Raw genomic sequence first — 56,086 nt, forward strand, 5'->3', positions numbered from 1 at the left:
TTAGACGCGTATCCGCGTGGTGTTCATCCGCCGCACCGGGGCAGGATGCCCGGGCGGGGGCCGTAGCGATGGAGGTGGCGTCCATGTGCCGTCTGTTCGGACTGAGCAGTGCCCCGCGCCGCAGCCGGGCCACCTTCTGGCTGCTCGACGCCCCGGACAGCCTCATGGCGCAGAGCCACCGGGACCCGGACGGCACGGGCCTTGGATACTTCGACAGCGACGGCACGCCCCAGGTGCGCAAGGCCCCCGACGCGGCGTACGAGGACCGCGACTTCGCGCGGGAGGCCCGGCAGATCTGCTCGGCCACCTTCCTCGCCCACATCCGTCTGGCCTCGACCGGCAGCCTCACCGCCCCCAACACCCACCCCTTCCAGCAGGACGGGCGGCTCTTCGCGCACAACGGAGTCGTCGAGGATCTGGCGGCCCTGGAGGCCGAGTTGGGGCCGGATCTGTCCCTGGTGGCGGGGGACACGGATTCCGAGCGGGTCTTCGCGCTGATCACCCGCGAGATCCGCCGCGCGCGGGGCGACGTCGGCGCCGGCATCGAGCGGGCCACCCGCTGGATCGCCGGGCATCTGCCCGTCTACTCGCTCAACCTCGTCCTGACCACCCCGGACGAACTGTGGGCCCTGCGTTATCCGGCGACGCACGAGCTGTATGTACTGGAGCGTGAGGCGGGCGGCCCGCACGGGGCACGGCACCTGGACCACAGCGGCAGCGCCGGTCACATGCGCGTCCACTCCGGCGACCTCGCCGACGCCCCCGCGGTCGTCGTGGCGAGCGAGCGCATGGACGAGCATCCCGCCTGGCGCCTGATGGAGTCGGGGGAACTGCTCCACGTCACGCCCCACGGCGGCGCCGAACGCAGGATCGTCCTGCCGGACGCACCGGCCCGCCCGCTCCAACTCGCCGATCTGTCGGAGCGGGCGGCCCACTCGCAGAAGTCGGGCGGGTGAGCCGGTATCGCCCCTGCGGCTTGGTGCCGGGTGACTACGGACGGCTGTCGGGGTCCGAGGCGTCCGGTGTCTGCGAGGCCTCCGGCGGCTGCCAGGAGTCCGAGCGCGGCTGAGGCTCCTGCGGAGGCATGGGCTTGCGGGCGGCTCGACGGCTGCCGAACCAGAAGGCCCCGATCAGCACCGCGACGATGATGACGCCCACGACCGTGAACAGCCAGGACGTCGAGTTGGCGGCGAGTGTCTGCGTAGCAGCGAAAACGGTCATGGAAAACGCCTACCCCCGATGAGGCCGACCTGACACGGAGTACCCGGTGTGCGCGGCATCCGGCCCCATCGGCCTCGGCCGGGTGACTGTGCGTGACCGTTCGGGATGCGAGGGTCCCGGGTCGCTGTTTGGCTGGAGGCATCTGCATCCCCCCGAGTTCAGGAGTGATCATGAGCGTTGCAGACGAGTTCGGTGCCCGTGCCCAGCAGATGCGCCAGAAGGCGGAGGAGCTGGAGCAGGCCGCGGAGCGCGCCGCCGACCCGGAGGAGCGCCAGCGGCTGAAGGACAAGGCCCGCCGTCTCCAGGAGCAGAGCAAGATGCCGGGCGACAGCGGTGGCATCGACCCCATGTGAATGAGCCCGCACAGCGCCGCGGCGGCCCCTCGTTGGTGATGAGGGGCCGCCGAGGGGCGTTTCGGTTGACCGCTGAATTGGCTTGCGTAGCACGTGAGTTGACGGGCTGTCACCCGCCGAGGATGCCGGGCAGGGCGAGTCCGCCGAGCAGGGCCGTGCCCACCAGGAGCCAGGCGACGTAGTCGCCGATGTGGCCGGAGTGCAGCCGGCGCAACGGCGCCGTCCAGGCCTGTGATTCCCGGCCCGCCGGGCCGCGGACCGCCATCCCGGCGAGACCCGCCGCCAGCGCGGCCGACAGAAGGCCCAGCAGAACGCCGGTGGGCGTCCAGTGCGGCGCGTGGGGCGCGGTCGGGTCGAAGGCGCGGCCGACCGCCGTGGCCAGGCCCGGGATCAGGCCCGCCGCCAGTGTCCCGGCCAGCAGCAGGGCCGGGACCGCGATCATGGTGGCCGGTACCCGGCCGATCCTTCCCTCGGTCTCGGGCTCCTCGTCCGCCCCGCTCGTCTCGTGCCCCGGGTCGCCCGGCGGCCGCGGACCGAGCCCGAGGAACACGCGCGCCGCGATGCGCAGCACGGCGCCCGCGGTGACCGCGGAGACGGCCACGAACAGGACGGTGAAGCCGCCGCCCGCCGCCTCCTCGGTGAGGGACTTCCCGAGCCCCGTGCCGAACGGCGGAAACCCGGCCAGGGCCAGGCCGCCCACCGCGAACAGCGCGGCCACCACCGGCAACTCCCGGGCGCGGCCGTGCAGTTCGTGCTCGTCCACGCTGCCGTACCGGTCGAGGAGGATTCCCGCGCAGGCGAACAGGGCCGCCTTGACGCCCGCGTGGCCCAGCACGTAGACGGCCACGCCGCTCGTCGCCTCCGGCTTCAGCAGGCCGATGCCGACCAGGAAGAGCCCGGTGTGCGCGACGGTCGAGTACGCCAGGAGGCGTTTGATGTGGCGCTGCTGCCAGCACATCAGCGCGCCGACCAGGGCGGTCAGGGCGCCGAGCACCACCAGGGCGCGTTCGGCGTCCGCGGTCGGCACCCCGCCCGGTCCGGCGAACACCGTGGAGTAGACCCGCCAGGCGCCGTACAGGCCGAGCTCGACCATGACCCCGGACAGCAGCATGCACACCGGGGTGGGTGCCACCGCGTGGGCGTCGGGGAGCCAGAAGTGGAACGGCAGGGCGGCGGCCTTGACCAGGAGGCCGGTCAGGACGAGGGCGAAGGCGGCCAGAACCAGCGCGTCGGGTCCTCCCTGGGCGTCGAGGTGGCTGCCGATCTGCCGCATGCCGAGCTCTCCGGTGCGGGCGTAGAGCAGCACGATCCCGGTCAGCGTGGCGTACGCGCCGAGCGAGTTGATCACACCGAAGGTGAGCGCGCCCTGGACGGCCTTCGCCTCCTCGACGCGGTAGCCGGTCAGGGCGTACGCCACGACGCTCATCAGCTCGAAGAAGACGAAGGCGTTGAACAGGTCGCCGGTCAGCGCGAATCCGCACATGCCCGCCTGGAAGAGCAGGACCAGGGCGGGGAAGGAGCCCGCGTGGCGGCGCGGCGGCTCGTCGAAGTAGTGCCAGGAGTAGACGAGAACGGCGACGACCAGGACCGAGACCAGGGCGGCGAGGCCGGTCCCGGTCGCGTCGCCGATGAGCACGATGCCCACGCCTTCGCCGTTGCGCGGGCGCCAGCCGCCGACCCATTCGACGGCGTCGCGGGAGGAGTGGAGCAGCAGGACGAGCGCGAGCCCGGCCGTGGCCGCCGCGACGGCGCACGCGACCGACTCGGCCACGATGCGGGGCAGCCGTCGGCCGGCCGCGACCAGGGCCGCGGCGCCGAGCAGCGGAACGGCCAGGACCAGGGGCAGCAGGTGGTTCATCCGCGCAGCTCGGAGAGTTCGTCGGGGTCGACCGTGCCGTGCCGTTTGGCGATCTGTATCACCAGGGCGAGCAGCAGGGCGGTGACCGTGGCGCCGACCACGACATCGGTGAGCGTGAGGGCCTGGACGATCGGGTCCACGAGCGGGCGTGAACCGGGCGGCACGTCGGAGAAGACCGCGGTCGTCGCGCCGTCGCGGTACCCCACAGCCAGCAGCAGGACATACGTGGATGACTGACATACCGTCAGGCAGCCCACGGCGTGCACCAGATTGCGGCTCGTGGCCAGGCCGTAGCAGCCGACCAGGAAGATCCATCCGGCGACGAGATACGGCACGCTGTTCATCACGGCCGGTCCACACCCCCGCTCATCGTTCGTTCCCTTCCTTCGATCCGTTCCCGTCCTCGATCTCGACGGCCTGGTCGAGGAACCGGGCGAGTAGGACGACCACCGCGCAGGCCACCTCCATGCCGACCGCCGCGTTGAGCAGCGGCACGGTGCCGCCGGACGCGAGGGTGTTGAACGTGCCGTAGGGCAGGGTGTTGGCGAGGAACGCCGACCCCATCAGCAGCCCGGCGATGCCGAGGATGACGTAGGCCGCCTCGCCGACCGCGTCACCCACCTCGTACAGGCCGACCGGCCGGATCCGTTCCAGGGCGTGGTAGTCCGCGCCGATGTACAGCAGATGCAGCGAGGTCGCCACGACCACCCCACCCTGGAAGCCGCCGCCGGGGCTGAGCTGTCCGTGCGCGACGACGTACAGGCCGCACAGCAGGGCGACGGGCAGCATGAGCAGCGCGTAGCGGCGGACGGGCGGGGCGACCTCGGCCGGGGCGGGCCGCACCTCGCGTTCGCCGCGGGTCTGGCGCAGCAGGACCACGGTCCCGAGCACCGCCCCGAACAGGATGCTCTCCTCGCCCAGGGTGTCGTAGGCCCGCAGGTCGAAGTTGATGGACGAGATGACGTTGGCGGTGTGCCGGGCGAGGGCCCCCGCGACGGCGCGGTCGCCGTAGGGGTGCCGCGCGCCACCGAAGTGGGGCAGGCGCAGGTAGCCGGCGACGAGCAGCGCCGCGACGGCGAGCCCGCCGGTGGCGAGGACCCACAGGCGCATCCGTCGGCTCATCGTCCACCCTCCTTGTGCTGGCCGCGGCGGCGCACCTTGCGGACGGACAGCAGGATGAGCAGCGGGGTCAGTGCCGACCCGACGGCGAGCTGCGACAGGCCCACATCGGGTGCCTGAAAGACCGTGAAGAGCACCGCGAGCGCGAACCCGAGCACCGCCAGCACCAGGGCCTGGCGGGCGGGGTCGCGCACCGCGACGGCGGCGGTCGCCGCGGCGGCGACGAGCAGCAGCGAGATCAGGGTGAGCGCGTCAGTCACGGTCCGCCGCCCCCGTCCCGGGGAAGCCGCCCGCCAGCGACCGGGAAGCGATCACGTTGCCCGCCACGAGGAGCACTCCGATCAGTACGAGCTTCACCATGGGCCGCCCGGGGCCCGTGGCCACGCACATCGCGGCCACGATGACGGTGGCGGCCACGGCGACCACCGCCGTCAGCAGGTTGGCGTGCGGGGGATGGTCATCGAGGTCCTCGGCGAGCAGCCGGGCGTACACCAGCGTGCCCGCCGGGCCGAGGACGGCGAGCACCAGCGCGAGGTCCACGTAGGAGGGCCGGGCGTAGGCCTGGCTGAGCAGCAGCATGACCAGGGACACCACCGAGGTGCCGAAGTTCTGGGCGACGACGCGGCGCTCCAGCGGGCCGGTCGCCACGCCCCACACCACCGGGCCGAACCCCACTGCGAGCAGGACGGTCGCGGAGACGAGCCAGCCGTTCACCGGCCGCTCATCGCCCGGCGCGCCGCCCGCGCGGCGATCGCCGCCAGCAGTGCGGCCGACCCTCCGACGAGGCACTCCAGGGGGTCGACCGTGCTGATGAGCACCAGCCATCCGCCCGACAGGAGCACCCACCAGGCGAGGACTTCGGCGCCGACGGCCGCCGCTCGACCCATCCGTACATCACCTCACCCGACCCAAAATGAGCTGTTCGGCCCGTTTTCATGGGCTTCCTCATGAAAGCACCGGCGGCTCGCGCGCCTCCGGCGGCGCGCTGTGCCGACGCCTTCGGAGCGCGTCCCTCGAAACCCGCCCCTGCCGGGCCACCCAGTACCCGGAAGGCCAACGGTCAATCACCCCTCCCGCCGGCGGAGCGCCGGCTGACGCCGGGCGCGCGGTGCTCGGCACATCAGCCGGATGGCGGGTGTCGGGAGCCGCATACAAGGCCCGTGGCGGGATACCTGGCTAGGGTCGGAGCTGGAAGAGGCCCGCTCCGGCTGCCGCCGTCCCGTCGCGCCGCGCGGAGCGGCGCTCGGGGATCCCGTCCGGCCTCGAAGAGAGGTACTGGCCGATGCACCCGTCGCTCGCCTGCCCCTCACCCGCGCCGGACGGACGGAAGGACCGCGATGACGCCCGCCGGTCCTGAGGGCGCAGGCCGCGACCCCGCCCGGAGGTCCTCCGTGGGACCGGCGGCCGCGGGAAGGCGCGGGCGCAGAACGAGGATCGTGGTGGGCGGCAGGTCCTGGGTCGCCATCGGCTTCTCCCTCGGCCTGGGCGCGACGCTGGCGTGGCTGACCGTGCAGACGGTGCTCGAAGTCGGCAGTTTGCTCACGCTGCTGCTCCTGTCCGTCTTCATCGCGCTCGCCCTGGAGCCCGTCGTCGCCTGGCTCACCCGGCACCGGATGCGGCGCGGCTGGGCCGTGCTGGTGGTCCTGATCGTCCTGCTCGCGTTCTTCGCGGGCTTTCTGGCGCTGGTCGTACCCCCGGTCACCGACGAGGTCAACGCGCTCGTCAAGGCGGTGCCCGGCTGGCTGAAGCAACTCCACGACCACAACTCGACGCTCGGCAAGTTCGAGGACCGCTACCACGTCCTCGCCAAGGTCAAGGAGCAGTTCTCCTCCGGTGGGGCGGCGGGCCTCGCGGGGGGTCTGCTGGGCGCGGGCCGGGTGGTGGTCGGGGCGGTGACCTCGGCCGTCGTCGTGATCGTGGTGACGGTGTACGTGATGGCGTTCCTGCCCTCCCTGAAGCGGTTCTTCCTGCGCTTCGTCGCGGCCAGCAAGCGCCCGCACGCCCGGGACGTCACGGAGGAGATCCTCAACCGGGTGGGCCGCTACATGCTCGGCAACGTGCTGACCTCGGTGATCGCGGGCCTGGCCACGTTCATCTGGTGTGTGGTCACCGATGTTCCCTACCCCGCGGCGCTCGGCGTCTTCATCGCGCTGATGGACCTGATCCCGATCGTCGGCACCACGATCGGCGGCCTCGTCGTCAGCCTCGTGGCGCTGTCGGTGTCACTGCCCGTGGCCCTGGCGACCGCGGGGTTCTACGTCGCCTTCCGCGTGGCCGAGGACTATCTGATCGTGCCGCGGGTGATGCGGTTCGCCGTCGACGTCCATCCCCTGGTCACGGTCGTGGGCGTGCTCCTGGGCGGCGCCCTGCTCGGCATCGTCGGAGCCCTGGTCGCCATTCCGGTGGCCGTGGCCATCGGCCTGATCCTGGACGAGCACGTCTTCTCCCGGACCGACGCGTCCTGAGCCGCCCCGGCCGCCAGGACGTCAGATCCGCTGGTCGCTGTAGCCGCACACCCAGGACAGGGCGTCGTGCACGCCGCGCGTGAAGTCACGCACGCTCGTCGGCGTGGTGACGTCGTCGAGCTGGACGACGGCCGCGTCCACCTCGGCGGTCAGCAGCCGCAGATCCGGCTGGTGGCGGGGGGCCGTGCCCGTGACCGGGGCCCGGGCGGCGCGGCCCATGGCCCAGCGGTAGGCGGCGGCCACCCCGAGGGCGAACTGGGCGGGCGCGTCGGACCGGGCGGTCAGGTACTTCAGTGCCAGGTCGACATCGGTACGGGGCCGGACACCGACCAAGGGCGTCCCGCCCTCGCGCGTGGCCCGGTCCTGGGATGCGGTCACTTCACTCACCTCTGCATGCCGTGGGTCGTCGCTTCAGGGGGTCTCTAGAGGCGTGTACCCAGCGTGCGGCGTTATTGGCATGTCGTTCGGGGTCCATCTCACCGGACGGCGGAGGCGCTCAGCTCGGCTGTGGGCCGAAGCGCATGACGTAGGGGTCCGGTGAGCTGTCGTAGGGGTGCCAGGCTGCCGGGCCGTCGCCGTTGGGGGAGCCGGTGGCGGCGAACGCGGCGAGCGCCCCGCCGAAGGCGCGGCCCAGCACCCGGTCCGCGTCGTCGACGGCGCCCAGCATCGGAGCGTCGGGGTAGGCGTCGAAGGTGTTGAAGAGGAAGGGGAGCTCGGCGCAGTGGGGGCAGCCGAGGCCGAGTACGTCGGGGTGGGGGCGGCGGGTGAAGCGGTAGACGTACGCCGGGGCGCCGTGGGCCGCCCGATGCGCGGCCAGCTCGGACAGCCCGACGCCGAAGAACAGATCACCGACCCGCTCGGCGAACGCCTCGCCGGGGGAGACGTCGCCGTCGAAGGGCCCGGGATCTGCGGCGGCGTTCGGGACGCCGGTGGTGAGGCGGTCGGTGAGGTGGCCGAGCGCGGCCCGCGCCTCGTCGGCGGTGAGCGCCTTCATGCGCGGATCCAGTGCCAGGAACGCCGTCATCTCGGTGTCGGCGGTGCCGATCAGCACGTCCTTGCCGTCCAGCATGCCGTCGGCCAGGGCCCGCTGCCAGGTGCCGGGCTGGCCGGGGCCGCCGAGCACGGGCCGCATCGCCGGTGTCACGTCCCCGGGGTGCCGGACGAGGGACGCCATCAACTGCCCGTACGCCTCCAGGAGTTGTTCAACGGGAAGAGCGCGCAGCGCCTTGCCCACGTCCGGGGTACCCGCCACGCCGAGCAGGCGTACATAGGCGGCGGTGGTCGCGGCGGCGTCGTCCGGGTCCTGCGGCGCGAGGCCCAGGGGGGCGCTCTGGAGGATCACCCGTCGTACGAGAGCGGCGGTGTCCGGGTCGGTGGCGAGCGCGAGGGCGGAGTGGGCGCCCGCCGACTGGCCGCCGACGGTGATGACCTCGGGGTCACCGCCGAACGCGGCGATGTTCTCCCGCACCCACCGCAGCGCGGCCCCCTGGTCCTGGGCGCCCAGGTTGACCGCCCCTACGGCGGGCAGGTGGAGGTAACCCAGCGGCCCGATACGGTAGTTGAGGGTCACCACGGTGATGTCGCCGAGCGCCGCGAGCCGGGCGCCGTCGTACCAGTCCCAGCCGCCGGAGCCGCTGGAGAACCCGCCGCCGTGGATCCAGACCAGCACCGGCCGGGGGGTCGACCCGGCGCCGAGTGCGTCGGCCGGGGTCCAGACGTTGAGGTTCAGGCACCCCTCCTCGTCCCAGTCCGGAGCCCGGTGCCCCATGACCGCGTCGAGGCGCGAGGCGTTCTGCGGCACCGCCGGGCCCGCCCGGCCGGCATCCCGCACGCCGTGCCACACCGGATGCTCGCGGGGCGCCGCGAAGCGCAGCTCGCCCACCGGGGACGCGGCGTACGGAATCCCCCGGAACGCGGCCACCGGGCCTCCGGTGCCGAACCCCGCCGGGGCGGACGCGACGACGCCCCGCACCCGTCCCCGTCCGGTCGTGACCACCGGGCCTTCCCGCTCTGTCATCGCTTCCGCCTCTCCGCCGAGCGTGCCGACCGTCAACCATGGTGTACAACACCGCTGTTGTCAGCAGGGCCGACCCGGCCGGACCGGGCCCGCCCTCGCGCCCCGCGGACAGGCGCGCCCTGCCCGGACGAGGCCGGCCGGGCCCTATTACCCTGACGGCATGACGACGCACCCGGTGAGTGTTGACGCGATGATCGAGGACCTGAGGACTCTCGTCGAGGTCGAGTCCCCCTCGCGCGACTTCGACGCCCTGGTGGCCTCGGCCAAAACGATCGCGGGTGTCATCGAGAACCGCCTCGGCGGCCACGCCGTCCTCGTCGAGAGCGAGGCCGGTCCGCACGTCCACTGGTCCGGCGGGGGCGACCCCAAGGTGCTGATCCTCGGCCATCACGACACGGTGTTCCCGCTGGGCACCCTGGAGCGCCGTCCGTTCAAGGTCGAGGACGGCCGTGCGACCGGCCCCGGGGTCTTCGACATGCTGGGCGGACTGGTGCAGGCCATCCACGGCCTGGCCGCGCTCGACGACCGTTCGGGCGTCGAGATCCTGGTGACGGCCGACGAAGAGGTGGGCTCGCGCTCGTCCCGCGCCCTCATCGAGGAACGGGCCCTGGCCTGCGGCGCGGTGCTCGTCTTCGAAGGGGCCGCCGACGGAGGCGGTCTGAAGACCGGCCGCAAGGGCTGCGGCACCTTCCAGGTGTCCATCGCGGGCCGCGCCTCGCACGCCGGCCTGGAGCCCGCGGCCGGGGTCAACGCCCTGATCGAGGCGGCCCACCAGGTCCTGGACATCGCGGCGCTGGCCCGTCCCGAGCTCGGCACCACGGTCACCCCGACCGTCGCGGCCGCGGGCACCCTCGACAACGTCGTCCCCGCGGCGGCGACCGTCGTCGTCGACGTCCGCGTCGAGAGTGCCGAGGAGAAGGAGCGGATCGAAGCCGCCTTCGCGGCGCTCACTCCGCATCTCGACGAGGCGCAGGTCACGGTGGTGGGATCCGTCGGCCGTCCCCCCATGCCCGAGTCGGCGTCGGTCGGGCTCTTCGAGGTGGCGCGGCGGCTGATTCCGGGCATCGAGGGCAAGGCGGTGGGCGGCGGGAGCGACGGCAACTTCACGGCCGCGCTGGGGGTGGCGACCCTCGACGGCCTCGGAGCGGTCGGTGGCGGCGCGCACGCCGACCACGAGTACGTGGTGGTCGACGCCATGCCCGAACGAGCCGGTCTGGTGGCCGGATTGGTGCGGGCCATCCAGAGCGGGCAGCCCGGCGGCGTCATGTGACGGCCTGTCTGCCTCCCTCGGGAGCGGTGCCTTCGGCCAGGGCACGGGGGAGTGCGTCGAGCAGGGTGAAGGAGCTGTCGAGGCGGACGAGCGTCAGTATCCGGGACACGCGGGGCGTGCCGCGTATCAGGCGCAGGACACCGCCCCTCCACGCCACGTGTTCGCGTACCGCCAGGAGCAGGCGGATGCCCCCCGCGTCCAGGAAGGTCACCGCACGCAGGTCCAGGACCACGTCGGCGGCGCCCCGGCAGACCAACGCGTGGATGCGCGGCCCGAGTTCACGATGGGCCAGCATGTCCAGCTCGCCGTGCAGTTCGATGATGATGGTGCCGCCCACGGTGCGAGTCCGCAGCCAGAAGGCGAGTTCGTCAGCGCCCACGTCGCGCCTGCCTGTCTCTCGTGTTCACGGTGCCCCGATACCGCACCGGCGCCCGGCATCTATCACTCTCCGTGACCTCTCGGCGAGGTCGAGACGAGGCCGTACAGCAAAAGCCCCTGGTAGTGCTCATGCCCCGACGATCTGGGAATCTCACCTGCGTGACGTTCTGTAATGGTGCGAGTTTCGGACAAGATGCCCCGCCGGGTGTCCGGGCGTGCGTGAGCGCCGCGCGGCGGGTCCCACGCGTACCTCGTGGCTCAACCGGGAGGACAGGTGCGCTGACGGGAGCGGCCGAGGGTGGCGCGCGGGCGTGGCGGGTGCGGGCCGCCCGTGGACGCGCCCGCTCAACGCCAACGCCCCACGCGGTGATCCGCGTGGGGCGGGCTTGCCGGGGGTGGCGTCAGTAGCGAACGGTGCTCGGGCGGCTCGCGGGGTGCGAGCGGTGCGGTGAGCTGCCGCCCGGGCTCATGGAGAAGGCGCCGTTCTGGAGCGGGCCGGGGCTGTAGCCGCCGCTGGTCAGGGGCTGCGGGTTGTAGGCGTCGAAGACCTGGCCGTCGACGGTGATGCCGGAGAAGTCGAGGCGGTCGAAGGACGGGTAACTCTGGGTCGGCGATTCGATGATGGCCTCGGCGCTGACGTTCTGGGCGCCGAGGTACTGGGTGGTGTGCTCGGTCCAGCCGCGGGTGTTGTCCGTGAGGGTGATGGTGTAGCTGCCGCCGCCGTCGGAGACCACGGTGCCGGTCATGCTGTCGCCCTCGGAGACGGGGTCGCTCCAGTAGACGGGCTCCGCCGGGTACATCTCGTACCAGGCGGAGAGCTGCGGGCTGCCGCTGGAGCAGTCGGTCTGCACGCCGGTCTGCTCCACCGTCTGCGAGCCGTACCCGTCGATGCCGACCCAGGGGGCGAACAGGTCGTTGGCGGAGGTGCAGGTGGCGTGCGGTTCCACCCAGGAGCCGGTGATGCGGCCGAAGGATCCCTGGGCGACGTAACCGCCCCAGACGCTGTCCTTGATCTGTGTGCCGTGCGGGCCGAAGGCGGAGGCGGTGGACGTGCCGACGCCGAGCGGTGTGACGACGGCCGCGGCGAACAGCAGGCAGGCCGCGGCCGATCTGGTCGGGCTGGTTCTGCGGAACTGCCGTGGGGGGCGTAAGCGGGTACCCATGGGCCGATCTCCTCTGGGTGAGGGAGTGGGGGGGAAGGCGGCGGGTGGGCCGGGCTCATGGTGAGGTCGGGCGGCCCCAACTCTCCAGGGGCGGACGGGATCCGGAACTCGCCATGGCGGGAACATGACATGATGCTCTGTTGGGGGTGGACAGAGCGGGCCCGCGGACAGTAGGCGCTCGCGCCGCACGCCCGGGGCGCGACCGAAGAAGAGGCGGTCAGGATGGACCCCAACGCGCCCAAAGGGAAAGGGACTTCACCCGCCCCGGCCGCCCCCGCCCCCGACGGGCCGCTCGTGGCACTCGGCGTGCCGGAACCGGAAGAGCGCCTCTACCTCCACGTCCTCGCGAGACCCGGCCGCACCACGGGACGGATCGCCACCGAACTGGCGCTGCGCGACGAACAGGCGGCGGGCCTCCTTGAGTCGCTCGCCGCGCGAGGACTCCTGGGGCGGCGCGGCGTCCCGCCGTCGTGGTCGGCGGTGGCGCCGGACGTGGCCGTCGCGGCGCTCCTGCTGCGCCGCGAGGAGGAACTGTGCCGGGCCCGGGGGCGCATCGGCGAGCTGATGCGGACCTACCAGCGGGCGCGGCGTCCGTCCGCCGAGGGGCTCGTGGAGATGGTGACCGGACGCGCCGCCATCGCGGACCGCTGGCGCGGGATGCAGGAGGGCGCCCGCCACGACGTCCTCCTCTTCGACAAGGCGCCGCACATCATGCGGGCCGACCCCGGCGCGGAACTCCCCTTGCTGGCCAGGGGAGTTCGGATGCGCGTGCTGTACGAGGCGAACGCGGTGCGGGCCCCGGGCCGACTGGCCGAGCTCAGGGAGTTCATCGCGGCCGGGGAAGAGGCGCGGGTGCTGCCCGAACTGCCGTGCAAACTGGCCGTGGTGGACGACCGGTGGGCCATGCTCCCCGTCTCCAACGGCGCCGAACTGCGGGGCGCGCTCTTCGTGCGTCCCTCCTCGCTCCTCGACGCGCTGGTGGCGATGTTCGAGGTGTACTGGGACCGGGCGCCCCGCGTCCCCGAGGCCGACGACCCCGGTCGCGCCGCCGGGGACCGACAGCGCGAGCTGCTGACCCTGCTCTCGGCGGGCCTCACCGACGACAGCATCGCCCGCCACCTCGGAGTCTCCCCCCGGACCGTGCAGCGCTGGGTGCACGAGCTGATGGACATGCTGGGCGCCCGCACCCGCTTCCAGGCGGGGATCCAGGCGGCACGGGCCGGACTGCTGTGAGGCGGGGCCGCGGGCGTCCAAGGGTGGCCCGCAGCGCTGGAGATGACGACGGCGCGGTCGGTCACCCCCGCCGGTCGCGGGCCACCACCGGGCGGGCGGGGACTCCGTCCCGCGAGGCCCGCAACGAGCCGAGGAGGCTGAGCGCGTGGGCGCTCGGGCTGCCCGGCTCGGCGTGGTAGATGACGAGTTGCTGACCGGGCGCGTCACGGACGTCGAACGCGTGGTAGGTGAGGCTCAACGGCCCGACCTCGGGGTGGAGGAACTGTTTGGCATCGTGGGTCTTGCCGCGTACGGCGTGCGGGTTCCACATGCGGGCGAAGACGTCGCTCCGCTCGCTGAGAACCCCGACGAGTGCGCGCAGCCTCGGGCTGTCCGGTTCGAAACCGGCGGCCTCGCGCAGGTTGGCCACGGTGGCCTGGGCGGTCGAGTCCCAGCGCGTGAAGAACTGCTGGGCGGCGGGGTCGAGGAAGGCCATGCGCGCCAGGTTGTCCGCCGGTTCGAAGGGCGAGTACAGCGCATCGGTCAGGGTGTTGGTGGCCAGGAGATCGAGGGTGCGGTTGATCACGCACGCGGGGGTGTGGGGATAGCCGTCCATGAGCTGGCGCAGCGAGGCGCCGACCGCGTCCGCGGTGCGTACGACCTGGTCGTCGGGGCTGGCGCCGGCCAGCCGGAACAGGTGGGACCTCGACGCCTCGTCCAGGCGCAGCGCGCGGCTGAGGGCGTCCAGGACCTGGGGCGAGGGGTGGCGTTCGCGGCCCTGTTCCAGGCGGGTGTAGTAGTCCGCGTTCACGCCGGCCAGGACGGCGACCTCCTCCCGTCGCAGCCCGCTGACCCTGCGCACCCCATGGCTCGCCATCCCGACGTCCTGCGGCCGCACGCCCGCCCGGCGCGCCCGCAGAAACTCCCCGAGCCCGTTGTCCCTCATGCGCCCCAGGCTAGGCGGCGGTGCCGCGCGCCGCCTGGGTGCGCGACACCCAGGCAGCCGTGGGCGCAGGCGGTGATCCCTGCGCCGTGGGGGCATGCCGACGAGGTGTACGGGAGGCGGCCGGACTTGGGGAGGGATGGCCGTGCCCGCCGCGTGGCCGGAACCTGTCCGTGGGTGGCTCAGCGCTCGCCGCCGAACCTCCATGCCGCGATGTCGCGGTAGTGGATCGGGCCCGGGCCACGTCCGACGTTGCTCGCCACCAGGTGCAGGCGCTCGGCCTGCCAGGTCCGGCCGGTGAAGTCCGAGAGCTCCGAGGCCAGTTCCCGCACACTGGACAGGTCGTCGCGGCGGGCCCTGGCCAGCGTCAGATGCGGGCGCAGCGGGCGGTCCTCGAAGGCGATGCCGCACGCCTTGACCACGCCGCGGACCTCGGCGGTGAGCTCGTGCAGCCCGTCGAGCTCCCCGTCGATCCCGCTCCACAGCACCCGCTCGTCGAAGTGCCCGCCGCCGCGCAGCGCCAGCCGCAGAGGCCGGCGCGCGGCCGCGAGCTCCGCGAGGGGCCCTTGCAGCAGCGGTGCCGCCGTGACCGGGAGCTCACCGAGGAAGGCCAGGGTGATGTGCCAGTCCTCGATGCGGTTCCACCGCAGGCGCGGGTAGGCCGCGTAGGGCAGCACGTGGGCCAGCTCCTCCTTCGCCTCGTCGGGCGGGGCGAGCGCTATGAACACGCGGACGGTGGCGGGCTGAATCTCTTCGTTCACGTAGCACTTCGTACACCACGCGGGTCCGCGAGCGTCGCAGCCCCCCACCCCGGTCCAGGCGCAAGGCCCGCATCCGGATGCGTCCCGGTGGGAGTGCGGAGCCATGTGGCAGGGTGGCGACCGTGTTCGTGGCGGTCCGCGCCGAGATCCCCGGTAGCGGGCCGCCCGCGCACGGGCACTCACCCACCGCCCCTCCCGCAGACGAAGGAGTCTCATGTCCGTCGTGATCCGACAGCCCGGCGTCGTCCTGACCGACCACCTCTTCCAGGTGCCGCTGGACCACGACGCGCCGCGCGGCGAGCAGATCGAGGTGTACGCCCGTGAGGTGGTCGCGGCCGGAAGGGAGCGGGACGGGCTTCCGTGGCTGCTCTTCCTCCAGGGCGGCCCCGGCGGGCGGGCGGCCCGCCCGGTGGGCCGGGACAGCTGGCTGGACCGGGCCCTGGACGACTACCGGGTGCTGCTCCTGGACCAGCGCGGCACCGGGCGGTCGACCCCGGCGACCCGCCAGACCCTGCCGCTGCGGGGCGGCCCCGCCGAACAGGCCGAGTACCTCGCGCACTTCCGGGCCGACTCGATCGTGCGCGACGCCGAGCTGATCCGGCGCCGCCTGCTGGGCGACGAGGGCCGGTGGAGTCTGCTGGGGCAGAGCTTCGGCGGCTTCTGCACCCTCACCTATCTGTCGCTGGCCCCCGAGGGACTGCGCGAGGCGATGGTCACCGGCGGCCTGGCGGGGCTGCGCAGCAGCGCGGCCGATGTGTACCGGGCGGCCTATCCGCGCGTCGCGCGCAAGAACGCCGCGCACTACGCGCGCTACCCGCAGGACGTCGAGGCGGTCCGACGGATCGCCGAGCACCTGATGGCCGCCCCGGCCGAACTGCCGGGCGGCGGGAGGCTGACCGTGGAGGCGTTCCAGTCGCTCGGCCTGATGCTCGGCGCAGGCCACGGCTCCGACCTCCTGCACTACCTGATCGAGGACGCCTGGGCGCACGGCAGCACCGGGCCGCAGCTGTCGGACACGTTCCTGGCCGGGGTGCAGTCGAAGCTCTCCTTCGCCGACGGCCCGCTCTACGCCGTACTGCACGAGTCCATCTACGGGCAGCGCTCCGTCGACCCGGGACCGACCGGCTGGGCCGCGGCCCAAGTACGGCCGGAATTCCCCGAGTTCGATGCCGCGAAGGCGCTGGCGGGCGACGCCCCCGTACGGTTCACGGGGGAGATGATCTACCCGTGGATGTTCGACACCGACCCCGCCCTGCGCCCCCTGCGGGAGGTGGCCGAGCTGCTGGCGCGCCGCACCGACTGGCCCGATCTGTACGCCCCGGACGTCCTGGCGGCCAACGACGTCCCGGTGGTCGCCGCCGTGTACCACGACGACATGTACGTCGACACGGCGGACTCGCTGGCCACCGCCGACGCGGTGCGCGGGCTGCGGACCTGGGTCACCAACGAGTGGGAGCACGACGGACTGCGGGTCAGCGGCGGTCAGGTCCTGGACCGCCTGATCCGCATGGCGCGCGGTCGGTTGTAGGCCATCGCGCGGGGACGTGTACGAGGAGCGCCCCGGGCCGGGTCAATGGATCCGCCGGGTCCCCGGCACCGCCCGGTAGCGGATCTGCCACTGGCTGCGGCGTACGTAGGTGCGTTGGAGCCAGCGGTCCTGGCCGTCGTAGTGCCCGATGAAGCGGGAGCGCGCGTGCAGCCCCTTGCGGTTGTTGATCAGCAGGGCGTGGCCGGGGCGCAGCCGGAACTCGTGGGCCACCGCCCGGCACGCGGTCTGGAGCAGGGCCAGGGCCGTCTCGGCGACGGGGCTCAGGGCGTGGACGCCGTTGGCGGCGCTGGAGATCTCGGGGAATCCGACCGGCCCCTTGATCATCGGGGCGGGGTCGGAGAGGACGTCCTCGTCACCGGCCACGTCGCGGGTGTAACTGCCGGGGGCGTTCATCCTGAACAGGGGGCTGCGCAGTACGCGGATGGCGTTCGGGCCGACCATGCGGCAGATGTCGCGGGCGTCGGCGTAGTAGGTGGTGGCTGCCTGCGCGCGGTCGGCGCGCAGGCAGTTGAGCACCAGGAAATCGGGGTTGGCGATGTCGTAGTAGCCGGTGCGGTCGTGGACGATGTCGTTGTGGAAGTTGAGGAAGACGGCCGAGCCCTGGTTGGTCTGGGTCGTCGCTCCTTCCTTGACGGGGACGATGTCGTGCACGACCTGGCCGTTCTTCTCCGTGAGGAAGCCGACCGGCTCCCCCAGGAGCCCGCTCAGGCCGAGCAGGGTGCCCTCCGAGATGAAGGTGGACTTGCGGCGGCTGGGAAGGCCGTCCCATGGGGTCGGGGGCAGATGGGCGTCCTGGGGGAGGTTGCGGATGTACAGGGCGCCCGGGGTGTCGTTGTGCCGGCCGAAGTCCAGGATCTCCTGGAGGGTGGCGAGGGGGAGCCGGGCGAAGACCTGGTGGCAGTGGGCCATGGCCAGGTCGATGTCGGTGGGTGGACCGGGGAGTTGGGCCAGGCCCTCCGCGAGGGTGTCGCGCACGCTGTCGGGCAGCTGGATGTGACCGACGACGGATGTGCTCTCGTCGGTGCTGACGGGCGTCACGGGGCGAGCGGGCATGCGCTTTCCTTCCTTCGGTCAGTGGATGACCCGAGAGGCGGGCAGGAAGGTGGGACCCGCGGGGAGCGGGTCCGGGGAGTGGGGGGAGGCTTTCCCAACAGGGCTGAGCAGGGCTGGGGAGTGGGGCGGGTGTTCAGTCCTCCCGCATGCGTACGCGGATTTCCCCGGCGGCCGACAGCGCGTTGTGCAGGGCCAGTTCGGCGGTGGGGCCGGTGGTGAACACGATGCCGACCGCGCCCTCCTGGTGGGAGGTGGCGGTGATCTCCGTGCCCGGTGCGAGGACGGGGAAGAACACCGGGGAACCGGGGTGGCGGGCGAGGACGTCCTGGCCGTCGTACCCGTGGAGGACGCCGCTGCGGGGAGCGTAGATCAGTGCCTGGCCGGTGCCGGTGCGGGGGACGAGGGGCTGGTCCATGAGGCGCGGGCGCCGCCGCAGGACGAGGTCGAGGAACGCGGCCTCCGGCACGATGCCGAAGGTGTGCGCGAGTTCCTGGCCGACGAGGCCGCCGCCGAGACGGGGGTTGATCTCGACGAGGTCGAACCCGTCGGCGCCCAGGACGAACTCGGTGTGTGCGAAGCCCTCGGTGTAGCCGACGCAGGCCAGGACCCGCTCGATCCACCGCTCGGCCGCCGAGGCCAGGCCGTCGGGGAGCGCGACGGGGAAGCCGGTCGCCTCCTCGCGGAAGAAGGGGGGCGGTGACAGGACGCGGCTGTTGATGCCGAGGACCCGTGTCTCGCCCTGCCAGGTGAGCGTCTCGATGCTGAACAGCGGGCCGGGGAAGTACGGTTCGGCGGTCAGCGTGCCCCGCAGCTGCGCCTTGCGGGCGTCTTCCAGGACGTGGCCGAGCTCGGGCTCGCTCCGGGCCAGCCAGACGTTCTTGCTGCCGGTGCCGGAGCCGTCCTTGACGATGAGGGGCAGGCCGAGGGAGGCGGCGAGCGAGGTGGCGTCGTCGGTGCCCGGGTCGACGCGGCGGCCGGGGCCGGACGACAGGCCGTGGTCGAACAGCCGCTGCCTGAGCGCGGTCTTGTCCCGTGCCAGGCGCACGCACGCCGGGTCCTGGCCTTCGAGGCCGAGCCGGGCGCGGACCTCAAGGGAGACCAGGCTCCAGGCGTCGGTGGTGCTGATGAGGCCGGCGATGTCCCCGGACTCGCCGACGTCGCCGATGCCCTGGATGGTGCGGATCACGGCGTCCACGTCGTGCGTGTCGGTGTCGTGCACGACGAAGTGGGGGCTGTCGATCGTGCTCAGCTCGTGCAGGTAGTCGGCGCGGTCACAGGTCAGGAGGTGGACGGTGAGGCCCTCGCGGGCGGCGGCCTCGGTCAGGCGGCCCAGTCCGAACTGGAGCCATTCAAGGGCGATGACGTGCTTCTTGCCGGAGGTGTTCACAGCGTTGGCTCTCAGCTCTCGGGGTTCTTGGGTTCGAAGGGGCGCCGGCCCCAGTCCATGACCGACCAGGGGAAGGCCAGTTGGTCGAGGTCGTCGATGGGGTTGGGGGCGAGTGCGTCGATGGGGTCGTTGGCGCGGGGGTGGGCGTAGACGGTCTGGGCGTAGCGGTGCCCGGTGTCCGCGGCGATGAAGACGCACGGCCTGCCGGGGGTGCGCGCGGCCTCCCAGCGTGCCGCGAGGTGGTTGCAGCCCGTCGACATGCCGGCGTACAGGCCGTGGCGCCGGAACAGGTCGCCGGTGGCCGCGATGGCGCTGTGGTAGCCGATCCAGTGCACCCGGTCGTACAGCTCGTAGCCGACGTTCTTCATGGGCACCGGGCTGCCGATGCCGGAGATGCTGGCGACGGGGTCCTCCACCGGGTCACTGCCGAACGTCACGCTCTCGAAGGGCTGCACCCCCACCAGCTCGACGTCGTCGTTCAGTTCCCGCAGATAGGTGGTGAGCCCGCCGGTCGAGGCGCCCGAGCCGACGCCGCCGACGAGGGTGAACGGCGCGCCGCCGAACTCCTTCTGGAGCATCTCGGCGCAGTCCTGGTACCCGAGGTAGTGGACCGGATTGTGGTACTGCTGCATCCAGTACACGTTCTCCTCGGTTTCGAGGAGGTACGCGATGCGCTTGAGGCGGACGCCCAGGTCCATCTTGTCGACCAGGGGGCCCGGGGGGATCTCGATCTGGTCCACGGTGGCGCCGAGCATTTCGAGCTGGCGGCGGACGTCGGCGTCGACCTTGGTCGAGCAGACGATCCGGCAGCGCAGCCCGTACTTGTGGCAGGCCATCGCGAGGGAGTAGCCGTACGTTCCGCTGGAACTGTCCATGAGGGTCGTCTCGGTGGTGATCTCGCCCCGCTCCAGGAGGGTCTTCACCGCCGTCAGTGCCGAATAGAGCTTCATCATCTCGAAGCGCAGGACGTAGACGTCCCCTGCGAGGTGTATGACGTCCGGCTGTTTCATCGCGTCAGCGGCGTGATCAAACATGTCCCCATCCCGTTCGGTCGAAGTAGCACTGGCTGCCGAGTTCACGGAAGAAAGAGGCAAGGCCGTCCAGGCGGTGCTGGCTCGGTCTGCGGGTGAAGAGATAACCGATGACCGTCCCCGTGTGGGCGACGAACACGCCGTCGGCCCCGAACGAGGAGGCGTTGCGCGCGAGCGTGTCGTACGACGGCTTGAAGACGACTTCCTGGGAGAGCGCCGCGCTGCGGGTGGCGCAGGCCGCGATGGCCGGGGTGTCGCCCCGGCCGAACGCCGCGACGATGTCGTCCCGGCAGGCGTCGTAGGCGGCGCGCCGGCGGTGGTAGTGGGCCAGCAGGTCCTCGCCGAGGGCGTCGGTCTCCACGGTGCCCTGCTCGACGTGGTAGCAGGCGAACAGGCTGGTCGTGTCGCCGAGCCGCCGGACGATCTTGTGGCGGCCGCTGAGGTAGAGGGCGAATTCGTCGAGGAAGACGCTGTCCGAGCGCTCGATGCGGCTGAGGATCCGCCGCACGGTCCACTCGTCGTAGGGGATGCGGAACACGTGGTAGAGGCAGCGCAGGGTGGCGACGATGTCGGCGGTCGAGCTCGCCATCCCCGTGCCGACCGTCAGTTCGCTGACGAACTCGAAACGCCCGCGGGGCAGCGTCTTGTGGTGGATGCCGAGGAATTCCTCGACGGCCTTCCACGACTTCTCGCGGCCGGGCATGGCATCGCCGGTGAACGGCGGCGCGTCGGGATCCTCGACGAAATGGCACCAGGAGAACCGGTCGACGGGCAGGGAGACGAGGGAGATCTGCGGTCGGCCGTCCAGCCAGTAGGGCCCTTGGAAGAGTTCGCCGACGGTGCCGCGGCCGACTCCGGAATGGGTGAGGGACGGCTGCGCCGAGGCGGTCTCGGGCGCCAGGGAACCGGGGGTCCGTGACGCGTGGGCGATCGTGTGGGAAAGGGGCATCTCCTGTCCGTTCTCTCCGGCTGTCGCGTGAGCGGGGGGCGTGCGTCGCCTAAGCCGGTGCGTAGGTGGCGAACCGGTCGATACGGCCGATGGGTTCGGCCGGTTTCCAACTGAGGCCGGGGATATGGGCGTTGACGAGTTCGCCGTTCTCCTTGAGGACCGCCGCCGGCGGATGGTTCATGTGGAAGAGGAGGTCGTCGTAGTTGTCGAAGGCGGCGGAGAAGTCCATGCGGTAGACGAAGTCGTTGTCCTCGCCGCCCCAGCCCTCGTAGCGTTCGTCGAATCCTCCGATCCGGTGGAAGGCCGACGACCGGGCCCATACGCAGGCGCCCGGGGGGCGGCGCAGGACGAAGCCCCGCATCGCGTGGACGTCCGCCGTGTCGGCGTGCCGCTGCACCCGCTGGCGGATGGCGTGCGAGGTGGCCGGCGCGGTCAGGCTCAGCATGTTCCGGTACGTCAGATGTCCGCCGGTGCCGGGCTGCTGGAAGCGGGCCGCGTTGCGGGCGACGAAGTCCCGGTCGGTGAGGATGTCGGCGTCCAGGACACAGATCGCCTCCGGGCTGCCGGGGGTGTTCACGACGCCGACGTTGACCGCCCACGACTTGTTGAACTCTCCGGACTTGGGGGCGAACACGTAGTGGTCGACGTACGGGGCGATGACCTCGCGCCACCGGGGCGTGTCGTCGGACTCCACCACGGTGACCTGGAACCGGTCGCGCGGATAGGACTGATCTCCCAGGGAGAGCAGGCAGGCGAGCAGGTTGCGCAGCCGCGTGCCGCCGGTGTCGCGGTCGCGGAACGGAATGACGACGAGGACGTCGGCGCTCTCGCTGCCCACCGGGGCGACCAGGGGCTTCAGGGCCCGCAGGTCGTCCACGGACACCTCGTCCGCGCCGTCCCGGTACAGGGCCCCGAGGTGGTGCCCGAGGCGGTTGTCGCACTCCGCCCGCCAGGCCGCCGCGAAGAGCGCGGCCGTGGCGGGACGGTCGCGGTCGGCGGTGGCCAGCGCCTGCTGGAACGCGCGATGGCACGCGGGGTCGGTGGGGGAGTCGATCAGGCGGATCCCCAGAGCGTGGAGCTCGGGATCGTCGTGCTCCTTCACGGCGTCCACGACGGCGAGCAGGAGATCGCGCGAATTCTCCCAGAAGAAAATGCAGGACCTGCGCGATTCGGGATCCATGGCGACGACCAGGCCGTCGCAGACGGCGGTTGCCAGCACATTCTGATCGGAAGGCTGTAGGCCGGACATGCGGGGGATTCCTCTCGGTCTCGATGGAGCGCGCGGGAAAGGGGCCCGCTGGGGCGCGCGGGTGAATGCCGGAGGCGGCTTGGCCGGGCGGGCGTGCCGGGTGAAGAAAGGCCGGGCGCGCTCATTTCGCCACCCGTCTGTTCTTCACGGCGGGGATGAGAAAAGCACAACTGCTGAACGAATCACCCGTGATGAGGAAGATTCCGGGAAACCCGGCGTGAGCCGGCCGGACGTGTGGGGCGAGCAGGGAAAGCAGCGGGCGTGGGGGGTCCCGTCCTGCTCGCCCAACACGTCTGTCGGCGTGCCGAGTTGATGGCCGGGACGATTCTTACGCGCGCCGCGAGAGGGATGCCAGTTCCACGGCGGGATGGTTCCTGCACTGCAGCTTGCTGAGGGCGAGCGAGGTGCGGGCGGGGCCTATGCTGCCAACGGTGAGCCATTCGAAAACTCTGCCGGAGTGCATCGTATTCTCGCGGGAGTCGAATCATCCATGGATACGTCTCAATCCATTCAGCCCATAGTTCCGTTCGCGCCGGCGGGAACGGCTTCCTTTCGCTCCGTCGTGGCGCGGGCAAGAACCGCGGGAGAACTGCTCGTTCAGCCGCGCATGGGAACAGCGGACCCCAGGACCATGCGCCAATTCCTGGAAAAGGTACGCGATCTGCCGGTACGCACCGTCGGTACCGTCACGCTGGACAGTTACACCCGGGTCGGCGATCACCGCGCGGCCCGTCAGGCCCTGGACGAAGGGGAGAACCTCAACGGATATCCGATCGTCACCCACGGCGCGCGCACGAGCCGCACCCTGGTCGAAGGCCTCGGCCCCGACTTCGCCGTGCAGGTCCGGCACGGCTCGGCACTGCCCCTCGACATCTTCCGGGTCCTCCTGGACTCCGGCCTCGACGCGACCGAGGGCGGACCCGTCTCGTACTGCCTGCCCTACAGCCGCACCCCGCTGGCCCGCTCCGTCCAGGAGTGGGCGCGCTGCTGCGAGCTGCTCGCCGAACGGTCGCCCGACGCCCATCTGGAGAGTTTCGGCGGCTGCATGCTCGGTCAACTGTGCCCGCCCGCGCTGCTCGTGGCCCTGTCCGTCCTCGAAGGAGCCTTCTTCGCCCAGCACGGCATCCGCGACGTCTCCCTGAGCTACACCCAGCAGACCGACTTCCAGCAGGACGCGTCCGCGATCGCGGCGCTGCGCCGGCTCGCCGCGGAGCACCTGGGCGGCACGGAGTGGCACATCGTCCTGTACACGTACATGGGCGTCTATCCCCGAACTCCCCACGGCGCCCGCGAACTGCTGCGCCACAGTGCCCGGCTGGCCGCGCACAGCGGCGTGGAACGCCTCATCGTCAAGACCGAGGCGGAGGGCCACCGCATCCCCACCGTCGACGACAACCTGCGCGCCCTCGCGACGGCGGCGCAGGCGGCCGCCGACGAGAAGTGGCACCCGACACCCCAGGGCGAGGCCGTCGACGACGGGGTCTACGAGGAGGCCCGCACCCTGATCGACGCGGTCCTGGACCTGGACGCGGACATCGGCCGGGCCCTGGTCACGGCCTTCGCCCGCGGCTACCTGGACGTGCCGTACTGCCTGCACGCCGACAACGCGCAGCGGGCCCGCAGCTTCATCGACGGCGACGGACGCCTGCGGTGGTCCGCCACCGGGGCCATGCCGCTGCGCCCGGTGAAGGCCGGGCGCGGCGGCTTCGACGCCGACGGCTTCCTGCGGATGCTCTCGCACGTCCAGCACACCTTCGACCGCGCCGACTCCCGCATTCCCGACAGCGACCCGTCCTGAACACCAAGGAGAGTCCCTTGAACACAGCTGTATCCACAGCCACCCCCTACACCATCGCCGTGGTGGGCACCGGCCCGCGCGGCATCTCCGTACTCGAACGTCTCGCCGTCCACCTCATGCGGGACACCTCCGACCGCCGACCGGTGCGGATCTACGCCATCGATGCCGTCGAAGTGGGAGCGGGCCGCATCTGGCGGACCGACCAGGACGAGTGGTTCACGATGAACACGGTGATCGGACAGGTCACCATGTTCTCCGGGGACCCGGACGGCGGCGTCCCGCGGCCCGGCGCCGGCCCCTCCCTGGGACAGTGGCTCGCCGAGCAGCACCCGGCGTCGGACGGCCAAGTCACCGTGGACGAGGACGACTTCGCCTCCCGCCGCGACTACGGGCGCTACCTCCGATTCGTCTACCGGACCATTACCGACGAGCTTCCTTCCCACGTTCGCCTGATTCCGATGCTCGCGCGTGTCTCCGCCATCCGGCCGGGCCGCGAGGGCGACTACGTCCTGACCCTGGACGGCGACCGCGAGCTGCCGGTGCACAAGGTCGTGCTGGCCACCGGGCACCCCAGGAACGACCCGGAGCCCTTCGACCGGGAGATGCTCGACTTCGCCGCGGCCCACCCCGGCACCCGCTATCTGCGCGGCGACTCGGCCGCGGACCTGGGCCTCGACGCGGTGCCGCCCGGATCGACGGTGGCGATCCGGGGACTCGGACTCTCCTTCTACGACGTGCTGCTCTCGCTGACCGTAGGACGCGGCGGCACCTTCACGCAGGACGGCGACGGCCGCTTGCGCTACGAGCCCAGCGGGCGCGAGCCGCACATCGTCGCCGGATCCCGCAGCGGACTGCCGATCCCGCCGCGCGGGCGCAACCAGAAGGCGCCCAACCATGTGCACGAGCCGCTCTTCCTCACCAAGGAGCGGCTGACCGCGATCCGGGCGCGGCGCGAGGAGGAGTCGGGCAGCGGGCTCCTCGACTTCAACGAGGACATCCTGCCGCTCGTCCTCGACGAGATCCGGCACGTGTACTACACCGCGCGGGTCCGGGCCACCTCCGGTGAGGCCGCGGCCCTGGACTTCGCCCGCCGCTACACCACCGCCCTGCGCACCGGCCGGGGCGAGGCCGCCCTGCTCACCATCGCCGGGCTCGACCGCCTTCCGCCGCTCGACCTGTGGGCGCTGGGGCGGCCGTTCGCCAAGGAGCACTTCGAGTCGCAGGAGGCCTGGCGCGCGCGGCTGTTGGAGGTGATGCGCGCCGACCTGGCGGAGGCCGAACTCGGCACCGTGGAGGGACCGCTCAAGGCGGCCCTGGACACCCTGCGCGACCTGCGCGGCGTACTGCGCTGGGCCATCGACTACGGCGGGCTGCTGCCGCACTCCCACCGGGACCACTTCCTCAACGACTACGTTCCCGTCAACGCCCTGCTCTCGGCGGGCCCGCCCATGGCCCGCGCGCAGCAACTCATCGCGCTGATGGAGCGGGGCGTCGTGGAGATAGCCGGGCCCGCGACCGAGTTCGCCACCGACAGCGAGGCCGGGCTGTTCCTGGTCCGCTCGCCCCAGGTGCCGGGGTCGGACGCGCATGCCGAGACGCTGATCGACGCGCGTATCCCGCGGCCGAACCTGCCCAGCGACTCCTCCCCGCTGACCCGCCAACTCCTTGAGGACCGCCTGATCCGCGAGTTCGTCAACATCGACCCGGCGTCCGGCACGGCCTTCGCGACCGGCGGCCTGGACATCGCCCAGGGCAGCTTCCGTGCCCTGGACGGGGAGGGCAGGGTCCATCCGGGGCTCTACGCGCTGGGCGTGCCCACCGAGCACGTGCGCTGGTTCACCCAGATCGGCAACAGCCGCCCGGGCCTGGCCACCGACTTCACCAAGGTCGGCGAGGCCGTCGCACACGACCTGATGGCACAGCGCGCCGAGGTCATGGCGCGCGCCGAGGTCATGGCGCGGGTCGACGCGGATGCGGCCGCCGTGACCGGGAGCCGGCACGAGTCCGTCCGGTCCGGCCGCAAGGTCCCCTCGCTCGGCTGAGACCGGCGCCCCCCGCACGACCGAAGACCCACGACCCCGAAAGGTTCGACCCCTCATGACCGAACAGGAATCAGCGGCCACCAAGGCGTTCAGGGAGGCCCGCGACATCCTGCTGGACCACCACGACGACCTGGACGCCGCACGGCGGGCCTTTCGCTGGCCCCGCCCCGAGCGGTTCAACTGGGCGCTCGACTGGTTCGACGTCATAGCCCGCGACAACCACCGCCCGGCCCTGCTCATCGCGGAGGCCTCCGGCGCCGCCGGTGACACCACGTACTCCTTCGACACCATGGCCCACCGCTCCGACCAAGTGGCCTCCTGGCTGCGGACGTTGGGGGTGCGCCGCAAGGATCCGGTGCTGCTGCTCCTCGACAACCGGGTGGAGTTGTGGGAGGTGCTGCTCGCGGCCATCAAGCTGGGCGCGGTGGTGGTGCCGACGTACACGACCGCCACGCCCGCCGACCTGACCGATCGCGTCCGGCGCGCCGGTATCCGGCACGTCGTGGCCGATGCCGCGCTCACCGACCGGTTCGAGACGGTGCCCGGCGAATGGACCCGGATCGCGGTGGGGGAGCGGCGCCCCGGCTGGATCGGCTACGGCGAATCCCTCGACGGCGCCCGTGAGTTCATCGCGGACGGCTGGTCGATGGCGGACGACCCGCTGTTCTGCTACTTCACCTCGGGCACCACCTCGCGCCCCAAGATGGTGGCGCACACCCACCTCAGCTATCCGGTGGGGCACCTGTCCGGGATGTACTGGAACGGGGTGCGCCCCGGCGACCTGCACCTGAACGTCTCCGCGCCGGGCTGGGCCAAGCACGCGTGGAGCTCGTTCTTCGTGCCGTGGAACGCGGAGGCGACCGTGGTCGCGTCCTCGGAGCCGCGGCCCGGCCCCGGTGTGGTCCTCGACCTGCTGCGCACCCGGGGTGTGACCACGCTGTGCGCGCCGCCCACGGTGTGGCGGGGCATGGTGCGCGAAGGCCTGGGGGAGCGGCCCGTACGGCTGCGGGAGGCCGCCGCCGTAGGCGAGGCGATGGAGCCGGCGCTCGCCGGGGCGGTCCAGGAGGCCTGGGGCATGCCGGTGCGGGACGGCTTCGGGCAGACGGAGACCACCGCGCAGATCGGCAGCCCGCCGGGCCGCACCCCGGCGCCGGGCCGGGTGGGCTGGGCCCTGCCGGGCTACGACCTGGTGCTGATCGACCAGCAGAGCGGCCGGGAGGTGCCCGACGGAGTGCCGGGCGAACTGTGCGTCCGGCTCTCCCCGCGCCCCGCCGGCATGATGACGGGCTACGCGGGCGACGAGGAGCGCACCGCCAAGGCCTTCGCCGGAGGGGTCTACCACACCGGAGACCTGATGGTGCGTCACGAGGACGGCTCGTTCGGCTATGTGAGCCGCGCCGACGACATGTTCAAGTCGTTCGACCACCGCATCTCGCCCCTGGAGCTCGAACGCTCCCTGCTGGGCAGCGAGTTGGTGGCGGAGGCGGCGGTGATCGCGGTCCCGCACCCGGTCGGGCTGTGGGAGCCGAAGGCCTACGTCGTCCCCGCGCGCGGCCAGGCGCCGGACGCCCGCACGGCGGCCGGGATCCACCGGTTCCAGGAGGGCGAGCTGCCGCGGGAGAAGTGGGTGAAGGTCGTGGAGTTCATTGACCGGCTGCCCGTGACCGCCTCCGGCAAGATCCGCAGAGCCGCCCTGCGCGAACGCCCGCAGACGGGCGGGATGGTGCACCGGCTGGTCACGGCCGACGAACCGGAAGGAGTGCTTCATGGCAACCCGGGCTGACACCTCGGACACCTTGTTGTGCCTGTGCGCGCGGATCACCGAGAGCGAGGTCGCCGACGCGATCGACGGCGGTGCGCACGACGTCCCGGCGGTGCGCGATCTGACGGAGGCGAGCAGCGGATGCGGTGACTGTGCCGCGGACATAGAGGACCTGATCGCCGATCGCACCGGTGGCGCGCCGGGCGTCTGACACGGTCGGGTACGTCTCCTGGGGTGCCGGGTGTTTTCTGCCGGGCACCCCGTTGACGTGTGCGCCCGCCGTGCCGAGCGGTCAGTAGAGGCTGGAGAAGAGCACGGCCACGAACCGGGCCGGCTCGTCACTGTCGTTGCGGAAGCTGTGCGGATATCCGGCCGACCACTGCGCGCAGTCCCCCGCCCGCAGTTCGTGGTCGCTGCCGTTGTAGCGGGCGATCACGGTGCCCTCGGTCATCACGATGAGATCGGAGCCCTCGTGCTGGAGCTCCTCCAGCAGGCCCGAGTGCGGCTGGAAGTCGGCCGTGAGGACCTGGTAGCCGAGCTCGGGCACCCGCAGCACGCGGTAGCGCACGCCGGGGGCCCGGTCGAAGGACTCCTGATCCTTCGCGGGAAAGACCGAGGGGATGGAGCGCCCCCGCGAGAAGCCCAGGAACGAACCCACGTCGTGCCCGAAGACCTTGGCCAGGCGGCCGAGCCGCTCCAGCGCGATGTCGGTCTCGCCGCGCTCCAGCGCGGCGAGGAACGACACCGAAAGACCGCACTCGGCAGCGACCTGACGCAAGGACATCTCTTTGTGGGTGCGCAGGCGGCGGAGCACCTCGCCCGGGCGCGGAAAGCCCAGCTCGGGGCCGCGGGCTGCCGTGCCGGGGGAGACGTCCGACGGCGGGGGATTGCTCATGAGTGCATCCTAGAGAGCGTCAGGCTCTGACGAGCGTGGAGCGGGCGGCCTCGGTGTCGGTCGGGCCGAGGAGGCCGGAGCGGGCCACGAGGACGCCGAGCTGGAACCGGCTCTGGGCGCCGAGCTCCTGGTAGATCTTGGCGATGTGGTTGCGGCAGGTGCGCACGCTCACACCGATGCGGCGCGCGATCATCGCGTCGGTCTGCCCCTCGGCGAGGAGCACGATGATGGTCCGCCGCATGCCGGAGAGCAACTCGTCGGCCTGGGCCGCGCGGATCTGGCCGTCGAAGGGCGTCGCCGCCATCCACGTCTGCTCGAACACCTCCGTGACGAACTGCACGATGCCGGGCTGGGTGACGGCCACGGCGCTCTGCCCGTCGTCGCCGGGAAGCAGCGCGGTCTCGCCATCGAACACCACCATCTGGGAGAGGGGCCCGCTCGACGTGCGGGCCTCCCCGCCGCCGTCGACGGCGCGTGCCACGCCCCTGCGGGTCGCCGTGTCGTAGCGCGCGGTGTGCTGGTGGATGGTGCGTACCTTGACGCCGCGCTCCTGGAGCGAGGCGAGCGGTTCCGTCATGTCCAGCAGAATGTGGTCGGCCCGCCAGCCGTCGCCGGACTGGGCGAGGAGGATCTCGTGGCGGCATCTCATCGCGGCGGTCAGGAGCCAGTCGCGCAGGGCGCTGGTGCCGACGACGGGCCGGGAGCCGTCGGAGGCGTCCGCCTTGCGCACGGCGCGTTCGTGGACGCGGTGGAAACCGGCGAGTTCGTCCCGGATCTGTTCCGAACGACGCTCCATCCGCTCGATCTGCTGTTGCAGCGGGGCCAGCCGACGCAGGGCCGCGGCCTTCGGCGCGACGGGCAGGAAGATGTCGGGCGCGCCGGACGAGGGCTGCAACAGCCTTGCGTTGACCAGGAGTTGGAGGGCTCGGGAGGCGCGGTCGGTGTCCCAGCCGAGCGCCTCTGCGGCGTGGGCCAGGCTCAGCGCCTGAACGCTGACCGCGAGCTGGTAGAGCTCTTCCTGATCTTGCGCTTCCGTTAACCGGTGCGCTTGCCGCGGATCAAGGTCTGCGTTCATTGGTCCCCCATGGAGTGTTCCCCCGCAGATGTGCGGGGTGGCGGTCCGGCACAGAGCGTGTGGGCGCGCTCGGCGGGCCCATGTGCAAAATACCGGACGGGCGTGCTCGGGGCAACACAAAAAAGAACGACCTCTTTGGTATTCCCCACCGCGTGCAGCTTGATGCAGGAACGGCCCTCAGGGCATGCGATGAACAGTATCTTGCAATAGCGTGCTGTTTAAAGCACAGAAGCTCCTGCCCCCGGGCGCCCCCGACCGGCGCCGGGCGGGGGAGCGTCGGACAGCAGCCGGGAGTTGCCATGCGCGTGAACCTGACCGCGACGTCGGACGGGACCGGATTACTTCCGCGGGACCCGACCGCGGCCCCAGCCGAGACGGCCGCCCGAGGGGGCCGCGACGTGGCCGCCAGGGTCGCCCTGGTGGTGGTGTGGAGCTCCGGCTTCATCTCCGGAAAGCTCGGCCTGCGCCACTCGGCGCCCTACACCTTCGCCGGACTGCGCTTCGCGGTGGCGGGCGGGGTGCTCCTCCTCGTGGGGCTGATCCTCCGTCAAAAGGTGCCCCTAGGACGTCAGTTGGCGCATCTCGTGGTGGCCGGCGTGCTCGTGCAGGGCGTGCAGTTCTCCAGCATCTACGTCGGCATGGACCGGGGCGTGCCCTCCGGCCTGGCCGCGCTGGTCATCGCGCTCTACCCCCTGGTCGCCTCGCTCATCGCGGTGCCGGTGCTGCACGAACGGGTCACCCGCGGGCAGTACTTCGGGCTGTGCCTCGGTCTCGGCGGAGTCGTCCTCGCCGTCTCGGAGAGCCTCACCCTGGGCGGCGACCACCTGGTCGGCATCGCCTTCCTCGTCCTTGGTCTGCTCGGCATCTCGCTCGGCACCGTCTATCAGCGGCGCTTCTGCGCGGGCATGGAGCCGGTGATGGGCAACGCGGTCCAGCTGGTCGCCGCCTCCCTGGCCGCGCTGGTGCCCGCCGTCCTCGTGGAGGGGTTCGACGTCACCTTCACCGCCGGGTACTGGCCGGCCCTGCTGTGGGCGGCGCTCGTGAACTCCATCGTGGGCGTGGGGCTGCTCTACGCCCTGCTCCAGCGCCACGGGACGAGCCAGGTGAGCAGCCTCTTCTACCTGGTGCCCATGGTCACGGCGGGACTTGCCGCCCTCATGCTCGGACAGCACCTCGGCCCGCTCACCCTCGGCGGACTCGTGCTGGCCACCGCCGGAACCACGCTGGCCAACCGGGTACGCGGATGAGCCGGCGGCTCCCCGGCGAACGGGGATGCCACCGGCTCGGTAGGCCGATCGCGTCAGCTGTGGGCGACGGTCAGCGCGGACGGGGTGAGCGACCGCGCGTACGCACGGAAGTCCTCGATCGAGCAGCCGTCCTCGAAGACCGCGGTGAACCCCGCCGCGAGCAGCCCGGGCCCGTAGGTTCCGGCGGCGGCGCCCTCGGTGCCGAGCTTGCCGCCGATCACCACGGGCAGCGCCTCCAGGCCGGGTTCGGACCGGATCCGCGTGATCAGCCGGTGCCCGTCCAGGGCGCCGTGGCCGTTCACGCTGCTGATGACCACGAGATCGGGCCGGAAACGGCGGCATTCCTCGACGATGAGATCGTCCGGCGTGCAGGCGCCTATGTTCCGCACGTCGTGCCCCATCTCCTCCAGTAGGAGCTGAAGGTAGACGAGGTTCCAGGTGTGCGAGTCCGAAGAAATACTGGATACGAGTACGCGGCATTCAGAACCGTGTGCCAGTTGGGGCATCGGAGCGACTCCCTCAGATTTTGTCTTCCGGGCGGCACGAGCATAGGCGAAGGCCCCTCGCCCCCCGGTACCTCAGCTTGTTGCAGTGCAGGTAAGTGCCCTTGGCCCCACGGGTTCCGACCGGCCAGAATCAATGGGCAGGAACGAATCGGATCTCAATACCCAAGCGCTTCCGGAGACTTGGTCCGGCGGCCTTCCCGAAATCGTAGGGAGCGATATCGAGATGAGCTCTACTGAAATTCCTTCCGGCCCGCAGCCCTTTTCTCTCGACGAGCGGGGCATGCGCCCGGTGGAGGTGCACTGCCACGGTTTCGGAGACGTGGACTTCTCCGACTTCACCCGTGTCGACCTCGACCGCCTGGACATGTGGTGCGCCGGCGAAGGCGTCCTCGCCCTGCCGACGATGTATCTGCACCGCGACCGTCTCACCGAGTTCGAGGGGTTCATGCGGCGCTACGCCGCCAAGCGCGCCGACGGGCTGCTCCCGCACATACCCGGCGTGGCGCTCGAAGGCCCGCTGCTCTCGCACCGCGGCGGAACGCCCCAGTCCACCGTGTGGGCGCCCAGCCGGGCGGAGTGGGAGCGGCTCGCCGCGCTCGGTGACCTCGGCCTGGTCTACACGGTGGTCTCGCCGGACGCCTTCTCCCCGGAGTCGGTGCTCCAGGACGAGCCGCACCTGAAGGACAGCGGCTTCGACTGGATCGTGCCGACGCTCCTCGCCCATGGCGTCCGGCCCGCACTCGGCCACTTCACCCGCGACGACCCGGCCCGCAGCGCGGCCACCGTCGACGCCATCGTGGAGACCGCCTACGCCTCGGAGTGGAAGGGCAACGGCGTCCGCGTCACCACCGACCACCTCTTCAACGACATGCCGCTCAACATCCGGCACGCCTTCCGCACCGAGCGCGCCCGGGCCCAGCGCGACGAGATCATCGCGTCGTACGACGTGCCCAACTGGACGCTCGACAACATCAGCGAGATGGCGGGCCCGGTCCCCGGCGCCATCATCAAGCAGGCCGTGGCGGGCCGGATCGCCGCCTGCATCAACTTCGACGGCGAGCACGTGGACCTCGCTCTGGCCACTCGGGCCGTCCAGCTGATGGGCCCGCGCAACGCCATGATCATGACCGACCGGTGCGACTCCGCGCGCCTCGGCGGCCGGGCGCTGCACCACACCGGTGACAACCGCCTGTGGTACGAGGAGAACGGCGTGGTCGCCGCCGGCTCGCACCCCCTGGTCGCGCACATCGCCAATGCCAAGGCGAACGGCCTGAGCGACAGCGACATTTCGTTCCTCGTGGCCCGCACCGCGCACCGGACCTTCGGAATTCCCGCGGTGGAGCGCGCGACCGCGGCCGCCTGATATCCCCTCGCTCGACAAACAGGTGCGGTGCGGCCGGTCCCCGTCGGCCGCACCCACCCCTGGCCCGCGGCGCCGGAATCCGTCAAGGAGAACCCAGTGAAAACACCACCAGGCCGGAACATCATCGCTCTGGAATGGCTGCAATTCGGCTTGAACCGGCTCGCCGCCGCGGCCGCCGAAGAAGGCATGACCGTGCACCTCCTGTGCGGGGACCGGTCGGAATACACGCATGAATTCGCCGCGGGCCGTCCCGGGAATCTCGTCGTCCACGACGTCGACACCCACGCCGTCGACGACGTCGAGGCCGCCGTCCGGGCCATCGGTGACGTGGCGGGACTGCTCAGCAACACCGACACCTGGAGTCTCGTCGCCCTCGCCGTCCGCGAGCGCCTCGGCCTGCCCGGCCAGGACCCCGCGAGCGTGCGGCTGGTGCGCGACAAGGCCCGGCTGCGGCAGCGCCTGCACGAGCACGGCCTCTCGCGGGCCGACGGCTCGCCGCTGGACCCGGCGGAGGACGCCGCCACCGTGGCCGCGCGCACCGGACTGCCCCTGGTGGTGAAGGACAGCGCGGGCACCGGGAGCGAGAACGTGTGGCTGGCCCGTACCGAGGCCGAGCTCACCACCGTGCTCGACGAGGTGCGGCGTGGCGGCCTGCGGGGCCGGCCGATCGCCGAACCCTACTTCCGCGGGCCGCTGTTCAGCGTCGAGACGCTCACCTGGGCGGGGCGCACCCGGGTCCTGGGGGTCAGCAGCCGTGTCCTGTCGGCGCCCCCGGTCTTCCGCGAGGAGGCGCTCGCCTTCCCGGTGGCGCTGCCCGAGGCCATGGCCGAGGACGTCGGCCAGTGGATCGAGCAGGTCCTCAAGGCCGTGGGCTACACCGAGGGCTTCGCCCACACCGAGTTCATCATGACGGACACCGGATTCGAACTCGTCGAGATCAACCCCCGCCTCGGCGGCGCGCTGATCGGCGAGGAGATGTCGCGGGCGCTGGGCGTCAATGTGTACGAGGCCTTCGTGGACCTCGTACGGCGCCGGCGTCCGGGGCTTCTGGACGCGGAGCTGACAGTGCGTCAGGGAGCCGCGCATGTACGGCTCTACGCGCCCCGGACCGGAGTCTTCCAGGGGTGTGTGGGCGAGGAGACGCTGGCCGCCCACCCCGGCGCTCCCGCGCTGTATCCGGCGCTGCCCGTCGGCACCACGATCCGGACCACCTCGCACCAGGACGGCTGCGTCGCGGTGCTGCTCGCCGACGGCGCCACCGCCGAACTCGCCCTGCAGAACGCGCTGTCGGCCGCCGGTGGGCTGGGCGTACGCATAGACGGCCGGATCTCGGAAGGGGAAGACCGTGCCTGAGTCCGCGCCTCATCTGCTCGTTCTCAGCGGCTGGGCCGGGGTGGTGGAGACCGCCTTCGAGCTCGGCTTCGACGTCAGCTTCATCGGGAACACCGCCGACTTCAGCCCGCGCGACCTCGACGTCCTGGCCCGGTGCCGGCACGTGCGGGCGATACCCGCCGACCAGACGGTCGCCTGTCTGCAGGCCGCCCGCGCCATGCACGCCGAGCAGCCGTTCCACGCGGCGGTCTCCTTCGGCGAGTTCGGCTTGGAGAGCGCCGCCGTGATCGCGGACGCCCTCGGCGTCAAGGGCCTGTCCCTGGCCTCCGTGGCCGCGACCCGGTACAAGGACCGGATGCGCGAGATCCTCGCCGGGCACCCCCGGCTCGCGCTCGGCTGGGCGCGGGTGGAGAACGCCGAGGGCCTCGCCAAGTTCCACGCCAAGTACGGGCTGCCGCTGATCGTCAAGCCGGTCGCCGGGGCCGGCAGCGTGGGCGTGCGCCAGATCCTCAGCGCCGCCGAGCTCCAGGACGTGCTCAACGACGCGGACATGTGGCAGCAAGGCGGATACCTGGCCGAGGAGTTGATCGCCGGGGACGAGCTCTACAGCGTGGAGACGGTGACCCTGGGCGGTCGGCACGCCGTCGCCGGGATCTCGCTCTGCAGGCTGGCCGGGCACCCCAACCTCGCCATCACCGAGATCTCGGTCCCGCCGCCCGCCCCCTACGACCAGCACGTTCCGAGGATCAGCGAGACCGTGGTCTCCTTCCTGGACGCCATCGGGCACACCTGGGGGCTCACCCACACCGAGGTGAAGGTCGCCCCCGACGGACGGCCGGTGATCATCGAGTCGCAGACCCGCATCGGCGGGCACCGCATCTTCCGCATGGTCGAGCACGCCACGGGGGTCGACGAGATCGCCACCGTGCTGCGCAGCCTCCTGCCGGGCGGCGAGACGGTCACGTCGCCCCATCTGCCCCCCACCCACGCCATCGGGATGGTCCTCTCGCTGATCCCGCCCCGCAAGCCGATCCTGCGCACGGCCGACCCCGAGCTGCTGCGCGGCGTCGAGGGTGTGGACGACTTCGAGATCAACGTACGGCCGGGCGAGGTGCCGCTGCCCGTCGCCGACAACGCCAAGCGGCCCGGCCTGATCTGGCTGCGCGTGCCCGACCGGGCCGCCGCCGAACGGACGAAGGAAGAGATCGCCCGCACGTACTGGATCGAGTTCGAGGACGGCGATGTCTGGCATCCGTCGTTCTGAACTGTGGGCGGGACTCGCCGCCCTGCCCGCGAACCTCCGGTTCCTGCTCGCCACCTCGTTCTTCATGCCGCTCGCCAGCTTCATGGTGCTGCCCTACCTGGCGATCCTGCTGCACGACCGGCTGGGCATGGCGATGGGCACCGTGGGTCTGCTGCTCGGGGCGACGTCCTTCCTGAGTTTCTCCGGCTGTCTGGCCGGCGGCCTGATCGCCGAGCGGATCGGCCTCAAGACCGCGATGGTGGTGGGGCTGACCATCCGCACCTGCGGGTTCGGGCTCTTCATGGCGGGCCTGAGCACCGCACGGCTCGCGGTCGTCGCCGTGATCCTCGCGGCCTGCGGCGACGCGCTCTACTCCCCGGCCAACAAGGCGTACCTCGTGGGCGAGGTCTCCGACGAGCACCGGCCGGTGCTGCTGTCGGTGAACAACTCCGCGCTGAACACGGGGATGGCGCTCGGCACCATGATCGCCGGAGTGCTCGTGGTGCGCATGCCGTTCCTGGTCTTCGCCGTCGTGACCGCGCTGTTCGCGATCATGACGGTGCTGCACGCGACGCTGCTCACGGCCGACACCGGTTCCGCCCCGGCCAAGGGTGGCGCCGGAGGGGAGTGGGCCCAGGCCTTCCTCACCCCGCCCGCCCTGGTGGCCCTGGTGAGCGCCTACGTCTACTGGTACTTCCAGAACTACCTGGGCGTGTTCGTCACCAGCGGCCACCCGGCGATCGTCTACAGCCTGGCGCTCGTGGTCAACAGCGTCCTGGTCATCGTCGGCCAGCCCCTGGCGGCCCGGTGGATCGGCCGCGTGAGCTATCAGCGGGCGGTCGTCGTCGGCCTCCCGGCGCTCACCCTGGGGCTGCTCGCCTTCGCGCAGAACACCCTGGTGGCCATCCTCGTGGGCACGGTCCTGGTGAGTGTCGGCGAGGCCGTGGTCTTCCTGAAGAACGACCTGGAGGCGCTCAAGGCCGTTCCCGGCCGGCCGACCCTCGCGGTGGGCAGCCAGCGCATGGCCGTCGGCTTTGGCTCGTTCGCCAGCGGCATCGTCGGCGGCCAGCTCTTCGCGCACGCCCAGTCCGGCGGCGCGGTCGGGAGCTTCTGGCTCTACGCCGCTCTCCAGGGCCTCGTCGCCACCGCCGTCATCGCCCTGGTGACCCGGGCCCGAACCGCCCCCCGCCAGGGCGACCTCACCACGCTTCCCGCCTCCCCGTCCGAGTGGAGTGGATCATGACCACCCAGACCGTCGGTCCTCCCGAGACCGAACTCCGCGCCCCGCGGACCCCCGACGCGGCCCCCTTCGCGCGCCGCCCCCGTGTGAGGGGCGCGCTGCCGGGACCGCGCAGCGCGGAACTCCTGGAGCGGCAGAGCCGGCGCGAGTCCAACTCACGCTCCTACCCACGGCGGTTGCCGATCGCGATCCGCCGCGCGTCGGGCAGCTACGTCGAGGACCTCGACGGCAACGTCTTCCTCGACTTCCTGAGCGGCGCCGGGGTGCTCCCGCTCGGCCACAACCCGCCCGAGCCGCTGGCCGCCGCCCACCGCCAGCTCGACGAACTCGTCCACGGCCTCGACTTCCCCACCCCGATCAAGGACGAGTTCACCGACCTGGCACTCGGCATGCTGCCCGCGCCGATGCGCGACCACACCAAGATCCACTTCTGCGGCCCGACCGGAGCCAACGCCGTCGAGGCCGCCCTCAAGCTGTGCAAGACGGCCACCGGGCGCGAGGAGATCATCTCCTTCCAGGGCGGTTTCCACGGCAGCACCCTGGCCGCGCTGTCGGTGACCGGGCTCGTCGAGCAGAAGGCGCCGGTCGGCGGCCGCATGCCGGGCGTCCACTTCTTCCCGTACGCGCACTGCCACCGCTGCCCGCTGGGCCTGCGGCGGGACTCCTGCGCGGTCAACTGCGCCAGTTACCTGGAGCGTTCACTCGCCGACCCCAACGGCGGCATCACACCGCCCGCGGCGGTGATCATGGAGCTCGTCCAGGGCGAGGGCGGCGTGATTCCCGCCGACCGTCAATTCGTCCTCCGCGTCAGGGAGTTGACCCGAGACCTCGGCATCCCCCTGATCGTCGACGAGGTGCAGAGCGGCTGCGGGCGCACCGGAACGTGGTTCGCCTTCGAGCAGTACGGCATCACGCCCGACGTCGTCGTCGCCTCCAAGGCCCTGAGCGGCGTCGGCCTGCCCGCCGCGATCATCCTCTACGACGAGAAGCTCGACGTGTGGCGGCCGGGCGCCCACAGCGGCACCTTCCGGGGCAACCAGGCCGCGTTCGCCGCCGGTGTCGCGACCATGAAGGCGGTGCGGCGCGACGGCGTCCTCGCCAATGTCAGGGCCCGCGCGGAGCAGCTCGCACCGCATCTGGAAGGCCTGCGCCGCCTCACCGACCAGGTCAGCGACGTCCGCGGCCTCGGACTCATGACCGGTGTGGAACTCGCCGACCCCGACACCGGGCGTCCTGCCTCGGAGCTCGCCCTGCGCGTGCAGCGCGAGGCGCTCCTGCGCGGCCTGATCCTCGAACTCGGCGGCCGCGACGACTGCGTCGTGCGGCTGCTCCCGCCCCTGAACTGCACCGCCGAGGAGATCGACATCGCGGGGCGCATTTTGCACGACTCCCTCGCCGCGGCCCTCGCCGACGCGACGCCGCGCGACGGGAAGTGACGCAGATGGATCAAGTAGTGCGGACCGGGCCGCCGCCGCGGCCGGTCGCCGCCCTGCCCGTGACCCGGCTGCGGTGGGCGATCAGCCTCTTCTTCGCCCTGGACGGCTTCGTGTTCGCGGGCTGGGTGGTGCGCATCCCCGCCATCAAGCAGCAGATCGACGCCTCCGCCGGAGCCCTCGGCATGGCCCTGCTCGGTCTGTCGGCCGGTACCGTCGCCACCATGCTCATGGCGGGCCGGCTGTGCCGCCGCTTCGGGGTCACCCGGGTCACGCTCGTCACGGCGACGGTCCTGTCCCTGTCGATCGTCCTGCCGCCGCTGGCCCGTTCGCCCCTCGAACTCGGCCTGTTCCTGCTGGTGTTCGGCGCCGGGTACGGCGGTCTCAACGTCGCCTTCAACGCGGCCGGGGTGGAGCTCGCCGAGGCGATCCAGCGGCCGATCCTGCCGTCCTTCCACGCGGCGTACAGCGCGGGCGCCCTGGCCGGCGCGGGGCTCGGCGGACTGCTGGCCCCGCACCTCGGCCCGCTTCCCCACATGCTGCTCCTGAGTGCGACCGGGCTCGCCGTCACCGTGGGCGCGGGCCGGGTCATGGTCACCTCCCGGCTCCCCGCCCCGGCCGTACCGCGCCCGGACGAGACCCGTCCCGGGCAGGCCCGGCGGGCCCCGGCCTCGCGCCGCACCCGGCGGCTGATCGCCGTGTGCGGACTCATCACCCTGTGCACGGCGTTCGGCGAGGGCGCGATGGCCGACTGGGGCTCGCTGCACCTCTCCACCGACCTCAACACCGGCCCGGGCACGGCAGCCGCCGGATACGCCCTGTTCGCCCTGCTGATGACGGTCTCCCGGATGTCGGGGACCTGGCTGCTCGAACGGCTCGGCGAGTCACCCGTATTGATCGCCGGGGGACTCCTCGCGGCCACCGGCATGCTGGTCGCCGCCCTGACCCCCGAACTGTGGCTGGTGTTCCTCGGATACGCCCTGACCGGCGTGGGCCTCGCCAACGTGTTCCCGACCGCCGTCGGCCGCGCGGGCGCCCTCGGCGGCCCGCACGGCGTCGTGGTGGCCTCGACCCTCGGCCACTCCGGCATCCTCCTGGGCCCGCCCGCTATCGGCTTCCTCGCCGAGGCGTTCGGGCTGCCCCGGGCCATGACCACCATCGCCGCGCTCGCCGCGACCGCGGCCCTGCTCGGCGAGCTGACCCGCCGGGCCCGCCTGAGCGCACCCCATCCCGCCCGCGGCACGGCCGCGTGATCCACCAGGCGCACGGCGCCAGGAGCCGAGGAGAGCACATGGCCGTCAAGGGCTGCATGTTCGACTTCAACTGCACCCTGTTCCACCTGGAAAACGCGGAGAGCTGGCTCGGCGCCGTGGCGGCGGACTCGGGGCACACCATCGACGCCGACCAAGTCCGCCTCTGGGCACGCCGGTTGACGGACTTCGGCGCCGTCCCGGGCGGGCCCGCGCCGCGCGACGTGGAGCCCCGGCTGATGCGGCTGTGGCAGGAGCGGGACCTCGACGTGGTCCGCCACCGCGCCGCCTACACCGGACTCCTGCGGGCCGCGGGCCTGCCCTGGCCCGAGCTGATCGACCCCCTCTACGCACGCCACATGACAGCCCCCGCCTGGCAGCCCTACCCGGACGCCCTGGAGGTGCTCGAAACGCTGCACCGCAACGGCGTCGCCATCGCGGTGGTGAGCAACATCGGCTGGGACCTGCGCCCGGTGCTGCGCCACCACGGCATGGACCCGTACATCGACACCTACGTGCTCTCCTTCGAGCACGGCGTCGACAAGCCCGATCCGCGCCTCTTCCGGGTCGCCTACGAACGGCTCGGGCTCGCCGGCGCCGACGTCGCCATGATCGGCGACGACCGGGTGGCCGACGCGGGCGCGGCAGCGCTCGGCTCACCCGTCCACTTCGTGGCGCCCCTGCCCGTCACCGAACGCCCCGACGGCCTCCGCTCCGTACTCGACCACCTGCTGTGACGCGCCCTGCGCTCCCCTGAACCGGGCCCGCACGGCCCCCCAGCACGGGAAGGAACGACCGACCATGCCCCTCACCCCGAACGCCCCCCGCATCGCCCTGGTCGGCGCCACCGGCGCCGTGGGCACCACCTTGATCCGGCTCATCGAGGAACGGAGCTTCGCCTACCGGCAGATCCACCTCGTCGCCTCGGCCCGCTCCGCCGGACGTGAACTGACCGTCGACGGGCGCCCCTACCGCGTCGAGGCCCTGGACACCTTCGACTTCTCCGGCGTCGACCTCGCCTTCTTCTCCGCGGGCGGCTCGGTCAGCACCAAGTGGGTGCCCTCGGCCGTGGCGCAGGGCGCCCTCGTCATCGACAACACCAACGCCTTCCGGATGGACCCCGACACCCCTCTGGTGGTCCCGCAGGTCAACGCGGACCGCCTCGCCGAGCGGCCCGCCAGCGGCATCATCGCCAACCCCAACTGCTCGACCATCCCCCTGGTCAGGCTGCTGCGTCCGATCGCGGACCACTGGGGCATCCGGCGCGTGGTGGTGAGCACCTACCAGGCCGCTTCCGGCCGCGGCCACTCCGGGATCGCCGAGCTCGCCGAGGGCAGCCGCATCGTCCTCGACGACCCCCAAGCACCCGTCCCCGCCGAGGAGTTCAGCCCCGGACTCGCCTTCAACGTCATCCCCTTCATCGACGAACTCCTCGACACCGGGTTCACCCTGGAGGAGCAGAAGATGCTGCGGGAGTCCCGCAAGATCCTGGACATCCCCCACCTCGACGTCACCACCACCTGCGTCCGGGTGCCCGTCGTCAACGGCCACTCCGAGGCCGTGTGGATCGAGTGCGACCAGGACGTCGACCGGGCCGAACTGGTCGCAGCGCTGGTCGGGTTGCCGGAGGTCGTCGTCCACGACCGGGACGTCGTCGGCGCCTTCCCGACGCCGCGCACCGCGGGGGCCGCCGACCACGTCCACGTCGGACGGATCCGTGTCACCCCGCACGACCCGCGCGGCCTGTGGCTGTGGGTGGTGGCCGACAACCTGCGGATCGGGGCGGCCCTGAACGCCATCCAGATCGCCGAGGCGCTGAACGACAGGGGAGTGCTGTGACCACGATCGCCCCCGCCGTCCTCAAGTTCGGCGGTTCCACCTTCGCCTCGCCCGCCGCCTACGGCGAGTTGGCCGAAGCGCTGTCGGCCAGACTCGGCTCCGAGGGCCGTCCGCTGGCCGTCGTGGTGAGTGCCATGCCGGGCGAGACCGAACGGCTGCGCGGCCGGCTGCACGCGGTCGCCCCCCACCCCGCCGACGAGTGCGCCGCGGGACTGCTCACCCTCGCCGACACGGTCAGCGCCCACCTGCTGACCGCGGCCCTGCGCCACCTCGGCCGGCGCGCCACCGTGCTGGCCGGGCACCAGACGGGGTTCACCACCGCCGACTCCTTCATGTGGGCGCGCCTGGACCGCGTCGACCCGGCCCCGCTGCGGGCCGCGTTCGCCGAACACGACGTGGTCGTCGTGCCCGGCGGCCAGGCCGTGGACGACCTCGGCCGGCCCACCTGGCTCGGCAAGAACAGCTCCGACCTGTCGGCGGTCGCCGCGGCCGTCGCCCTCGGCGCCGACACCTGCGAGATCCACTCCGACGTGGCGGGCATCCACAGCTGCGACCCGAACCGCGTCACCGGAACCCGCCTGCTCGACCGGGTGTCCTTCGCCGACGCCGCCACCATGTCCCGGCACGGCGCCAAGGTGCTGCACGACCGCTCCGTACGACTGGCCCGCGAGCACGGCGTCACCATTGTCTGCCGACGCAACACCGCCCCCTTCGCCACGGGCACCGTGATCGGCACCGACGCCGCTCCGGCCGAGGCGGTGGTCCTCAACTCCCGCTCCGTGGTGCTGCGTTACGCCGACGGGGCCTCGGCGGACCGGGCCCACGACGCGTTCCGTTCGGACGGGGTGGCCGCGCTGCGCCTCGACGACCGTCCGGGCGTGGCGGTGATCGGCGGCTACGTGGACCACGAAGCGTGCGAGCGCCGCCATGGCCTGGCGCCCGGACGCCTCGTCGGCATCCCCGTGACCGTCCTCAGCGGTGGCCACGCCACCGTGTACGTAGCGCCCGACGAGGCCGACGCCGTGCGCCTGGCCCAGCGCCTCCACGACCGGCTGCCCGCCCGCACCGCGCAGACCCTGCCGGTCTGACCCCGTCGAACCCGGCGGCCCCGAGCCGCCGCGGATGTGAACCGCTCCAGGGAGGAGTACGAAGATGACCGCCCTCGACCTCGCCGTCGCCCAGGACGCCACCCTCGCCGAGATCGAACTGCCGGACAGCGTCCGCGACGGGATCGGCGCCCAACTGGCCGCCGTGCCCGACCCGGTGGCCGACATCGACTGGTCGATGTCCCGCTACCTCCAGATCTTCGCCCAGCTGCCCATCCGGACGCTCCAGCAGATCCAGGACTTCGGCCGGCACCCCGACACCCCGGGCGTCGGCTACGTCCGCAACGCCCCCGTCGACGCCCGGCTGCCCGGCACGCCCACCGACGGCGGTCCCAGCCCCGACAAGGCCACCTTCGTGGCGGAAGGGGTGCTGCTCGGCCTGAGCGGACTGCTCGGCGAGCCGGTCGGGTTCACCACCGAGAAGAACGGCCGGCTGATCCACGACGTCGTCCCCGTGCGGGGCGGCGCCACCACCCAGACCAACCAGGGCTCGTCCGTCTTCCTCAACTTCCACAACGACATCGTCCACGACGAGAGCGGCCGCTACGACCTGGCGAGCCCGGACTTCCTCGTCCTGAGCTGCCTGCGCGCCGACCCCGAAGGCCTGGCCGCCACCTACTACGCGGACGCCCGCGACATCTCCCGGGCCCTGGACGCCTGCGCCCTGGAGATCCTGCGCAGCCCCCGGTTCCGGATGAACGCGCCCGGCAGTTACGTACGGGACGTGGCGGGCGGCGTCGACGTGCTGTCCCACCCGGTGCCGATGATCAGCGGGCCCGCGCACTGCCCCGAGGTGTCGGCGGCCGCCAACGGCGTCCACCCGCTCGACGACGAGGCACGCGCGGCCCTCGACCGGCTCCAGAGCGCCTGCCGCGAGGTCGCCCACGAGGTGTTCCTGCGGCCGGGACAGGTCCTGCTCATCAACAACCGCAAGGGCCTGCACGCCCGTTCGCAGTTCACCGCGCGCTACGACGGCCGGGACCGCTGGCTCCAGCGCGCCTACGTGCGCCGCAACCAGTGGGACCTGCGCCACCGGGGCGTCCCCGGCGTGCGCCGCCTCCACTGACGCGGCCCGCCCGCACCCACCCCGCCCCATGCCCCACACCGGAGGACGACAGCTCATGAGCAACGTCGCCGTCATCAACTACGGACCCAAGCTCGACTACGCGGCCATGCTCCCCGAACTGGTCGACCGGCTCCAGGTGTTCAGCCACCACGAGCTGAAGAACCCCGAATCCTTCGCGCGCTACGAGTACGTCGAGAACTGCGAGGCCGTGCCGTACGCCGAACTCATGATCCGGCGCCTGGCCCGCGACGAGCCGTTCACGCACATCGTCACGGACAACGAGTACGACCTGGAACGGGCCGCGCGCATGCGGGAGAGCCTCGGGATCCGGGGGCAGTCGGCGCGCAGCGCCCTCTCGTTCCGCGACAAGGTGGTGATGAAGGAGGTCGCGCGCCGCACGGTGCCCACGGCCGACTTCGCCCGCCTGGAGTCGATCGTCGATCTCACCGACTTCATCGCGGAGTCCGGCTACCCGGTCGTGGTCAAGCCCGTCAAACAGGGCGGCTCCCGGGACATCTCGGTGCTGCGCGGCGAGGACGACCTCCTCGCCTTCAGCCAGACCGTGTGGCGCGAGGACCTCATGGTGGAGGACTTCGTCGAGGGGCAGATGTACCACGTCGACGCGGTCATCGCCGACGGCTACCGCTTCGTGGCCTCCTCCCGCTATCTGCGCAGCTGCCTGGGTGTGTTCTCGGGCGAGAACAACGGGTCGTTGCAGCTGCGGCCCGAGGACCCGTTCGCCAAGCGGCTTGAGGAGTTCTTCGACCGGACGCTCGACGCGTTCGACGTGCCTCCCGCCAGCGCGTACCACCTGGAGGTGTTCCACACGCCGGACGACCGTCTGGTGCTGTGCGAGATCGCCTCCCGCGTGGGCGGCGACCGCATTCCCGCGCTGACCCGGGCGACCTACGGGGTGGATCTGCACACCGCCTCGCTGCGGCTGTCCTGCGATCTGCCCGTGGACCCGCCCGCGACGGCGCCGCCCGCCGAGGTGCACGGGTCCGTCTCGATCCTGCCGCAGGGCCGCCCGGTGAACGTGCCCGGCAGGCCCCCCTTCCCGTGGGTGACCCACTACGAGGTGAACGAGCGGATCGCACCGGACGCCGTGACCTTCTACAGCGCGTCCCACCTGTGCTTCGTGATCGTGCGGGGCGCCGACACGGCGGAAGTCGAACAACGGCTCTTCGAGGCCGAGGCATGGCTCATGGCACGGCTCGACGAACAGCCGGCCCCGTGAATCCGAGAGAGGCGAATCCGGTGTACAAGATCCTGGTCCTGGTGTCAGAGGCGTACAAGTTCAAGCTCGACAATCACTCGATCATCCCGAGCGCCCTGTACCGCGAGGGGCACGAGGTGTCCATCGGGGACATCGACTCGCTGTGCGTGCACGACTCCGTCGTCGTGTGCGACCAGGTCAAGCTGTCGCGCGAGTTCGAGGCGGGCGGCGACTTCCCGACACTGAGCGAGTCCTACGCGTCGGCGGAGGACTTCGACCTCGTGTGGGTGCTCGCGGGCACCCACCCCGAATCGAGCAAGGACTACTTCCAGTTGATCTGGCTCCTCAACCAGAGGGTGCCCTTCGTCAACGACGCCACCGCGCTGTTCTACCTGAACTCGAAGATCAACCTGGGAGCGGTGGTCCCGTCCGAGAACCTGCCGGTGTCCTACGTGTCGAACGACTTCGACTTCCTGAACGACCTGGTCGGCTCCGACAGCGAGCGCTCCTGGGTGATCAAGCCCACCAACGAGGGGTGCGGCGCGGACGTCTACGTGGTGAACGAGAAGGACCGCAACCGTTCGGCGCTGCTGAGCTCGGCGACGGGCAACGCCGCCTCGCGGTACATCAGTTACGGGCGCGACATCATCGGCATGGCCAAGCGCCACACCGCGGTGCAGGAATACATCCCCAACGTGCGGACCAACGAGAAGCGCGTGATCATCGCCGGTGACACGGCGGTCTCCGGATTCCTGCGGTTCCACCGGGACAACGACAACCGGGCCAACGCCTCGGTGGGGGCCCGCTTCGAAGGGCTGCGGCTCACCCCCGAGGAGGAGGACTTCGTCCGGGTCCTGGGAAAGCGGCTGATGGCGCACGGCATCTACTACGTGGGAATCGACCTCGCCTACCCGTACGTCATCGAGATCAACATGGAGAATCCGGGAGGCCTGAACTACCACCGCCGCGCCACCGGGGAGGACCAGTCGTCCCACGCCGTCAACACGGTCCTCGCCGCCCTGCGGGCCGGCGGAAAGCTCGGCCCGGAGCGGCCCCCGCTGGCGTCCTGAGGACCGCCCGTGTCCTGCTGCCGGGCAGACCGGGACGGTCTGCCCGGCACAGGCACACTTCCCCGAAGGCGGGGTCACTCTGGGCCGGGGTCAGTTCAGCCGCTCGCCGGTCGAGGCGTCGACCACGGCCCGCGCCCCGACGGGCTGGCGCAAGGTGGTGCTGACGGGGCGCAGGGCTATGTAGGCCGGACACATCTCTCCCTTCTTGCGGTGTGTTCCCACCCGCAGCGTCAGGGAGACGGTCTTCGCGGACTCGTCGGCCGTGAGGCGCGCCGACTGGCAGCCGCCGACTTCCGTGGTGACGGTGATGGTCCGGCCCTGGGCTGCGACGGGCCGGTTGATGCTCCGCGTCACCCCCGGATCCGTGCCGCAGCCGGACAGCGCGAGTCCTGCCGTGAGAGCCAGGAGCCCCGCCGATGCGTACCCCGTTCGTCTGCCCATGCCCGTGGGACGCGGGGCCCCCGCTCCAGGTTCCCTCCTCTGTCGCCCTCCGGGGGCCGCACCCGCCCACGCACTCAGCGGCGCAGGAAGGTCTCCCTCTCCAAGCGCGACAGCTTCTCCGGATTGCGTACCGCGTAGAGGCCGGTGATGAGGCCGTCGTCGAGACGCACCGCCACGACCGTGTCGATCGCGTCGTCGAAGCGGAGCACCAGCGCCGGGTAGCCGTTGACCTGCGCGAGCCTCAGCGTCGCCGCGGTGAGGTTGCCCAGCCCGGCGGCCAAGAGCCGGCCCACCTTGTCGGCCCCCCGGACGGGCCGCGGGACGGCCTGCCTGATCCCGCCGCCGTCCCCCAGGAAGACGACGTCGGGCGCGAGAATGTCGAGCAGCCCCCGCAAGTCCCCTGTCTCCACGGCCCGTTGGAAGGCGTCGAGCGCGTCCCGGGTCTCCGTGGCGGAGACGGTCCCGCGCGGCCGGCGCGCCGCGACATGGGCCCGCGCCCGGTGCGCGATCTGGCGGACCGCGGCCGGGCTCTTGTCGACGGCCTCGGCGATCTCGTCGTACCCGAGGTCGAACACGTCCCGCAGCACGAACACCGCCCGCTCGGTGGGACTGAGCGTCTCCATCACCAGGAGCATCGCCATCGACACGCTGTCGGCCAGCTCGACGTCCTCGGCCACGTCGGGCGCGGTGAGCAGCGGTTCGGGCAGCCAGGGCCCCACGTAGGACTCCTTGCGGCGGCCGAGCGTCCGCAGCCGGCTCAACGCCTGGCGGGTGGTGATCCGGATCAGGTACGCACGCCGGTCACGCACCGCGCCGAGGTCGACCCCGGCCCACCGCAGCCAGGTCTCCTGCAGTACGTCCTCCGCGTCGGCGGCCGAGCCGAGCATCTCGTACGCGACGGTGAACAGCAGGTTGCGCTGGGCGACGAACGCCTCGGTGGCGGCGTCGAGCCCCCCGGCCGCCTCCTGCGCGTGCGTGTGGTGCTCACTGTGCTCGCTGTTCACCGGCTGCTCCTGCCTGTTCGCTCCGGACGGTGCCACGCCCACAAGACGCCGGGTCCCGGTCCTGTGTGACACCCGCGATCCGTGGGCTGCGTCACATCGTCTCCCTGTCACAGCGGGCCGGCGGCCGGCATCTCTTGTTCGTCCAGCGCACCACCACGACACAGCAAGTGAGGACGACGACATGGAAGCCCGATTCAACATGTTCGAGAACGAGTTCGCCGTGAAGTTCGCCAAGCGGTTCGCCAACGCCGGCATGGCGATCCACCAGTCGACGCTGCCGGAGTCCACCCGGGAGCTGGTGTCGCTGCGCGCCAGCCAGATCAACGGCTGCGGCTGGTGCGTCGACGCGCACACCAAGGAGGCCGCGGCCGCGGGCGAGAGTGCCGTCCGGCTCCATCTGGTCGCCGTGTGGCGCGAGTCCACCGTGTTCACCGAGGCCGAGCGGGCCGCGCTGGCCCTCGCCGAGGAGGGCACCCGGATCGCCGACGCGCGGCAGGGCGTGTCCGACGAGACGTGGGACCTGGTCCGCGAGCACTACGACGACGACCAGATCGCGGCGCTGGTCGCGCTGGTCGCCCTGATCAACGCGGCCAACCGGCTGGCCGTGATCGTGCACCAGCGGGGAGGCTCGTACGAGGTCGGCGCGTTCGCCGCGGCGGTCGCCGGCGGGCACTGAACGGGAGCCTGCCCGGCCCGGGATCACGAGATCCCGGCCGGGCAGGGTGACACTGCCGGAAGGCGTGCGGACAGACCCGCCCGGAGTCTCCGCCCGCCCCCGGCCCACCCCTCCTCGCCGCGTCCGCCGAGCGGCGGGGGTAGGCAGCTCCACCCCGTCGGGTACGTGGCCGCACCGGCGTCGCCGGGGGCCGGCCCGTGGGCGAGAGGGGGGGGCTGGCCCCCTGGAGCGGGCGATGCGCGTGGGCGAGGCTCGGAGCATGCCCCGAACGACTCTGACCCGCGGTTTCCTGCGTACGGAGAGTGCCGCGGCGCACCTGCGGCTCTTCGTGCTCGTCGGTGTCGCCACCGTGCTGGTGACCCGCGCCTTCCTGGCCTTCACCCACTACCCGAAGCTCGGGGGCGGGGCGGGCCACGGAGGGCTGCACATCGCCCACATGCTGTGGGGCGGCCTGCTGATGCTGGCCGGGCTCCTGGTCATGCTCGTCTTCACGGGTCTCGCCTCCCGGCGGCGAGGAGCGCTGATCGGTGGCATCGGATTCGGCCTGTTCATCGACGAGGTGGGCAAACTGGTCTCCGTCGACGGCTACTTCTACCGTCCGGCCGCGGGGCTCATCTATCTGTCCTTCGTCGCCCTGACCGGGCTCACCTGGCGGGTCGCGCGGCGCGGGCGTACGGACCGGGAGGCGGGCACCGGCACGGCCCGCTCGGCGGCGGCCGCGGACACCGCGCTGCACGGTGTCCTGACGGGACTGACCCCGCAGGAGAGGGACGGTGCGCTGCGCCGCCTGCGCGGCTCGGGCGGTCCGGCCACCGCGCTGGACGCGGCGCTCGCGGCCGTCCTCGAAGCGGTGCCCGAGCGCCCGGCCAGGCGTCCCGCCCCGCACCACGAGGCGGCCCGGCGTACCCGCGCGTGGGTGGCGGCCCGGGTGTCCGGCACGCGGCCACTCGTCCACGTCGCCGCGTGGGGCGCGACCCTTCAGGCAGCGCTCCTGTTGGTCGCCATCGCGGTCGACGGCCTCACGGGCGGCCTCGCCGGCGAGACCCAGTGGACGGCCGTCGCGGGAGCCCTCGCCTGCTCCCTGGCATCGCTGGTCCTCTCCGTGCGCGGGACGGCCCTGCTGCGCCGCGACCGGGGCGCGGCCCTGCGCACCCTGCGCGCCGCCCTTCTGGTGGACCTCCTGCTGGGTCAGGCCTTCAAGTTCACGATCAACCAGTTCTCCGCGGTGGCCGGTTGGCTGATCAGCCTGGCCCTGCTCTACGTACTCTCGGCCCAGCTGGGCCGCGTCCCGGCACAGCGCGCACAGGCCTGAGCCGTTCAACGGCCGCGGTTTGCCACTGCCACCGCCGGTGGTGGACGGGAACCCCGCGCGCGGGGGCGGTCGGTTCGCGCCCGGGAGGCCCCGCGGCGGGGCAAAAACAAAGGCAAGGAGAACTTCCTCTCCTTGCCACTCTCAACTTATAGCGCGCTGGGGGGCTTGCCGCAAGGCCCCGGTCAGGGCGCACAATCGTCGGCCGATGCCACAACCGGCGGAAATGAGGGGCACGACTTGCGTGTGATGTTGGTGCGGAGGACCTACCGGGGACGCGGTGACGTCGAGCCCGCGGTGGGGCAGGCGCACGTTGGGGTGCGGGGGCGCGGTCCGTCCGGGAGGGCGGAGCGGGCGGCCGCCGCGTCCGCGGGGACGAGGGCGGGCTCGACGGGTTCGACGGATGGGGAGACGCCGGTGGTTCGATCCACCGGCGCGGTACGACGGAGCAGGGCCGCCTCGGAGGTGTCGCAGTGAGTGAGCAGTACGTGGTGGACCTGAGGGACGTCGACGAGTCGCAGGCCGCGGCCGTCGGCGGCAAGGGCGCACACCTCGGCGCGCTGTCGCGGATCGAGGGCATTCGCGTGCCGGACGGCTTCTGCGTGACGACGGACGCCTTCCGGCGGGTCATGGCGCACGAGCCGTCCATCGAGGACCGCCTCGATGCGCTGGCGCGCTCGAACCCGGACGATCAGGAGACGGTCCGCACGCTGAGCGCGGAGATCCGCCGGATCATCGAGGACATCGTCATGCCGGGCGATCTGGTGGAGGCGATCACCGCCGCGCTCGCCCAGCTCGGTGAGGAGGCCGCATGCGCGGTGCGGTCGAGCGCGACCGCGGAGGACCTGCCGACGGCCTCGTTCGCGGGCCAGCAGGACACCTACCTGAACGTGATGGGGCCGACGGAGATCCTCCGGCACATCAGCCGGTGCTGGGCCTCGCTGTTCACCGAGCGCGCCGTCATCTACCGCCGACGCCATGGCATCGATCACCGTACGGTCCACATGGCCGTGGTCGTGCAGCGGATGGTCTTCCCGGACGCGGCCGGAATCCTGTTCACGGCCGACCCCGTGACGGGCAACCGGACGGTCGCCACGGTGGACGCCGGGTTCGGACTCGGCGAGGCGCTGGTCTCCGGTCTGGTGAACCCGGATGTCTTCAAGGTGCGGGACGGCGAGGTCGTCGCCCGGACGATCTCCGCCAAGAAGCGTGCCGTGCACGCTGTGCCGAGCGGCGGCACGCGCGAAGTGGCGATCGACGCGGGGCATCAGGAGCACCCGGCCCTCACGGACGAGCAGGCCGTGCGGCTGGTGGGGATCGGGCGACAAATCGAAGCGCACTTCGGCCGCCCGCAGGACATCGAATGGTGTCTGGTCGACGACGACTTCCGGATCGTCCAGAGCCGGCCGATCACGACGCTGTTCCCCGTCCCGGAGATCGGCGACGACGAGAACCACGTGTACGTCTCGGTCGGCCATCAGCAGATGATGACCGACGCCATGCGGCCCCTGGGGCTCTCGGTATGGCTGCTGACGGCCATGGCACCGATGCACGAGGCGGGCGGCAGGCTCTTCGTCGACGTCACCGCGCGCCTGGCCGCGCCCGGCTCCCGTGCCGCCCTGCTCGACCTCGTGGGGAGGGGCGATCCACTGGTCCGGGACGCGCTGGAGACGGTTCTGGAACGCGAGGACTTCGTCCCGTCGCGCCCCGACCCGAGCCCTTCAGGCCCGCCGGCCCGGGGCGCGGCCGCCCCGATCGAGACCGATCCGGCCATCGTCACCGAGCTGATCGAGCGCAGCGAGGCGTCCGTCGCCGCCCTGGAACGCGAGATCGGGACCATGTCCGGACCGGCGCTGTTCGACTTCCTGACCGAGGCCTTCCAGGAGCACAAGCGGGTGCTCGGCGACCCGTTGAGCATGCAAGTGATCATGGCCGGGATGGAGGCGACCTGGTGGCTCAACGACAAGCTGGAGGAGTGGCTGGGCGAGAAGAACGCGGCTGACACCCTCACCCTCTCCGCTCCCGACAACGTCACGTCGGAGATGGGACTGGCGCTGCTCGACGTCGCGGACGCGATCCGCCCGTGGCCCGAGGTGGTGGCGTTCCTCCAGGGCGTCGAGGACGAGAGTTTCCTGGACGCCCTGGCCGAGCTCCCGGGCGGGAGCGAAGCGCGCGACGCCATCACGGGCTACCTCCACCGGTACGGCATGCGGTGCGTCGGCGAGATCGACATCACGAGGCCGCGCTGGAGCGAGCGCCCCACCACCCTGGTGCCCGTGATCCTCGACAACGTCAGGAACTTCGGGCCGGGCGCCGCCGAGCGGCGCTTCGAGCAGGGGCGGCAGAAGGCGTGGGAGAAGGAACAGGACGTGCTGTCGCGCCTGCGGGCACTGCCCGACGGCGAGCAGAAGGCCGACGAGACCAAGCGGATGATCGACCGCGTCCGCACCTTCATCGGGTACCGGGAGTATCCCAAGTACGGCATCATCAGCCGCTACTTCGTCTACAAGAAGGCCCTGCTGGCGGAGGCCGAGCGCCTGGTGCGGGTAGGCGTGGTCGCCGAGAAGGAGGACGTCTTCTACCTCACCTTCCAGGAGTTCCACGAGGCCGTGCGCTCTCACCAGGTGGATCAGCGGCTGGTCCAGGAGCGCAGGGACGCGTTCAGGTCCCACCAGGCGCTCACGCCGCCCCGGGTGCTCACATCGGACGGTGAGGCCCTGACCGGGGCGTACCGGCGGGACGACGCACCGGCCGACGCCCTGATCGGCCTGGCCGTTTCCGGCGGGGCCGTCGAGGGCAGGGCGCGTGTCGTCCTCGACATGTCGGAGGCGGATCTCGAAGCGGGCGACATCCTGGTCACGGCCTTCACGGATCCGAGCTGGTCGCCGCTGTTCGTCGGGATCGCGGGCCTGGTGACCGAGGTGGGCGGGCTGATGACCCATGGCGCGGTGATCGCCCGGGAGTACGGGCTGCCGGCCGTCGTGGGGGTGGAGGGTGCCACCCGGCGCATTCGGGACGGCCAGCGGATCCGCGTGCACGGCACCGACGGGTACGTCGAGATCCTGTCCTGACTGGTCATGCCCGCAGGCCCCGTCCGGCGCCTCCAACTCCCTTGTGCCGCACGGCCATGGGGCGTCAGGGATCCAGGACGCGACCAGGTCGAGCAGGCGTGCGGATCGCCGACCTGAACCACCGCTTCCCGGGGCGTGTGAACGGGGCGGCCTCGGTGCGCGGCGGACCGGCGCCGGGCACCCTGGCCGTGCCGGTCCCGAGCGGTGGCTCAGGGCCTGCGGGCGCGGCGGTCACCGCTCTTTGACAGCTCTTCTTGTGTTGTGTGAGCGAATGATGACGAACGGCGTAATGCCTGGTGGGCGCTGTTGTGATGGGGACATGAACAGCAACCATTCCGGTTCGACCGGCCCCGCCCCCACCCGCCGCATCGTCTCCCGCGCCGCGACCGCGACAGCCGTCGCCGCCGTGCTCGGCGTCGCTCTGGTCGGCTGCGGCGGGCAGGGCAAGGACTCCGGGCAGCAGGACCAGGCCGCGGCGTCCGGCAAGGCGGCCGCGGCAGGCAACGGCACGAAGGTGCTGTGGGTGGGCGATTCCATCGCCGGCGCCGAGGCCCCCGCCGTGGGAGCGGCGTTGAAGGCCAGCGGGGTCGACTTCAAGGACGCGTCCTCCGACGGCGGCGGCACGGTCGTCGACGGCGGCGACGAGATCACGGGCAAGATCTCCGGGGACACCTGGAAGCAACTGGCCCAAGACATCCGGTCGTTCCGGCCCACCGTCATCGCGTACCAGGTCACCACCTACGACTGGGGTCCCCAGGACAAGCAGCGCGCCGCCTACGGGAAGCTCGCCCAAACGGCCAAGGACGCGGGCGCGAAACTCGTCCTCGTGGCGGCCCCGCCCATCAAGATCGACGAGTTCTACAAGCAGCACGAGCCGCAGATGCGCACCGCCCCCAAGGCGGCGGAGGAAACCGCCAGGAGCAGCGGCGGGGCGGCCGTCTTCCTCGACTCCTCGTCGCTGTGGGGCACCGACGCCGGTGCGGCGAAGGCCCAGCGCTCCTCGGACGGCATCCACAACTGCCAGCAGGGGGCCGCCGCCTTCGCCAAGTGGTTCAGCGAGCAGCTGGGGCGCGAGGCCGGGTTCACGCCCGCGACCGTGGACACCTGGGCCAAGGGCGCGTGGACCGGCGACGCCCGGTACGGCAACCTCAAGTGCGGCAGCTGACGGGACACGCACCCATGCCTGCTCTGTCGCTCGCGCCCGCCCCCGGGGCCCGTCACCGTGCGCCGCGCGCGGGCGGCCGCGCCCACATCGCCGCCCTCGACGGGCTGCGCGGCTGCGCGGTCGCCGCCGTGCTGCTGTTCCACGCCGGGCACCTGAGCGGCGGCTTCCTCGGGGTGGACCTCTTCTTCGTCCTGTCGGGGTTCTTGATCACCGGGCTGCTGCTCGGCTCCGTACAGCGGGGCGGCCGGATCGCGCTCGGCGCGTTCTGGGTCCGCCGCGCCCGGCGCCTGATGCCCGCACTGGTCGTCGTCGTGGTGGTGACCGTGTCTCTCACCTGGGCCCTCGGCACCGTCGAGCAGCTGCGCTTCGCCCTCGGTGACCTGCCGTGGGTCGCGGCCCAGGCGGTCAACTGGCACTACATCACCGACCAGATCGGCTACTGGAACGCCTCCGACACCCGCGTCTTCGCGCATCTGTGGAGCATCGCCGTTGAATGGCAGTTCTACCTGCTCTGGCCGTTGGTGGTGATGATCGCGGCCCGTGGCCGGCACCCGCAGCGGACGGTGGCCGTCCTGGCGGGTGCGGGCGTCCTCGCCTCGCTCGCCCTGATGGTCACGCTCGGCGCCGCGGTGGACACCACCCGGGCCTACGAGGGCACCGACACGCGGGCCGTCGCGCTCCTGCTGGGTGCGCTGGCGGCGACCGCGCCGGTGCGCGGCCTCGCCGCGAGGATGCCGCGCCGCGCGGCCGACGTCCTCTGCCCGGTGCTGGTGGCCGGGCTCGCGGTGGCCTGGACGGTGACCGACGGCGAGAAGGCGCCGCTGCTCTTCAAGGGCGGCCTGTTCCTCCACTCCCTGGTCGCCGCCGTACTGATCACCGTGATCGCGCAGGTGCCGGGCACCCACGCGGCACGGGTCCTGGGGAGCTTTCTGCCCCGCCGTCTGGGCGAGCTCTCCTACAGCCTGTACCTGTGGCACTGGCCCGTCTACCTGTTGCTGCTGCCCCGCCTGTCCGCGCTGGGGGACTGGGGCGGCACGGCGGTCGCCATCGCGGTCTCCCTCGCCGCCGCGGCCGCGACGAAGCGGCTCGTCGAGGACCCGGTCCGGTTCCGTTCGGGCTGGGCGCGGGGGCACCGCGGCCTGGTCGTGGTGGCGGCCCTGGTGGTGATCGCGGCGGCCCTGTGGGGGCTGATCCCCGTTCCCGCCCCCGGCGCGGGCACCGTCGACCTCCAGCAACTGCGCTGAACCCCACCGTCGCGGTGCCGGCCCCGCCAAAACGGCGGCGGTGACCGGCACCGCGAGGACGGTGCGGCAGTATTCGTACCGTTATTGCCCTGTGTGCGCATTCCCCGGCGAAGGGACCTGGTTCATGACGCGCGTGCTGTTGATCGAGGACGATCCGGCCGTACGCCGCGGCGTCGTCCTCGGGCTGCGCCGCTACGGGCACGAGACGGAGGCGGTCGGCACCGGCGAGGACGGCCTGGAGGCGCTGGCCGCGTTCAAGCCGGACCTGGTGCTCCTCGATCTCATGCTGCCGGGGATGAACGGCCTGGAAGTGTGCCAGCGCATCCGCGAGACCAGCCAGCTCCCCATCGTGATCCTCTCCGCGCGCGGTGACGACATGGACGTCGTGGTCGGCCTGGAGGCGGGCGCGGACGACTATGTGGTGAAGCCCGCCAGCGGAGCGCTCATCGAGGCGCGGATGCGGGCGGTGCTGCGCCGCGTCGCCCCTTCGCAGGCCGACGTCGATGTGCGCTCCGGGCCGGCCGTCGTGGGGGAGCTGGAGATCGACCGCAGCGCGCTGAGCGTCCGCAAACGCGACGAGGTCCTCCAACTCGCACCGTCCGAGCTGAAGTTGCTGCTCTTCCTCAGCGGCGCGCCGGAACAGACCTTCAGCCGCCGCCAACTCCTCGAAGACGTCTGGGAGCACAGCTACTACGGTGACGCGCGCCTGGTCGACGCCTGCGTGATGCGGCTGCGCTCCAAGATCGAGGACGATCCGCGCCACCCCGTCTACGTGCAGACCGTACGGGGCTTCGGCTACCGCTTCGGCCCGGTGCCCGCGTGAGGTTCGCCCGGGCGCGCGGGCTGCGCACGCGCCTGGTCGTGGCCTTCCTGCTGGTCGCCGCGTTGAGCGCGCTGATCACCGCGGCCCTCACCTTCCGCCAGGCCCGCGCCGGAATCCTCCAGCGCACCCAGAACGCGGCGGTGCACGACCTGCGGCTCCAGGTCGACTCGCTGGCGCCGAACCTGCCGCCCGAGCCCACGGACGCCGACCTGCGCGGCCTCTCGCAGCAACTGGACCGGGTCGGCGGCGCCCGCGGCTGGACCACCGCCGTCTCCCGCGACGACGGGCCGCCCATCGGCACCGCCAACCCCATCAGCACCGCCCTGCGCGCGGAGGTCCGTCGGTGCGACACCGCCGTGTACGAGCGCACCGACCAGCCCCCGGGTCCCCGCCTCGTCATCGCCATGCCCATCGCCTACGACGCCCGGGGCGGCCAGGCCGGGGAGCCCTCGGGCCTCGTCGTCTACGCCGCGCTCACCCTCCGCGCCGAACAGGCCGACATCTCCGACCTGATCACCGCGGCCTGGGCCGGTGCCATCCCGGCGCTCGCGCTGGCGGCCGTCCCCGCGCTGTTCGCGGCCCGCCGGGTGCTGCGCCCCGTACGGCAGCTGCGTACGGCCGCCGAGAAGATCACCGCGGGCGCGCTCGACACCCGGCTCGCCGTCACCGGCAAGGACGAACTCGCCGAACTGACCGGCACGTTCAACACCATGGCCACGGCACTGGAGCGGGACGACGCGGAACTGCGCCGCATGGAGGCCAACGCGCGCCGGTTCGCCGCCGACGTCTCCCACGAACTGCGCACCCCGCTCGCCGCGATGGCCGCCGTCACCGACGCCCTCGACGAGGACGCCCACTCCGGCGAACTGCCCCCGGACACCGCCGACGCGGT

The 56,086-nt window shown here is 71.9% G+C and carries 54 protein-coding genes (2 of these 54 running past the window's edge); 31 read left to right on the plus strand and 23 right to left on the minus strand.

Annotated features, from left to right (window positions below; genetic code table 11):
• Both AC07F3_RS04695 and AC07F3_RS04700 read left to right on the plus strand, forming a co-directional pair.
• On the plus strand, positions 1 to 4 hold the 3' portion of the coding sequence (locus AC07F3_RS04695) for a VOC family protein (RefSeq protein ID WP_479110428.1). 719 nt of this gene lie to the left of the window's left edge; the window shows 4 of its 723 coding nt (coding positions 720-723); the start codon falls outside the window, past its left edge; the stop codon is at positions 2 to 4.
• A 79-nt stretch (positions 5 to 83) separates the two neighbouring features.
• The gene (locus AC07F3_RS04700; RefSeq protein WP_479110430.1) at positions 84 to 956 is read left to right on the plus strand and encodes a class II glutamine amidotransferase; all 873 of its coding nucleotides are present in this window, start codon (positions 84 to 86) and stop codon (positions 954 to 956) included.
• Between the two features lie 34 nt (positions 957 to 990).
• Here AC07F3_RS04700 and AC07F3_RS04705 read toward each other — a convergent pair whose 3' ends face one another.
• Positions 991 to 1,221 (minus strand): DUF6479 family protein, encoded by a 231-nt coding sequence (locus AC07F3_RS04705; RefSeq protein WP_479110432.1) that lies wholly within the window; start codon positions 1,219 to 1,221, stop codon positions 991 to 993.
• A gap of 170 nt (positions 1,222 to 1,391) precedes the next feature.
• Here AC07F3_RS04705 and AC07F3_RS04710 point away from each other — a divergent pair, with 170 nt between their 5' ends.
• Positions 1,392 to 1,574 (plus strand): DUF6381 family protein, encoded by a 183-nt coding sequence (locus AC07F3_RS04710; protein WP_479110434.1) that lies wholly within the window; start codon positions 1,392 to 1,394, stop codon positions 1,572 to 1,574.
• Between the two features lie 109 nt (positions 1,575 to 1,683).
• On the opposite strand, the gene AC07F3_RS04715 is transcribed toward AC07F3_RS04710, so the two are convergent.
• Genes AC07F3_RS04715 through AC07F3_RS04740 form a run of 6 tightly spaced genes read right to left on the minus strand, consistent with a single transcriptional unit; the run spans position 1,684 to position 5,438 of the window.
• Positions 1,684 to 3,432: a complex I subunit 5 family protein gene (locus AC07F3_RS04715; protein WP_479110436.1), complete on the minus strand. Its 1,749-nt coding sequence runs from the start codon at positions 3,430 to 3,432 to the stop codon at positions 1,684 to 1,686.
• Complete coding sequence (locus tag AC07F3_RS04720; RefSeq protein ID WP_479110438.1) at positions 3,429 to 3,776, minus strand: sodium:proton antiporter; 348 nt, start codon at positions 3,774 to 3,776, stop codon at positions 3,429 to 3,431. Before AC07F3_RS04720 ends, AC07F3_RS04715 begins: the two co-directional genes overlap by 4 nt.
• A gap of 22 nt (positions 3,777 to 3,798) precedes the next feature.
• Positions 3,799 to 4,554 carry an MnhB domain-containing protein gene (locus AC07F3_RS04725; RefSeq protein ID WP_479110440.1) on the minus strand — a complete coding sequence of 252 codons (756 nt, stop codon included), beginning with the start codon at positions 4,552 to 4,554 and terminating at the stop codon, positions 3,799 to 3,801.
• Positions 4,551 to 4,811 (minus strand): Na(+)/H(+) antiporter subunit B, encoded by a 261-nt coding sequence (locus tag AC07F3_RS04730; protein WP_479110442.1) that lies wholly within the window; start codon positions 4,809 to 4,811, stop codon positions 4,551 to 4,553. The genes AC07F3_RS04725 and AC07F3_RS04730 overlap by 4 nt, the downstream gene beginning before the upstream one ends.
• A complete protein-coding gene (locus AC07F3_RS04735; RefSeq protein WP_479110444.1) occupies positions 4,804 to 5,265 on the minus strand; it encodes an MrpF/PhaF family protein in 462 nt (153 codons plus the stop codon). The genes AC07F3_RS04730 and AC07F3_RS04735 overlap by 8 nt, the downstream gene beginning before the upstream one ends.
• Complete coding sequence (locus AC07F3_RS04740; protein WP_479110446.1) at positions 5,262 to 5,438, minus strand: hypothetical protein; 177 nt, start codon at positions 5,436 to 5,438, stop codon at positions 5,262 to 5,264. The genes AC07F3_RS04735 and AC07F3_RS04740 overlap by 4 nt, the downstream gene beginning before the upstream one ends.
• Positions 5,439 to 5,990: 552 nt before the next feature.
• Here AC07F3_RS04740 and AC07F3_RS04745 point away from each other — a divergent pair.
• On the plus strand, positions 5,991 to 7,016 hold the full coding sequence (locus tag AC07F3_RS04745; RefSeq protein WP_479110447.1) for an AI-2E family transporter: 1,026 nt from the start codon (positions 5,991 to 5,993) through the stop codon (positions 7,014 to 7,016).
• Between the two features lie 21 nt (positions 7,017 to 7,037).
• On the opposite strand, the gene AC07F3_RS04750 is transcribed toward AC07F3_RS04745, so the two are convergent.
• Positions 7,038 to 7,394, minus strand: a complete 357-nt coding sequence (locus tag AC07F3_RS04750) for a hypothetical protein (RefSeq protein WP_479110449.1) — start codon at positions 7,392 to 7,394, stop codon at positions 7,038 to 7,040.
• Positions 7,395 to 7,512: 118 nt separating this feature from the next.
• Positions 7,513 to 9,033: a carboxylesterase family protein gene (locus AC07F3_RS04755; protein WP_479110451.1), complete on the minus strand. Its 1,521-nt coding sequence runs from the start codon at positions 9,031 to 9,033 to the stop codon at positions 7,513 to 7,515.
• A gap of 160 nt (positions 9,034 to 9,193) precedes the next feature.
• Here AC07F3_RS04755 and AC07F3_RS04760 point away from each other — a divergent pair, with 160 nt between their 5' ends.
• Positions 9,194 to 10,303: a M20/M25/M40 family metallo-hydrolase gene (locus tag AC07F3_RS04760; protein WP_479110453.1), complete on the plus strand. Its 1,110-nt coding sequence runs from the start codon at positions 9,194 to 9,196 to the stop codon at positions 10,301 to 10,303.
• Here the strand turns inward: AC07F3_RS04760 and AC07F3_RS04765 are convergent.
• Entirely contained in the window at positions 10,296 to 10,682 is a 387-nt protein-coding gene (locus AC07F3_RS04765; protein WP_479110454.1) for an STAS domain-containing protein, read from the minus strand. The two genes, AC07F3_RS04760 and AC07F3_RS04765, sit on opposite strands and share 8 nt — an antisense overlap.
• A gap of 400 nt (positions 10,683 to 11,082) precedes the next feature.
• A complete protein-coding gene (locus AC07F3_RS04770) occupies positions 11,083 to 11,844 on the minus strand; it encodes a G1 family glutamic endopeptidase (RefSeq protein ID WP_479110455.1) in 762 nt (253 codons plus the stop codon).
• A 222-nt stretch (positions 11,845 to 12,066) separates the two neighbouring features.
• Between AC07F3_RS04770 and AC07F3_RS04775 the strand changes: the two genes are divergently transcribed.
• Positions 12,067 to 13,077, plus strand: coding sequence for a helix-turn-helix domain-containing protein (locus tag AC07F3_RS04775; protein WP_479110456.1), 1,011 nt, complete (start codon positions 12,067 to 12,069; stop codon positions 13,075 to 13,077).
• A gap of 61 nt (positions 13,078 to 13,138) precedes the next feature.
• Here the strand turns inward: AC07F3_RS04775 and AC07F3_RS04780 are convergent, their stop codons facing one another.
• Together AC07F3_RS04780 and thpR are read right to left on the minus strand one after the other, a co-directional pair.
• Positions 13,139 to 14,002, minus strand: coding sequence for a helix-turn-helix transcriptional regulator (locus AC07F3_RS04780; RefSeq protein WP_479110457.1), 864 nt, complete (start codon positions 14,000 to 14,002; stop codon positions 13,139 to 13,141).
• Between the two features lie 179 nt (positions 14,003 to 14,181).
• Positions 14,182 to 14,760, minus strand: a complete 579-nt coding sequence (gene thpR, locus AC07F3_RS04785) for an RNA 2',3'-cyclic phosphodiesterase (protein WP_479110458.1) — start codon at positions 14,758 to 14,760, stop codon at positions 14,182 to 14,184.
• A gap of 214 nt (positions 14,761 to 14,974) precedes the next feature.
• Between thpR and AC07F3_RS04790 the strand changes: the two genes are divergently transcribed.
• Entirely contained in the window at positions 14,975 to 16,288 is a 1,314-nt protein-coding gene (locus AC07F3_RS04790) for an alpha/beta fold hydrolase (RefSeq protein ID WP_479110459.1), read from the plus strand.
• A 42-nt stretch (positions 16,289 to 16,330) separates the two neighbouring features.
• On the opposite strand, the gene AC07F3_RS04795 is transcribed toward AC07F3_RS04790, so the two are convergent.
• The 5 genes from AC07F3_RS04795 to AC07F3_RS04815 form a co-directional block, all read right to left on the minus strand.
• A complete protein-coding gene (locus AC07F3_RS04795) occupies positions 16,331 to 17,362 on the minus strand; it encodes a TauD/TfdA family dioxygenase (RefSeq protein ID WP_479110460.1) in 1,032 nt (343 codons plus the stop codon).
• 133 nt (positions 17,363 to 17,495) lie between these two features.
• Entirely contained in the window at positions 17,496 to 18,749 is a 1,254-nt protein-coding gene (locus AC07F3_RS04800) for an ATP-grasp domain-containing protein (protein WP_479110461.1), read from the minus strand.
• An 11-nt stretch (positions 18,750 to 18,760) separates the two neighbouring features.
• The gene (locus tag AC07F3_RS04805) at positions 18,761 to 19,783 is read right to left on the minus strand and encodes a pyridoxal-phosphate dependent enzyme (protein ID WP_479110463.1); all 1,023 of its coding nucleotides are present in this window, start codon (positions 19,781 to 19,783) and stop codon (positions 18,761 to 18,763) included.
• On the minus strand, positions 19,776 to 20,729 hold the full coding sequence (locus AC07F3_RS04810; protein ID WP_479110465.1) for a GHMP family kinase ATP-binding protein: 954 nt from the start codon (positions 20,727 to 20,729) through the stop codon (positions 19,776 to 19,778). The genes AC07F3_RS04805 and AC07F3_RS04810 overlap by 8 nt, the downstream gene beginning before the upstream one ends.
• Positions 20,730 to 20,778: 49 nt before the next feature.
• Entirely contained in the window at positions 20,779 to 21,948 is a 1,170-nt protein-coding gene (locus AC07F3_RS04815; RefSeq protein WP_479110467.1) for a glycosyltransferase family 2 protein, read from the minus strand.
• A gap of 520 nt (positions 21,949 to 22,468) precedes the next feature.
• On the opposite strand from AC07F3_RS04815, the gene AC07F3_RS04820 reads away from it, so the two are divergent.
• The 4 genes from AC07F3_RS04820 to AC07F3_RS04835 are packed head-to-tail and all read left to right on the plus strand — an operon-like array spanning position 22,469 to position 27,791.
• Positions 22,469 to 23,776, plus strand: a complete 1,308-nt coding sequence (locus AC07F3_RS04820; protein WP_479110469.1) for a methylaspartate mutase — start codon at positions 22,469 to 22,471, stop codon at positions 23,774 to 23,776.
• 17 nt (positions 23,777 to 23,793) lie between these two features.
• Positions 23,794 to 25,818 (plus strand): FAD/NAD(P)-binding protein, encoded by a 2,025-nt coding sequence (locus tag AC07F3_RS04825; protein ID WP_479110470.1) that lies wholly within the window; start codon positions 23,794 to 23,796, stop codon positions 25,816 to 25,818.
• 55 nt (positions 25,819 to 25,873) lie between these two features.
• A complete protein-coding gene (locus AC07F3_RS04830; RefSeq protein ID WP_479110472.1) occupies positions 25,874 to 27,601 on the plus strand; it encodes an AMP-binding protein in 1,728 nt (575 codons plus the stop codon).
• On the plus strand, positions 27,585 to 27,791 hold the full coding sequence (locus AC07F3_RS04835; protein WP_479110474.1) for a (2Fe-2S)-binding protein: 207 nt from the start codon (positions 27,585 to 27,587) through the stop codon (positions 27,789 to 27,791). The genes AC07F3_RS04830 and AC07F3_RS04835 overlap by 17 nt, the downstream gene beginning before the upstream one ends.
• A gap of 81 nt (positions 27,792 to 27,872) precedes the next feature.
• On the opposite strand, the gene AC07F3_RS04840 is transcribed toward AC07F3_RS04835, so the two are convergent.
• Both AC07F3_RS04840 and AC07F3_RS04845 read right to left on the minus strand, forming a co-directional pair.
• The gene (locus tag AC07F3_RS04840) at positions 27,873 to 28,475 is read right to left on the minus strand and encodes a cupin domain-containing protein (RefSeq protein WP_479110476.1); all 603 of its coding nucleotides are present in this window, start codon (positions 28,473 to 28,475) and stop codon (positions 27,873 to 27,875) included.
• Positions 28,476 to 28,494: 19 nt separating this feature from the next.
• A complete protein-coding gene (locus AC07F3_RS04845; RefSeq protein ID WP_479110478.1) occupies positions 28,495 to 29,550 on the minus strand; it encodes a helix-turn-helix transcriptional regulator in 1,056 nt (351 codons plus the stop codon).
• A 398-nt stretch (positions 29,551 to 29,948) separates the two neighbouring features.
• Between AC07F3_RS04845 and AC07F3_RS04850 the strand changes: the two genes are divergently transcribed.
• Complete coding sequence (locus AC07F3_RS04850) at positions 29,949 to 30,797, plus strand: DMT family transporter (RefSeq protein ID WP_479110480.1); 849 nt, start codon at positions 29,949 to 29,951, stop codon at positions 30,795 to 30,797.
• Between the two features lie 53 nt (positions 30,798 to 30,850).
• Here the strand turns inward: AC07F3_RS04850 and AC07F3_RS04855 are convergent, their stop codons facing one another.
• Complete coding sequence (locus AC07F3_RS04855; RefSeq protein ID WP_479110481.1) at positions 30,851 to 31,303, minus strand: cobalamin B12-binding domain-containing protein; 453 nt, start codon at positions 31,301 to 31,303, stop codon at positions 30,851 to 30,853.
• 223 nt (positions 31,304 to 31,526) lie between these two features.
• On the opposite strand from AC07F3_RS04855, the gene AC07F3_RS04860 reads away from it, so the two are divergent.
• From AC07F3_RS04860 to AC07F3_RS04915, 12 genes are all read left to right on the plus strand, one after another.
• The gene (locus AC07F3_RS04860) at positions 31,527 to 32,666 is read left to right on the plus strand and encodes a hypothetical protein (RefSeq protein WP_479110483.1); all 1,140 of its coding nucleotides are present in this window, start codon (positions 31,527 to 31,529) and stop codon (positions 32,664 to 32,666) included.
• Positions 32,667 to 32,762: 96 nt separating this feature from the next.
• Positions 32,763 to 34,019, plus strand: coding sequence for an ATP-grasp domain-containing protein (locus tag AC07F3_RS04865; protein ID WP_479110485.1), 1,257 nt, complete (start codon positions 32,763 to 32,765; stop codon positions 34,017 to 34,019).
• On the plus strand, positions 34,012 to 35,262 hold the full coding sequence (locus AC07F3_RS04870) for an ATP-grasp domain-containing protein (RefSeq protein WP_479110487.1): 1,251 nt from the start codon (positions 34,012 to 34,014) through the stop codon (positions 35,260 to 35,262). Before AC07F3_RS04865 ends, AC07F3_RS04870 begins: the two co-directional genes overlap by 8 nt.
• The gene (locus AC07F3_RS04875) at positions 35,240 to 36,484 is read left to right on the plus strand and encodes an MFS transporter (protein ID WP_479110489.1); all 1,245 of its coding nucleotides are present in this window, start codon (positions 35,240 to 35,242) and stop codon (positions 36,482 to 36,484) included. Before AC07F3_RS04870 ends, AC07F3_RS04875 begins: the two co-directional genes overlap by 23 nt.
• Complete coding sequence (locus AC07F3_RS04880; RefSeq protein ID WP_479110491.1) at positions 36,481 to 37,917, plus strand: diaminobutyrate--2-oxoglutarate transaminase family protein; 1,437 nt, start codon at positions 36,481 to 36,483, stop codon at positions 37,915 to 37,917. Before AC07F3_RS04875 ends, AC07F3_RS04880 begins: the two co-directional genes overlap by 4 nt.
• A gap of 5 nt (positions 37,918 to 37,922) precedes the next feature.
• Complete coding sequence (locus tag AC07F3_RS04885; RefSeq protein WP_479110492.1) at positions 37,923 to 39,167, plus strand: MFS transporter; 1,245 nt, start codon at positions 37,923 to 37,925, stop codon at positions 39,165 to 39,167.
• Between the two features lie 38 nt (positions 39,168 to 39,205).
• Positions 39,206 to 39,901, plus strand: coding sequence for an HAD family hydrolase (locus AC07F3_RS04890; RefSeq protein WP_479110494.1), 696 nt, complete (start codon positions 39,206 to 39,208; stop codon positions 39,899 to 39,901).
• Between the two features lie 64 nt (positions 39,902 to 39,965).
• Positions 39,966 to 41,003, plus strand: a complete 1,038-nt coding sequence (locus tag AC07F3_RS04895; protein WP_479110496.1) for an aspartate-semialdehyde dehydrogenase — start codon at positions 39,966 to 39,968, stop codon at positions 41,001 to 41,003.
• Positions 41,000 to 42,091: an amino acid kinase family protein gene (locus AC07F3_RS04900; RefSeq protein ID WP_479110498.1), complete on the plus strand. Its 1,092-nt coding sequence runs from the start codon at positions 41,000 to 41,002 to the stop codon at positions 42,089 to 42,091. Before AC07F3_RS04895 ends, AC07F3_RS04900 begins: the two co-directional genes overlap by 4 nt.
• A 64-nt stretch (positions 42,092 to 42,155) precedes the next feature.
• Complete coding sequence (locus tag AC07F3_RS04905; RefSeq protein ID WP_479110500.1) at positions 42,156 to 43,175, plus strand: TauD/TfdA family dioxygenase; 1,020 nt, start codon at positions 42,156 to 42,158, stop codon at positions 43,173 to 43,175.
• 55 nt (positions 43,176 to 43,230) lie between these two features.
• Complete coding sequence (locus AC07F3_RS04910; protein WP_479110502.1) at positions 43,231 to 44,412, plus strand: ATP-grasp domain-containing protein; 1,182 nt, start codon at positions 43,231 to 43,233, stop codon at positions 44,410 to 44,412.
• Between the two features lie 20 nt (positions 44,413 to 44,432).
• Positions 44,433 to 45,461: an ATP-grasp domain-containing protein gene (locus AC07F3_RS04915; protein WP_479110504.1), complete on the plus strand. Its 1,029-nt coding sequence runs from the start codon at positions 44,433 to 44,435 to the stop codon at positions 45,459 to 45,461.
• 90 nt (positions 45,462 to 45,551) lie between these two features.
• Here the strand turns inward: AC07F3_RS04915 and AC07F3_RS04920 are convergent, their stop codons facing one another.
• Together AC07F3_RS04920 and AC07F3_RS04925 are read right to left on the minus strand one after the other, a co-directional pair.
• On the minus strand, positions 45,552 to 45,815 hold the full coding sequence (locus AC07F3_RS04920) for a hypothetical protein (RefSeq protein WP_479110506.1): 264 nt from the start codon (positions 45,813 to 45,815) through the stop codon (positions 45,552 to 45,554).
• Between the two features lie 161 nt (positions 45,816 to 45,976).
• Complete coding sequence (locus tag AC07F3_RS04925) at positions 45,977 to 46,906, minus strand: RNA polymerase sigma-70 factor (RefSeq protein WP_479110508.1); 930 nt, start codon at positions 46,904 to 46,906, stop codon at positions 45,977 to 45,979.
• Positions 46,907 to 47,087: 181 nt separating this feature from the next.
• Here AC07F3_RS04925 and AC07F3_RS04930 point away from each other — a divergent pair, with 181 nt between their 5' ends.
• The 7 genes from AC07F3_RS04930 to AC07F3_RS04960 form a co-directional block, all read left to right on the plus strand.
• Positions 47,088 to 47,582, plus strand: coding sequence for a carboxymuconolactone decarboxylase family protein (locus AC07F3_RS04930; RefSeq protein ID WP_479110510.1), 495 nt, complete (start codon positions 47,088 to 47,090; stop codon positions 47,580 to 47,582).
• A gap of 259 nt (positions 47,583 to 47,841) precedes the next feature.
• Complete coding sequence (locus AC07F3_RS04935; RefSeq protein ID WP_479110511.1) at positions 47,842 to 48,894, plus strand: hypothetical protein; 1,053 nt, start codon at positions 47,842 to 47,844, stop codon at positions 48,892 to 48,894.
• A 470-nt stretch (positions 48,895 to 49,364) separates the two neighbouring features.
• On the plus strand, positions 49,365 to 51,962 hold the full coding sequence (rph, locus tag AC07F3_RS04940) for a rifamycin-inactivating phosphotransferase (protein WP_479110513.1): 2,598 nt from the start codon (positions 49,365 to 49,367) through the stop codon (positions 51,960 to 51,962).
• A gap of 319 nt (positions 51,963 to 52,281) precedes the next feature.
• Positions 52,282 to 53,127, plus strand: coding sequence for an SGNH/GDSL hydrolase family protein (locus AC07F3_RS04945; RefSeq protein WP_479110515.1), 846 nt, complete (start codon positions 52,282 to 52,284; stop codon positions 53,125 to 53,127).
• A 14-nt stretch (positions 53,128 to 53,141) separates the two neighbouring features.
• Positions 53,142 to 54,371, plus strand: coding sequence for an acyltransferase family protein (locus AC07F3_RS04950; RefSeq protein ID WP_479110517.1), 1,230 nt, complete (start codon positions 53,142 to 53,144; stop codon positions 54,369 to 54,371).
• A gap of 124 nt (positions 54,372 to 54,495) precedes the next feature.
• Positions 54,496 to 55,194, plus strand: a complete 699-nt coding sequence (locus AC07F3_RS04955; protein WP_479110519.1) for a response regulator transcription factor — start codon at positions 54,496 to 54,498, stop codon at positions 55,192 to 55,194.
• Positions 55,191 to 56,086 carry the 5' portion of a sensor histidine kinase gene (locus tag AC07F3_RS04960; protein WP_479110521.1) on the plus strand. It continues 556 nt past the right edge of the window, so only the first 896 of its 1,452 coding nucleotides appear in the window; it begins with the start codon at positions 55,191 to 55,193; its stop codon lies off the right edge, out of view. Before AC07F3_RS04955 ends, AC07F3_RS04960 begins: the two co-directional genes overlap by 4 nt.

The sequence above is a fragment of the Streptomyces sp. NPDC045846 genome (assembly GCF_056431605.1).

Coding starts and splice junctions, on each gene's coding strand:
- AC07F3_RS04700 (WP_479110430.1), top strand. CDS start 84: ATGTGCCGTCTGTTCGGACTGAGCAGTGCCCCGCGCCGCAGCCGGGCC.
- AC07F3_RS04705 (WP_479110432.1), bottom strand. CDS start 1,221: ATGACCGTTTTCGCTGCTACGCAGACACTCGCCGCCAACTCGACGTCC.
- AC07F3_RS04710 (WP_479110434.1), top strand. CDS start 1,392: ATGAGCGTTGCAGACGAGTTCGGTGCCCGTGCCCAGCAGATGCGCCAG.
- AC07F3_RS04715 (WP_479110436.1), bottom strand. CDS start 3,432: ATGAACCACCTGCTGCCCCTGGTCCTGGCCGTTCCGCTGCTCGGCGCC.
- AC07F3_RS04720 (WP_479110438.1), bottom strand. CDS start 3,776: ATGAACAGCGTGCCGTATCTCGTCGCCGGATGGATCTTCCTGGTCGGC.
- AC07F3_RS04725 (WP_479110440.1), bottom strand. CDS start 4,554: ATGAGCCGACGGATGCGCCTGTGGGTCCTCGCCACCGGCGGGCTCGCC.
- AC07F3_RS04740 (WP_479110446.1), bottom strand. CDS start 5,438: ATGGGTCGAGCGGCGGCCGTCGGCGCCGAAGTCCTCGCCTGGTGGGTG.
- AC07F3_RS04755 (WP_479110451.1), bottom strand. CDS start 9,033: ATGACAGAGCGGGAAGGCCCGGTGGTCACGACCGGACGGGGACGGGTG.
- AC07F3_RS04760 (WP_479110453.1), top strand. CDS start 9,194: ATGACGACGCACCCGGTGAGTGTTGACGCGATGATCGAGGACCTGAGG.
- AC07F3_RS04770 (WP_479110455.1), bottom strand. CDS start 11,844: ATGGGTACCCGCTTACGCCCCCCACGGCAGTTCCGCAGAACCAGCCCG.
- AC07F3_RS04775 (WP_479110456.1), top strand. CDS start 12,067: ATGGACCCCAACGCGCCCAAAGGGAAAGGGACTTCACCCGCCCCGGCC.
- AC07F3_RS04780 (WP_479110457.1), bottom strand. CDS start 14,002: ATGAGGGACAACGGGCTCGGGGAGTTTCTGCGGGCGCGCCGGGCGGGC.
- AC07F3_RS04790 (WP_479110459.1), top strand. CDS start 14,975: ATGTCCGTCGTGATCCGACAGCCCGGCGTCGTCCTGACCGACCACCTC.
- AC07F3_RS04795 (WP_479110460.1), bottom strand. CDS start 17,362: ATGCCCGCTCGCCCCGTGACGCCCGTCAGCACCGACGAGAGCACATCC.
- AC07F3_RS04805 (WP_479110463.1), bottom strand. CDS start 19,783: ATGTTTGATCACGCCGCTGACGCGATGAAACAGCCGGACGTCATACAC.
- AC07F3_RS04810 (WP_479110465.1), bottom strand. CDS start 20,729: ATGCCCCTTTCCCACACGATCGCCCACGCGTCACGGACCCCCGGTTCC.
- AC07F3_RS04820 (WP_479110469.1), top strand. CDS start 22,469: ATGGATACGTCTCAATCCATTCAGCCCATAGTTCCGTTCGCGCCGGCG.
- AC07F3_RS04830 (WP_479110472.1), top strand. CDS start 25,874: ATGACCGAACAGGAATCAGCGGCCACCAAGGCGTTCAGGGAGGCCCGC.
- AC07F3_RS04835 (WP_479110474.1), top strand. CDS start 27,585: ATGGCAACCCGGGCTGACACCTCGGACACCTTGTTGTGCCTGTGCGCG.
- AC07F3_RS04840 (WP_479110476.1), bottom strand. CDS start 28,475: ATGAGCAATCCCCCGCCGTCGGACGTCTCCCCCGGCACGGCAGCCCGC.
- AC07F3_RS04845 (WP_479110478.1), bottom strand. CDS start 29,550: ATGAACGCAGACCTTGATCCGCGGCAAGCGCACCGGTTAACGGAAGCG.
- AC07F3_RS04855 (WP_479110481.1), bottom strand. CDS start 31,303: ATGCCCCAACTGGCACACGGTTCTGAATGCCGCGTACTCGTATCCAGT.
- AC07F3_RS04860 (WP_479110483.1), top strand. CDS start 31,527: ATGAGCTCTACTGAAATTCCTTCCGGCCCGCAGCCCTTTTCTCTCGAC.
- AC07F3_RS04875 (WP_479110489.1), top strand. CDS start 35,240: ATGTCTGGCATCCGTCGTTCTGAACTGTGGGCGGGACTCGCCGCCCTG.
- AC07F3_RS04880 (WP_479110491.1), top strand. CDS start 36,481: ATGACCACCCAGACCGTCGGTCCTCCCGAGACCGAACTCCGCGCCCCG.
- AC07F3_RS04885 (WP_479110492.1), top strand. CDS start 37,923: ATGGATCAAGTAGTGCGGACCGGGCCGCCGCCGCGGCCGGTCGCCGCC.
- AC07F3_RS04890 (WP_479110494.1), top strand. CDS start 39,206: ATGGCCGTCAAGGGCTGCATGTTCGACTTCAACTGCACCCTGTTCCAC.
- AC07F3_RS04895 (WP_479110496.1), top strand. CDS start 39,966: ATGCCCCTCACCCCGAACGCCCCCCGCATCGCCCTGGTCGGCGCCACC.
- AC07F3_RS04905 (WP_479110500.1), top strand. CDS start 42,156: ATGACCGCCCTCGACCTCGCCGTCGCCCAGGACGCCACCCTCGCCGAG.
- AC07F3_RS04910 (WP_479110502.1), top strand. CDS start 43,231: ATGAGCAACGTCGCCGTCATCAACTACGGACCCAAGCTCGACTACGCG.
- AC07F3_RS04930 (WP_479110510.1), top strand. CDS start 47,088: ATGGAAGCCCGATTCAACATGTTCGAGAACGAGTTCGCCGTGAAGTTC.
- AC07F3_RS04935 (WP_479110511.1), top strand. CDS start 47,842: ATGCCCCGAACGACTCTGACCCGCGGTTTCCTGCGTACGGAGAGTGCC.
- AC07F3_RS04945 (WP_479110515.1), top strand. CDS start 52,282: ATGAACAGCAACCATTCCGGTTCGACCGGCCCCGCCCCCACCCGCCGC.
- AC07F3_RS04950 (WP_479110517.1), top strand. CDS start 53,142: ATGCCTGCTCTGTCGCTCGCGCCCGCCCCCGGGGCCCGTCACCGTGCG.
- AC07F3_RS04955 (WP_479110519.1), top strand. CDS start 54,496: ATGACGCGCGTGCTGTTGATCGAGGACGATCCGGCCGTACGCCGCGGC.